The organism is Bizionia saleffrena (genome assembly GCF_008086175.1).
Classification (GTDB): domain Bacteria; phylum Bacteroidota; class Bacteroidia; order Flavobacteriales; family Flavobacteriaceae; genus Bizionia; species Bizionia saleffrena.
On the sequence record NZ_VSKM01000002.1, the window covers coordinates 1 to 57,671 of the forward strand.

Annotated in this window: 54 protein-coding genes and 1 tRNA gene (1 of these 55 running past the window's edge); 23 read left to right on the top strand and 32 right to left on the bottom strand. The window is 35.3% G+C overall.

Annotation, left to right across the window (positions count from 1 at the left end):
- Positions 1 to 457: 457 nt before the first annotated feature.
- Complete coding sequence (locus ES676_RS01655) at positions 458 to 1,222, top strand: SOS response-associated peptidase (protein ID WP_148368306.1); 765 nt, start codon at positions 458 to 460, stop codon at positions 1,220 to 1,222.
- Between the two features lie 404 nt (positions 1,223 to 1,626).
- On the opposite strand, the gene ES676_RS01660 is transcribed toward ES676_RS01655, so the two are convergent.
- The 6 genes from ES676_RS01660 to ES676_RS01685 all read right to left on the bottom strand — a co-directional run bounded on the left by ES676_RS01660 (position 1,627) and on the right by ES676_RS01685 (position 6,990).
- On the bottom strand, positions 1,627 to 2,328 hold the full coding sequence (locus ES676_RS01660) for a hypothetical protein (RefSeq protein ID WP_148368307.1): 702 nt from the start codon (positions 2,326 to 2,328) through the stop codon (positions 1,627 to 1,629).
- A 16-nt stretch (positions 2,329 to 2,344) separates the two neighbouring features.
- On the bottom strand, positions 2,345 to 3,658 hold the full coding sequence (locus tag ES676_RS01665; RefSeq protein ID WP_148368308.1) for a tyrosine-type recombinase/integrase: 1,314 nt from the start codon (positions 3,656 to 3,658) through the stop codon (positions 2,345 to 2,347).
- A gap of 54 nt (positions 3,659 to 3,712) precedes the next feature.
- Positions 3,713 to 3,785: transfer RNA gene (locus ES676_RS01670), tRNA-Met, on the bottom strand.
- A 60-nt stretch (positions 3,786 to 3,845) separates the two neighbouring features.
- The gene (locus tag ES676_RS01675; protein ID WP_148368309.1) at positions 3,846 to 4,028 is read right to left on the bottom strand and encodes a CPXCG motif-containing cysteine-rich protein; all 183 of its coding nucleotides are present in this window, start codon (positions 4,026 to 4,028) and stop codon (positions 3,846 to 3,848) included.
- 74 nt (positions 4,029 to 4,102) lie between these two features.
- The gene (locus ES676_RS01680) at positions 4,103 to 4,921 is read right to left on the bottom strand and encodes a leucine-rich repeat domain-containing protein (protein ID WP_148368310.1); all 819 of its coding nucleotides are present in this window, start codon (positions 4,919 to 4,921) and stop codon (positions 4,103 to 4,105) included.
- 161 nt (positions 4,922 to 5,082) lie between these two features.
- Positions 5,083 to 6,990, bottom strand: coding sequence for an ABC-F family ATP-binding cassette domain-containing protein (locus tag ES676_RS01685; RefSeq protein WP_148368311.1), 1,908 nt, complete (start codon positions 6,988 to 6,990; stop codon positions 5,083 to 5,085).
- A gap of 210 nt (positions 6,991 to 7,200) precedes the next feature.
- Here ES676_RS01685 and ES676_RS01690 point away from each other — a divergent pair, with 210 nt between their 5' ends.
- Positions 7,201 to 7,593 (top strand): DUF983 domain-containing protein, encoded by a 393-nt coding sequence (locus ES676_RS01690; RefSeq protein ID WP_148368539.1) that lies wholly within the window; start codon positions 7,201 to 7,203, stop codon positions 7,591 to 7,593.
- Here the strand turns inward: ES676_RS01690 and ES676_RS01695 are convergent.
- The 7 genes from ES676_RS01695 to topA all read right to left on the bottom strand — a co-directional run bounded on the left by ES676_RS01695 (position 7,583) and on the right by topA (position 17,301).
- The gene (locus tag ES676_RS01695; protein ID WP_148368312.1) at positions 7,583 to 8,626 is read right to left on the bottom strand and encodes an NAD(P)/FAD-dependent oxidoreductase; all 1,044 of its coding nucleotides are present in this window, start codon (positions 8,624 to 8,626) and stop codon (positions 7,583 to 7,585) included. The two genes, ES676_RS01690 and ES676_RS01695, sit on opposite strands and share 11 nt — an antisense overlap.
- 95 nt (positions 8,627 to 8,721) lie before the next feature.
- A complete protein-coding gene (gene porN / locus ES676_RS01700; RefSeq protein WP_148368313.1) occupies positions 8,722 to 9,621 on the bottom strand; it encodes a type IX secretion system ring subunit PorN/GldN in 900 nt (299 codons plus the stop codon).
- A gap of 42 nt (positions 9,622 to 9,663) precedes the next feature.
- Positions 9,664 to 11,229 (bottom strand): type IX secretion system motor protein PorM/GldM, encoded by a 1,566-nt coding sequence (gene porM / locus ES676_RS01705; RefSeq protein WP_148368314.1) that lies wholly within the window; start codon positions 11,227 to 11,229, stop codon positions 9,664 to 9,666.
- A gap of 46 nt (positions 11,230 to 11,275) precedes the next feature.
- A complete protein-coding gene (porL, locus tag ES676_RS01710) occupies positions 11,276 to 11,914 on the bottom strand; it encodes a type IX secretion system motor protein PorL/GldL (RefSeq protein ID WP_148368315.1) in 639 nt (212 codons plus the stop codon).
- A gap of 71 nt (positions 11,915 to 11,985) precedes the next feature.
- Positions 11,986 to 13,350 carry a T9SS ring complex lipoprotein PorK/GldK gene (gene porK / locus ES676_RS01715; RefSeq protein WP_148368316.1) on the bottom strand — a complete coding sequence of 455 codons (1,365 nt, stop codon included), beginning with the start codon at positions 13,348 to 13,350 and terminating at the stop codon, positions 11,986 to 11,988.
- Positions 13,351 to 13,517: 167 nt separating this feature from the next.
- Positions 13,518 to 14,690 carry a formimidoylglutamase gene (locus tag ES676_RS01720; RefSeq protein WP_148368317.1) on the bottom strand — a complete coding sequence of 391 codons (1,173 nt, stop codon included), beginning with the start codon at positions 14,688 to 14,690 and terminating at the stop codon, positions 13,518 to 13,520.
- Positions 14,691 to 14,694: 4 nt separating this feature from the next.
- The gene (topA, locus tag ES676_RS01725; RefSeq protein ID WP_148368318.1) at positions 14,695 to 17,301 is read right to left on the bottom strand and encodes a type I DNA topoisomerase; all 2,607 of its coding nucleotides are present in this window, start codon (positions 17,299 to 17,301) and stop codon (positions 14,695 to 14,697) included.
- A 417-nt stretch (positions 17,302 to 17,718) separates the two neighbouring features.
- Between topA and miaB the strand changes: the two genes are divergently transcribed.
- The 8 genes from miaB to groL all read left to right on the top strand — a co-directional run bounded on the left by miaB (position 17,719) and on the right by groL (position 25,535).
- Positions 17,719 to 19,164: a tRNA (N6-isopentenyl adenosine(37)-C2)-methylthiotransferase MiaB gene (gene miaB, locus ES676_RS01730; protein ID WP_148368319.1), complete on the top strand. Its 1,446-nt coding sequence runs from the start codon at positions 17,719 to 17,721 to the stop codon at positions 19,162 to 19,164.
- Between the two features lie 3 nt (positions 19,165 to 19,167).
- On the top strand, positions 19,168 to 20,091 hold the full coding sequence (locus tag ES676_RS01735; RefSeq protein ID WP_148368320.1) for a hypothetical protein: 924 nt from the start codon (positions 19,168 to 19,170) through the stop codon (positions 20,089 to 20,091).
- Between the two features lie 18 nt (positions 20,092 to 20,109).
- On the top strand, positions 20,110 to 21,375 hold the full coding sequence (locus ES676_RS01740) for a sigma-54 interaction domain-containing protein (protein ID WP_148368321.1): 1,266 nt from the start codon (positions 20,110 to 20,112) through the stop codon (positions 21,373 to 21,375).
- A 53-nt stretch (positions 21,376 to 21,428) separates the two neighbouring features.
- Complete coding sequence (gene lptE, locus ES676_RS01745) at positions 21,429 to 21,932, top strand: LPS assembly lipoprotein LptE (RefSeq protein WP_148368322.1); 504 nt, start codon at positions 21,429 to 21,431, stop codon at positions 21,930 to 21,932.
- A 5-nt stretch (positions 21,933 to 21,937) separates the two neighbouring features.
- Entirely contained in the window at positions 21,938 to 22,993 is a 1,056-nt protein-coding gene (locus tag ES676_RS01750; RefSeq protein WP_148368323.1) for a tetratricopeptide repeat protein, read from the top strand.
- Complete coding sequence (gene secG, locus ES676_RS01755) at positions 22,993 to 23,361, top strand: preprotein translocase subunit SecG (RefSeq protein ID WP_148368324.1); 369 nt, start codon at positions 22,993 to 22,995, stop codon at positions 23,359 to 23,361. Before ES676_RS01750 ends, secG begins: the two co-directional genes overlap by 1 nt.
- A gap of 149 nt (positions 23,362 to 23,510) precedes the next feature.
- A complete protein-coding gene (locus tag ES676_RS01760) occupies positions 23,511 to 23,789 on the top strand; it encodes a co-chaperone GroES (RefSeq protein ID WP_148368325.1) in 279 nt (92 codons plus the stop codon).
- 108 nt (positions 23,790 to 23,897) lie between these two features.
- Entirely contained in the window at positions 23,898 to 25,535 is a 1,638-nt protein-coding gene (groL, locus tag ES676_RS01765; RefSeq protein ID WP_148368326.1) for a chaperonin GroEL, read from the top strand.
- Positions 25,536 to 25,695: 160 nt separating this feature from the next.
- On the opposite strand, the gene ES676_RS01770 is transcribed toward groL, so the two are convergent.
- Complete coding sequence (locus tag ES676_RS01770) at positions 25,696 to 26,121, bottom strand: exosortase F system-associated membrane protein (RefSeq protein WP_148368327.1); 426 nt, start codon at positions 26,119 to 26,121, stop codon at positions 25,696 to 25,698.
- Entirely contained in the window at positions 26,111 to 26,692 is a 582-nt protein-coding gene (gene xrtF, locus ES676_RS01775) for an exosortase family protein XrtF (protein WP_148368328.1), read from the bottom strand. Before xrtF ends, ES676_RS01770 begins: the two co-directional genes overlap by 11 nt.
- Before the next feature lie 92 nt (positions 26,693 to 26,784).
- Here xrtF and ES676_RS01780 point away from each other — a divergent pair, with 92 nt between their 5' ends.
- The 7 genes from ES676_RS01780 to rodA all read left to right on the top strand — a co-directional run bounded on the left by ES676_RS01780 (position 26,785) and on the right by rodA (position 34,831).
- Positions 26,785 to 27,243 (top strand): GAF domain-containing protein, encoded by a 459-nt coding sequence (locus ES676_RS01780; protein ID WP_148368329.1) that lies wholly within the window; start codon positions 26,785 to 26,787, stop codon positions 27,241 to 27,243.
- A gap of 105 nt (positions 27,244 to 27,348) precedes the next feature.
- Positions 27,349 to 28,881: a bifunctional phosphoribosylaminoimidazolecarboxamide formyltransferase/IMP cyclohydrolase gene (gene purH / locus ES676_RS01785; RefSeq protein ID WP_148368330.1), complete on the top strand. Its 1,533-nt coding sequence runs from the start codon at positions 27,349 to 27,351 to the stop codon at positions 28,879 to 28,881.
- 377 nt (positions 28,882 to 29,258) lie between these two features.
- Complete coding sequence (locus ES676_RS01790; protein ID WP_148368331.1) at positions 29,259 to 30,287, top strand: rod shape-determining protein; 1,029 nt, start codon at positions 29,259 to 29,261, stop codon at positions 30,285 to 30,287.
- Between the two features lie 14 nt (positions 30,288 to 30,301).
- Positions 30,302 to 31,123: a rod shape-determining protein MreC gene (mreC, locus tag ES676_RS01795; protein WP_148368332.1), complete on the top strand. Its 822-nt coding sequence runs from the start codon at positions 30,302 to 30,304 to the stop codon at positions 31,121 to 31,123.
- A complete protein-coding gene (locus ES676_RS01800; protein WP_148368333.1) occupies positions 31,116 to 31,625 on the top strand; it encodes a rod shape-determining protein MreD in 510 nt (169 codons plus the stop codon). The genes mreC and ES676_RS01800 overlap by 8 nt, the downstream gene beginning before the upstream one ends.
- The gene (gene mrdA, locus ES676_RS01805; RefSeq protein WP_148368334.1) at positions 31,622 to 33,550 is read left to right on the top strand and encodes a penicillin-binding protein 2; all 1,929 of its coding nucleotides are present in this window, start codon (positions 31,622 to 31,624) and stop codon (positions 33,548 to 33,550) included. The genes ES676_RS01800 and mrdA overlap by 4 nt, the downstream gene beginning before the upstream one ends.
- Positions 33,551 to 33,553: 3 nt before the next feature.
- The gene (gene rodA, locus ES676_RS01810; protein ID WP_148368335.1) at positions 33,554 to 34,831 is read left to right on the top strand and encodes a rod shape-determining protein RodA; all 1,278 of its coding nucleotides are present in this window, start codon (positions 33,554 to 33,556) and stop codon (positions 34,829 to 34,831) included.
- Positions 34,832 to 34,901: 70 nt separating this feature from the next.
- Here rodA and gldC read toward each other — a convergent pair whose 3' ends face one another.
- Both gldC and gldB read right to left on the bottom strand, forming a co-directional pair.
- Complete coding sequence (gene gldC / locus ES676_RS01815; RefSeq protein WP_148368336.1) at positions 34,902 to 35,240, bottom strand: gliding motility protein GldC; 339 nt, start codon at positions 35,238 to 35,240, stop codon at positions 34,902 to 34,904.
- A complete protein-coding gene (gldB, locus tag ES676_RS01820; RefSeq protein ID WP_148368337.1) occupies positions 35,240 to 36,202 on the bottom strand; it encodes a gliding motility lipoprotein GldB in 963 nt (320 codons plus the stop codon). Before gldB ends, gldC begins: the two co-directional genes overlap by 1 nt.
- A 93-nt stretch (positions 36,203 to 36,295) precedes the next feature.
- Between gldB and nadE the strand changes: the two genes are divergently transcribed.
- Both nadE and ES676_RS01830 read left to right on the top strand, forming a co-directional pair.
- Complete coding sequence (gene nadE, locus ES676_RS01825; protein WP_148368338.1) at positions 36,296 to 37,084, top strand: NAD(+) synthase; 789 nt, start codon at positions 36,296 to 36,298, stop codon at positions 37,082 to 37,084.
- A gap of 96 nt (positions 37,085 to 37,180) precedes the next feature.
- Complete coding sequence (locus ES676_RS01830; protein WP_148368339.1) at positions 37,181 to 37,807, top strand: LuxR C-terminal-related transcriptional regulator; 627 nt, start codon at positions 37,181 to 37,183, stop codon at positions 37,805 to 37,807.
- Here ES676_RS01830 and dnaG read toward each other — a convergent pair.
- Positions 37,802 to 39,760 (bottom strand): DNA primase, encoded by a 1,959-nt coding sequence (dnaG, locus tag ES676_RS01835; RefSeq protein ID WP_148368340.1) that lies wholly within the window; start codon positions 39,758 to 39,760, stop codon positions 37,802 to 37,804. The two genes, ES676_RS01830 and dnaG, sit on opposite strands and share 6 nt — an antisense overlap.
- A gap of 114 nt (positions 39,761 to 39,874) precedes the next feature.
- Here dnaG and ES676_RS01840 point away from each other — a divergent pair, with 114 nt between their 5' ends.
- On the top strand, positions 39,875 to 41,005 hold the full coding sequence (locus ES676_RS01840) for a DUF748 domain-containing protein (RefSeq protein WP_148368341.1): 1,131 nt from the start codon (positions 39,875 to 39,877) through the stop codon (positions 41,003 to 41,005).
- 39 nt (positions 41,006 to 41,044) lie between these two features.
- Here the strand turns inward: ES676_RS01840 and ES676_RS01845 are convergent, their stop codons facing one another.
- The 4 genes from ES676_RS01845 to ES676_RS01860 form a co-directional block, all read right to left on the bottom strand.
- A complete protein-coding gene (locus ES676_RS01845; protein ID WP_148368342.1) occupies positions 41,045 to 42,112 on the bottom strand; it encodes a hypothetical protein in 1,068 nt (355 codons plus the stop codon).
- A gap of 94 nt (positions 42,113 to 42,206) precedes the next feature.
- On the bottom strand, positions 42,207 to 42,956 hold the full coding sequence (locus ES676_RS01850) for a hypothetical protein (RefSeq protein WP_148368343.1): 750 nt from the start codon (positions 42,954 to 42,956) through the stop codon (positions 42,207 to 42,209).
- Positions 42,943 to 43,506, bottom strand: coding sequence for an RNA polymerase sigma factor (locus ES676_RS01855; RefSeq protein WP_148368344.1), 564 nt, complete (start codon positions 43,504 to 43,506; stop codon positions 42,943 to 42,945). Before ES676_RS01855 ends, ES676_RS01850 begins: the two co-directional genes overlap by 14 nt.
- 120 nt (positions 43,507 to 43,626) lie before the next feature.
- Positions 43,627 to 44,604, bottom strand: a complete 978-nt coding sequence (locus ES676_RS01860; RefSeq protein ID WP_148368540.1) for a polyprenyl synthetase family protein — start codon at positions 44,602 to 44,604, stop codon at positions 43,627 to 43,629.
- A 177-nt stretch (positions 44,605 to 44,781) separates the two neighbouring features.
- Here ES676_RS01860 and ES676_RS01865 point away from each other — a divergent pair, with 177 nt between their 5' ends.
- Together ES676_RS01865 and ES676_RS01870 are read left to right on the top strand one after the other, a co-directional pair.
- Entirely contained in the window at positions 44,782 to 45,627 is an 846-nt protein-coding gene (locus ES676_RS01865; protein WP_148368345.1) for a T9SS type A sorting domain-containing protein, read from the top strand.
- A 155-nt stretch (positions 45,628 to 45,782) separates the two neighbouring features.
- Positions 45,783 to 47,003, top strand: a complete 1,221-nt coding sequence (locus ES676_RS01870) for a T9SS type A sorting domain-containing protein (RefSeq protein ID WP_148368346.1) — start codon at positions 45,783 to 45,785, stop codon at positions 47,001 to 47,003.
- A 78-nt stretch (positions 47,004 to 47,081) separates the two neighbouring features.
- Here the strand turns inward: ES676_RS01870 and rlmN are convergent, their stop codons facing one another.
- The 10 genes from rlmN to ES676_RS01920 form a co-directional block, all read right to left on the bottom strand.
- Entirely contained in the window at positions 47,082 to 48,122 is a 1,041-nt protein-coding gene (gene rlmN, locus ES676_RS01875; protein ID WP_148368347.1) for a 23S rRNA (adenine(2503)-C(2))-methyltransferase RlmN, read from the bottom strand.
- Between the two features lie 127 nt (positions 48,123 to 48,249).
- On the bottom strand, positions 48,250 to 49,299 hold the full coding sequence (queA, locus tag ES676_RS01880; protein ID WP_148368348.1) for a tRNA preQ1(34) S-adenosylmethionine ribosyltransferase-isomerase QueA: 1,050 nt from the start codon (positions 49,297 to 49,299) through the stop codon (positions 48,250 to 48,252).
- 78 nt (positions 49,300 to 49,377) lie between these two features.
- Positions 49,378 to 50,604 carry a 3-phosphoshikimate 1-carboxyvinyltransferase gene (locus ES676_RS01885; RefSeq protein ID WP_148368349.1) on the bottom strand — a complete coding sequence of 409 codons (1,227 nt, stop codon included), beginning with the start codon at positions 50,602 to 50,604 and terminating at the stop codon, positions 49,378 to 49,380.
- A gap of 59 nt (positions 50,605 to 50,663) precedes the next feature.
- Positions 50,664 to 50,990, bottom strand: coding sequence for a nucleotide pyrophosphohydrolase (locus ES676_RS01890; RefSeq protein ID WP_148368350.1), 327 nt, complete (start codon positions 50,988 to 50,990; stop codon positions 50,664 to 50,666).
- Between the two features lie 125 nt (positions 50,991 to 51,115).
- Positions 51,116 to 51,568 carry a D-aminoacyl-tRNA deacylase gene (gene dtd, locus ES676_RS01895; RefSeq protein WP_148368351.1) on the bottom strand — a complete coding sequence of 151 codons (453 nt, stop codon included), beginning with the start codon at positions 51,566 to 51,568 and terminating at the stop codon, positions 51,116 to 51,118.
- A gap of 34 nt (positions 51,569 to 51,602) precedes the next feature.
- Positions 51,603 to 52,556 carry a ribosome small subunit-dependent GTPase A gene (gene rsgA, locus ES676_RS01900; protein WP_148368352.1) on the bottom strand — a complete coding sequence of 318 codons (954 nt, stop codon included), beginning with the start codon at positions 52,554 to 52,556 and terminating at the stop codon, positions 51,603 to 51,605.
- Between the two features lie 67 nt (positions 52,557 to 52,623).
- Positions 52,624 to 53,706, bottom strand: a complete 1,083-nt coding sequence (locus tag ES676_RS01905) for a bifunctional 3-deoxy-7-phosphoheptulonate synthase/chorismate mutase type II (RefSeq protein ID WP_148368353.1) — start codon at positions 53,704 to 53,706, stop codon at positions 52,624 to 52,626.
- A gap of 24 nt (positions 53,707 to 53,730) precedes the next feature.
- Complete coding sequence (locus ES676_RS01910) at positions 53,731 to 54,585, bottom strand: prephenate dehydrogenase (protein WP_394348786.1); 855 nt, start codon at positions 54,583 to 54,585, stop codon at positions 53,731 to 53,733.
- The gene (locus tag ES676_RS01915) at positions 54,582 to 55,721 is read right to left on the bottom strand and encodes a pyridoxal phosphate-dependent aminotransferase (protein ID WP_148368354.1); all 1,140 of its coding nucleotides are present in this window, start codon (positions 55,719 to 55,721) and stop codon (positions 54,582 to 54,584) included. Before ES676_RS01915 ends, ES676_RS01910 begins: the two co-directional genes overlap by 4 nt.
- The gene (locus tag ES676_RS01920) at positions 55,721 to 56,548 is read right to left on the bottom strand and encodes a prephenate dehydratase (protein ID WP_148368355.1); all 828 of its coding nucleotides are present in this window, start codon (positions 56,546 to 56,548) and stop codon (positions 55,721 to 55,723) included. The genes ES676_RS01915 and ES676_RS01920 overlap by 1 nt, the downstream gene beginning before the upstream one ends.
- Before the next feature lie 443 nt (positions 56,549 to 56,991).
- Here ES676_RS01920 and gldA point away from each other — a divergent pair, with 443 nt between their 5' ends.
- Positions 56,992 to 57,671, top strand: partial view of a gliding motility-associated ABC transporter ATP-binding subunit GldA gene (gene gldA, locus ES676_RS01925; RefSeq protein ID WP_148368356.1) — the 5' portion only. 214 nt of this gene lie beyond the right edge of the window; 680 of the gene's 894 nt are visible here — the first part of the coding sequence; the start codon lies at positions 56,992 to 56,994; the stop codon falls past the right edge of the window.

Genomic DNA, 57,671 nt, shown 5'->3' on the forward strand with positions numbered 1-57,671 from the left:
GACGACTACGCGAGTTTCAACGACTTGAAATCGAGGTCTAAAAGCCTCATAGAACTGTACGAAATCTGTGTAGAAAAAGAGAGGGGGTTTTCAATGTTGACGAGATCATAGTCTCCGCGTGTATAATAACCTTATTCCTCCCTTTTGTTCCTTCTTATTTATATGTCTTAATTTAGTGTTTTTATTGAAATGCTAACTTAAGACGTGTATAATGCATTGCTAGTTCAGTGATTACTTGGAAAATCCTTCGGATTTTCCTCTGTTTCGTTTCCTTTTACTAAATTAGTTACTTAAACGCGCAACACAACCATACACGAACACGTTGTAACCAATTTTGACCCGTCCTGAATAAAGGCTACATAATTTTAAACATTATGTACAAAAATGACAAAGTAATTAGACGTTACAGCGAACCTTTCAAATTAAAAATCTAGACTAACTCATTATTTAAGACAATATGTGCTACGATATTAAAGCAAGTTATAAAGCTCAACTATATCGAGCTAAACGAAAAGGCGACCTAGCCGCAGTTGAAGAAATATTAGAAAACTTAATTCCTTTAACTGATTTACCATCACACCACATTTCTGGATTTAGCCATCCCGAATTGTTAATATATACTGATGACTCACCCGATTTCCCTACTGTTGCAACTTGGGGACTAGTTCCTCATTGGGTAAAAGATGAAGTCCAAATGAAAAAGTTTTGGAATAATACTTTAAATGCTCGTGGTGAAACGATTTTCGAAAAACCATCTTTTAGACAAGCAGCAAAAAATAATAGATGCTTAATTTATGTGGACGGGTTTTATGAACATCATCATTTTAATAATAAAACTTACCCATTCTTTATTCAACGTAAAGACGAAAACCCTATAGCCTTAGCTGGACTATGGAGTGAATGGATTAACCCTGAAACGAATGGCAGAATGAATACCTTTTCAATTGTAACAACAGTTGGGAATTCAATGTTAGCTAAGATCCACAATAACCCGAAAATAAAAGGCCCACGAATGCCATTGATTCTACCTCCTGCGCTAGAAGATAATTGGCTAAATACAATTGACGATGAATTAGATAAACAGAAAATTCAAGAATTAATACAAAGCTCCCCAGAAGAAGAATTGAAAGCACACACGGTTAGAAAATTACGTGGCAAAGATTACATTGGTAATATCCCTGAAATCTCCAACGAATTCATTTATGAAGAATTAGAATTTTAACGTTAATAACTATAAACGTTTATAGTTAATTTATATGATTATTGCGTTTTCGGAAGAATAGCTCCACCGTTGCTCAACCGTTGCTCCACCGTTGCTCCACCGTTGCTCCACCGTTGCTCCACCGTTGCTCCACCGTTGCTCCACCGTTGCTCCACCGTTGCTCCACCGTTGCTTTAGGTTACATTCATAACCAAATTGGTTATGAATGTAACCTAAAATCAATCTTTGAAATGCTTTTCAAAAACTATTAAATTTAATGAAGGAAAACATTAAAAATAAGTAATCACCAAAATAGCTTACGTCATTGCTAGTATCTATTAATTTTTAATCTCTACTGCTTCAGTAATCAAATATGTCTAAAGCTATAGTCATGTATGATGAATTTAATATTAGATTGAAAGTAACTAACGTTTAATGTTAAAAACGGTATTTAAAAGAAAGATAGTAGCTTCTTCTTCAGTTACAAGTATCTTCTTTTCTTTTTTGAGCTTCTTTGGTTTCTCGGCTTCTTCTTTGGTTTTCGATTTAGTTTGAGTAACACTCGGAAATACGCCAGATGGATTCATAAGTTCTTTAAAGGATTTAAAATCCTTTTTATTCAATATAATCTCATTGGTTGTTTCATCAATTTGAGTAATACCTATGAAGTTTTCTTGAACATACGCCCAATGTTCTATAATTGCTTTTTGCTGTATCTGAAATGATAAACTTGTTTCTTGTTTTAGATCCTCTATATCCTTTTGAACGTTTTCAAACATCCACATAGATATTCGCTTTATGAAATCTAATTGCGTGATATACTTATTCAAGATAAAATCGAATTGCTTCGCATCTAAATCATTTTGTAGTTCAAGGAGTTTGAATGTATTTAAATCCAAACGCTCCTTTTTAATCATGATATGATGGCTAGACTGTTCATTATTCAATAAAGCATTTGAACCATCTGGCTTTATGATTACAACCTTATCAAAAAGATTATTATACGAACTATCTTCCCATTTTTCATTTTTGAATTGATTCCAAACTCTCCATGGAATATAAAATACCATAGGAACATACAACCGCTTAGTCATATCAATATATATCTGATTGAATGATTCCTTCATTTAATTTTAATTTATTCTATAACATATGTGAGTAATCTTCTGGCAATTCAGCGTCTATGTCTCGTAAATATTTTTCTAATGCTGACATAGAAGAATGTCCAGTTATAAGCATTAATTTACTCTTAGCTTCAAATGGTGAAGACTGCTTCACTAAGTACCTGTATAATTTAGTGATATAAGTGTGCCTAAAACTATAAAGACCGTAATCCTTGTCTAACCCAAAATAATCCTTTACAACACGCTTAAATCGCTTGGAGTAATAATCTCGTTTGTTTTCAAGAGCGGTATCCCACTCCCCTCCTATCTCATCTGGAGTAAAAAGAGAAAGTTCTTTATTCATCTTGGATAAATCTGGTAATTCCTGAATCAATAAATCAGGAATTATTTTAGTTTTTAAAGGGCTATTCTTGGCTTGAAACTTTATCGTTTTATTTTTTAAATCAATATCCCCTACTTTAAGCCTACAAACTTCAATAGGACGTAAAAAATTATAGGAAATAAATTTTATGAAAAGTAAGAGATTTGTATCCTCTTTTTCTAAATACGTAAAAATCTCCTCTTGTCTTTCTTGAGTGTAAGTTTTGTTCCTTTTCGGAATCGCTTTTAAAACAGGTATTTGTTTGATAAAATTCGCATGAATAATATCATTATCAAACAGAACTTGCACAATACTACTTAGGTCTGCACGAAAGTTGTTTCTATTTCGGGGACTTGTCCTTGCAAGAACATCACTTAAAAACTCTGATACCAACTTTTTGTTAACTTCATCGATGCCCTTAACTTTAGGATGGATTTCTTCAACCCATTTAGTAAAGTTTTTCAACCTGTTTTCAAAGCTACGTCTGGTAGTATCATTTATAAGTTTTTCTTTTTGCTTTAAGCCAAAAGCGAAAGCTTCTTTATACCCCATTACAGGTTCTTCATCCACAACTGCTTTATGAATATTAAATTCAGCAACATTTTCAAGTTTTTTTATTGGCATAGACTTTTTATCTTTATCAATAATACCTTGAAAAACTAATGTGTTGTCAGAATATGGGCTATACCCTTTTTTAAGAAGCTTTAGTAATGACTTTCGATAAGTAACTAATACGGAAAGTCTATCCTCCTTAGTTTTGAATTTATTTGCATTTGCGTAGATAGCAGTTTGTCGTTTAAGTTTTCCCGAATCTGGATCTCGATAAGAAAAATAGACGTACCAACGTTTATTTAGGTCTCCATTGCCAGAGTAAATTTTTGGAGTAGAAAAATTCTTTTTCAAACTTAAATCGTATTCACTTTCGTATTCATTTTGTAGTTCCTGCGAAAGATAGTCAAAAATATTATGCATAAAATAACGGTTTGACTGAAGCCAAACCGTTATTAATAAGATAATTAAACTTAGTAGCGGGAACTGGACTCGAACCAGTGACCTTCGGGTTATGAGCCCGACGAGCTACCTACTGCTCTATCCCGCGTTGTTCGACTGCAAAGATACAAACCTTTTTAGATATAACAAGCCTATTTTTAATAAAATTTTACTGTTCTATATTAACCGCTTCAAAACCAATAAGTTCACCGTCAAAAAAAATTACAGATAACTGTATTGGGTTACAACACACCTCGCAATCTTCTACATAAGTCTGTTTAGACTCGCTAGGATCAAGTAGCATAGAGATATTTTCCCAACAATATGGGCATTGAAATAAGTATTCGTACATAATTTATAGCATAAAAAAGAGCCAACTAAATAGCTGGCTCTTGTTGTATTATAATAGCAATTTGTAAAAGAGTGTTAATCTCTCTCTACAACATAAGTGTCTTCTATATTTAAAATAGCTTTCTTAACGTCAACCTTATTATCGATAACACTAACATATTCACGAGCCATCATATTATCGCTGATCATTAATGTATTAAGTTTTGATAAGTTATTTAGTTGAATTGGTAAATGACCTACCAATTTATTTTCGGATAAGATTAGCTCTTCTAACTGCTTTAAATCGCTAAGTTCTGTTGGAATATACCCGTGTAATTTATTATCGATAAGACTTAACTTTTTGAGTAGTGTTAGTCGGCCTAACTCAACAGGAATATCTCCAGTTAAAAAATTGCTTCCCAATTCTAAAGATTCAAGTTTATTCAATAGTCCTAAAGACGTCGGAATAGAACCAGATAATGAATTACTATACAACGCTAATTTCTTTAAGTTTTTTAAATCTCCTAACTCTGAAGGAATAGTTCCCTCAAACGTATTTAAAAATAATTCCAATGTATTTAGATTGCTTAACAGCCCGAGTGAAGCAGGAATTGTTCCCGCGATTTTATTGAAACCCAAATTTAGATTTTGTAAATATTTGAGATTTCCTATTTCTTGAGGTAATGTCCCCGTTAGATTATTCAATTGTAAATCTAAAGCAACAACTTTATCATTTTCTACAGTCACTCCGTACCACGTAGTTACTGGCTCAGAGATATCCCAAGTATTTGTCCACTGCTCACCCTGTGTAGAACTATATATCGCTAATAATGCCTCTTTTTCTAATGAAGAGATGTTTGCGACTGCAAAGGCAGAGACCAACAAACAAAGCAAGGTTAATTTAATAGTTTTCATAAGGTTAGATTTAAGACTAATTATATATCAAATATACTTTGAAATATGACTAACTACAAGTTTTTTCGACGAACGACACAAATAATATTAAAAACATAGCTTTTAATAGGCTACTAATAACTTCTAACCTACCTGTAAACACTGATAAATAGCCGCTCTTTCTAATATAACTTCTCTAATTCTTCTTGAACATTCTCCCAGTCTTCCATTAAAGTCTTCAGTTTTTCTTTTTTAGCTTCGTAAATACCAAAAAACTTAGGATCTGAAACGACCTCGTCGTAATTAGTTGCTAATTCAACGTCGATTGCTTTGATATCTTTTTCTAACTGATTTACTTTAGACTCAATATTACTCAATTTATTATTAAGAGATTTTAGTTTCTTTTGGTCGCCGTAACTCTGTTTTTTGGTTTCTTTAGGTGTTTCTTTTACAACCGTTCGCTTTTCCACTTCTCGTAAATTTTCAACTTTACGTTGCTCTAGGTAATAATCGATATCCCCTAAATACTTTCTAATATTCTGATCCTTAAATTCGTAAAGTGTTGAGGTTAATCCTTGTAGAAAATCTCTATCGTGAGAGACGAGAATTAGGGTGCCTTCAAATTTTATTAAGGCCTCTTTTAGTACGTTTTTAGATTTAATATCCAAGTGGTTAGTAGGCTCATCCATAATAAGCACATTAAACGGTTGCAGCATTAATTTTGCTAGTGCCAAACGGTTTCTTTCCCCTCCAGATAATACTCTTACATATTTTTCTGCATCATCCCCGCGAAATAAAAACGAACCTAAAATATCGCGTACTTTACTTCTGTTGGTTTCATTTGCCGCATCAATCATAGTATCTAAAACGGTTTTGGTACCGTCTAAATATTCTGCTTGATTTTGTGCAAAATACCCTATTTGAACGTTGTGACCCAATTTAAGATAGCCACCGTGCTCAATATCACCCACTAAGATTTTAGCCAATGTCGATTTACCCTGTCCGTTTTGCCCTACAAAGGCGGTTTTAACATCGCGCTCTATCAATAAGTCAACTCCCGAGAGTACTTGCTTTTCACCATATCTTTTAGAGAGATCATCAGCTTCAATAACCACTTTACCTGGCGTTATAGAAACAGGAAAATTTAAGGTCATTACACTATTATCATCTTCATCAACCTCAATTCTATCTATTTTATCCAGCTTTTTTATTAAAGATTGCGCCATTGTCGCTTTACTTGCTTTGGCTCTAAACTTTTCAATTAATTTTTCGGTTTGCTCAATCTGCTTTTGCTGATTTTTTTGCGATGCCAATTGTTGCGTTCTTAACTCTTCGCGCAACACTAAATATTGCGTATATGGTTTCGGATAATCGTAAATACGCCCTAAAGAAATTTCAATAGTACGATTCGTAACATTATCTAGAAACATTTTATCGTGCGATACAATAGCTACTGCACCAAAATAGTTTTTAAGAAAACCTTCTAGCCAGATAATAGATTCGATATCTAAGTGATTTGTTGGCTCATCGAGAAGTAATACATCGTTATTTTGAAGTAACAACTTTGCTAATTCTATACGCATTCTCCATCCTCCAGAGAACGTATCGGTTAGTTTATCGAAATCTTCTCTTTGAAATCCTAATCCTTGAAGAATTTTTTCGGTTTCCCCTTGATAATTATAACCTCCGATTATCTCATATTGGTGCTGTACCTCATTAAGTTCCACCATAAAATCGTGGTACACGTCACTTTCGTAATCGGTACGCTCGGCCAATTGGGTATTAATGTGCTCCATTTTAGCCTCCAATTCCTTAATCTCTACGAAGGCTTGGTGAGCCTCTTCTAAAACAGTACGCCCTAACACAAAATCGATGTCTTGTCTTAAGAAACCTATTTTAAGTTCTTTATCCGAAGCTATTTGCCCGGTATCGGGTTCCATGTCTTTAGACAATATTTTAAGCATTGTAGATTTTCCTGCCCCATTTTTTCCTATGAGCCCCACTCTATCACCATTACCGAGTTTAAATGTAATGTCTTCAAAGAGGTAGACCCCTTGAAATGATATCGATAAGTTATGTATGTTTAGCATAAATTTGCAACTATTGTTACCAAGTTTTAGATTAATAAAACTTAAGTTTGTGTTTTAAACGTGAGCTTACTTCAAGCTATAATTAAAATATGTTTTTCCCGAAAGATTGACTCCTTAATTGAAGAATTCTTTGACTAAAAAAAACACTTTATTCTAACTTTCGAATTAAATCGCGTTTAGTTTATAAAAATGCAAAAGTACATAAATATTATGTTTAAAAAAGGATCTAAATTATACGGAATATTTAAAGGCGTTTGTCCGAAGTGTCATAACGAGTCTATGTACAAAAACACCAATCCCTATAAGTTAAATGATATTTTTGAGATGCACGATAGATGCAGCCATTGTAATACAAGATATAAAATAGAACCCTCGTTTTTTATAGGTTCTATGTATGTTAGTTATGGTTTAGGTATTGCATTCTCTGTTGCTGCATTTGTTATTAGTTACCTTTTTATAGGAAGTTCTTTAACCACTGCTTTTGTCGCAATTGTAGTAACGCTCATTGGCTTTATGCCAATAATTATGCGATTATCTAGAAATATATGGATAAATATTTTTATGAGTTATGATAAAATTTTAGATAAAAACGCTAAGAAATAAATCGGAGATAGTCAATTTCTTGAGCAATCGCTCCCTTATTTTCTATCGCGTCGTATAACTTTTCTGCGACATAAGGACCAATCAAAACCCCACGTGTTCCTAATCCGTTTATAATGTGAACATTTTTATATTCGGGATGACTTCCTATTATTGGACGCCTATTGCTAACTGTTGGACGTATACCCGCCGATTGTTCTACTACTTTAAACGGACAATTAATTAAGGGCTTTAGCTTGCTTAAAAGCTGCTCCTTTGCAGTTTCAGTAACTGCATTGGTTTTATCCGTCCAATTATACGTAGAACCTACCGTATATAAATCGTTCCCTTTTGGAATAATAAAAACACTCGCTTTTAAAATGTAATCTATTTTAAGTGCTGGAGCGTGGATAGTTAATAATTCGCCTTTAGCTTCTTTTAAAGACACTCTAGGAAAAAATATGTTATTTACAACCCCGTAACCTTCAGCAAATACAATATGTTTAGCGGTAATATTTTTATAGCTAACTGCTGAAGTGTTTATAGTAAGCCCTTCAAAATCGAACGTTTCTTCAAGTAATTGGGCATTCGCTTTTAAATCCTGAGTATAACTATCAATAAGAACATTGGTGTCAATGCGACCTGTTTCAAGAACTTCACCAAAACCAAAGTCGGCATTTACTGAAGCGTTAGTATTTTTTTGAAGCGTTGTAGACATAAATCGAGACAACTCTAATTGATCTGAAGCCGCGTACCAATCATTTTGTTCCTCGAGAGAGGTAAACCGTCGGTAAACAGGAATTTTATAGTCTAGTTTTATATCCAACCGCTTTTCTATCGCTTTATACATTGGTAAAGCAACAGCTAATTGCTCAACCGATTTCCAGACTACGCTAAAGCGTTTTAAAACGACTGGATTGTAAACCCCACCAGCAACCAAAGAGGCTTGCTGAGAATGATTATTCATCACTACAAACGATTTGTTATTCGCAATTAATTGCTCGCAAAAGGAAATACCAGCAAGACCGCACCCTACAATAATATAATCTACATTCATAACCGCGAAGATATAATATAAAATGACGAAAGTGTCTTAAAACAAAAAACGCTCACTTAAAAAAGTGAGCGTTTTTATTAACTATAATTATTAAATTAGTAGGACCACATATCTAATTCAAAATTTCTAATTTTCTCTTTTATTCTTTTAGACTCTAATAACTGCATTAAAGCATTCTCTGCAACGTACTCGTCTATTGTTCTATCTCCATATACATTTTCTTCTTTATAAATCACTCCACTAAAACGTCTAGCGTTTAAGATATGATCGAAAGAAAACGGTACGGCACTATTTTTTGTATTAAACGATTTTGCTTCGTGTAAAACATTTCTAGCATCGGGAAAGAAAACCCAAAATAATGGATTTGGTAATTTATTCGATTCATCGTTAGAGTCAATAAAGTTAACATCTGGTGCTGCCGGAGCAATACCTAAAAGCCTATACTTTAATTCTCCTTGACGTTTATCGAAATACCAAAGCCCTTTTATTAAGTAAGCACTCACATCAAAAGAAGAAATTTTACGAGTTGTAATATACTCAGGATCTACATAACCATCGGCATTAAACTGGTCGTACCCTATTTCTAGCGTATCCACTTTAGTCGTAATGTCTTTAAGTTCTTTTTGCGTACGTAAACCGGTGAAATAAGAATCGTTATATACTTTTTCAATTTTCCCTTGGGCAATTGCCTTTATTAAAACATCGTAAAGTGATCTTCTGTTGCTACCAATATTATTGGTATCTACAGGGTAATATAACGGAAAATTTACACGTTCGTCTAGTACTACTTTTTCCCAAGTCATTTTAGCGAACATAATATCTCTATCGTCAACGTACCCGTAATCTAACGGCTTGTCGTTATCTAGCGCTTTTTGTTCTTCAGTTCTTACTCCAATTTCATCTGGATCTTTGGCATTTAATATGTTAGCCTGAGCAAAAGCTCCTGAAGACAAACACATACCCAAAATAACTGTTAATAAAGATTTATAATTCATTCTAAAAATAATTTAATTGTTTTTAATTACAAAGTTGCTTGATTAGTTAGATAACTCTATAATAATTGGTGCTGCTGGTTTTATTTTTGGACCATTAGATCGTGATCTAATTTCAAAAATCTGAATATCAGCTCCTCTTTTTGCTTTTCTTAACGCCGCTTTTGCTTGACCGCTAAGTTTGTTTCCTGAAACCGTTACACTTGGTTGCCCAGGTACTTTCATTTTAAATCCAGTCACTGTTAAAGGTAAATCGAAATCAAAGTCTTCTAAGACTGCTCCAATTGTACCAATTTCAACGTTGTTTCTAGGTAATTTGAAAGATCCAGACTTTCCAGCTAACTGACCAGAAGGTGTTGGGATATCTTTAATTCTAAAGGTTTTCTTATCTGACGCTTTAGAACCATCATCAAGAGTTGCGCTTACATTAATAGTAACCTCTCTTCCTGAAGTTGGAACCATTGTATAAGCTCCAGCCTTAGATGATTTCTTTAAACCTGATCCACTCGCAGATACTTTATTATCTGGAACACCGGCGAAAGAAATCGTCATTGGGTTAGCAACACCACGGTATACAACATTCATTTTATCTGCAGAAATAGTTGCAGAGTTTGGACGTGGAACTACCACGTAATTTGCTTTAATAGGAATTTCTAAAGGCTTACCATCTTCTAAGAAAGTAAATTTACCTTCAATTTCATGAGAACCAACATTACCAACATTAAAGTCTAGTTTAGCAGCTCCCGTAGAGTCTATTGCGTTCGCAATGTCTACCTCACTACCTTGAACAACTAGTTTAGAAGGTGTTACGTTAGCGTACTTTCCTATTACTACTCTCCCTGAAAATTTTTCACCTGCAAAAAATGCAGATTTATCAGCCAATACAATAGCTTGGTATTTATTAAGAGATACTGCGGCATCTAATGTGTTACCTAAGAAAAGGTTAAACATATTTGCTTCGGTTACTTTAACATCATTTTGCATTGCTGTTAGTTTCGTGTAAGAAGCAATTGCTGGGTACCCTTTGTAATGGTGATCTAACCATTCAATTTGTTTACCATCAGCGTTTTTTTCTGGTTCAATACTAAAACGTCTGTTAAAGCTTTCTATCGCTTTTTTGTATTTCACATCTGTACCTAAAATAGCTAAGATCTCTTTTTTATACTTTTCGATCTCTGCAATTACGGCTTCACCCTCTTTTGTTAAACGATCTCCTGTAAACCATTTTTCATCTAGGATATCTGTTTTATCCATAGATTCGAAAGGTAATTGACCGGTTTTAGGATCTATTTCATAATCTCCCGCTTTTATTAAGTCCTGCTTTAATCCTCCAATATATCTGAAAAATTTATCTGAAACAATACTTACTTGTTTTGCTTTAGTTGCCGGTACTGCAAAATCTTCTGGTTTCTCTTCTGCTTTAGTTTCTAAATTCTCTAATAGTGCGCTGTTTTTTTCTGTAGTAGCCTCGTTAGACTCTACAAACTTTGCTTCCATTAAACCAAATGCCGATAATACTTCTTTTGACATATTCATTGCTATCATTGCGATAAATACCAAATACATCAAGTTAATCATTTTCTGTCTTGCGGACTGTTTTCCTCCTGCCATGTCTAATTAGTTTGTTTTGTTAATAATTAAGTGTACTAATTACTAATTAGTTTTTATTCATTGCAGATAACATACCACCATAAACACCATTTAAAGATGAAAGGTTTGATGCTAACGATTGCATTTGCTCTTTTAATTTAGAAGCATTTTCTACAGTTTCTTCATTAATAGAAGCTTGGCGGCTTGCGCTATCCATTTGTACTTTATAAAGACTGTTTAAAGATTCTAATTGAGCTGCAGCTAATGACATTTGCTCACCGTATTTTTTAGTTGATGCCATAGAATCTACTGTTGGAGCAATTCCTTTTGCAGCGCCTTCAAAGTTTTTAATGCTGTTTCCTAAACTCGCCATTAATTCACCATCAATTTTAGCTTCTTTTAATAAGTTATCTAATTTTTTAGATAAAAGTCCGTCTGCTTCTTTAGGGTCTTCATTTTTTGATTGTTTCTTTAAAGATCCTTCTCCTCCAGCTAATTCTGGATACACTTTAGACCAATCTAAATCTCCTGATTGCTTTTCGAAAGCTGAAAGCGTAAATACGATAGCTTCAACAACCATACCTATTGTTAAGATAAGTGATCCATAAGGCCAGTGTTGGATTTTAAATAATGCTCCAAGAATTACAATTGCAGCTCCAAGCCCGTAGACCATGTTCATTGTTGAAAGTTTTCCTTTTTGTGCCATAATTTCTAAGTGTTTTAATTTTTAGTAGTTAAGTTAAGTTAAGTTATTAATAGTTAAGTAGGTATTTTAAATTATCGTCTAGAGTTAGCTGTAACTTCAGTTCCCATATAATCTTGAACGGTTCTGAAACCAATATAACTTCTTGATGAGTCTGCATATTCATAATCTCTTGAACTTACTTGTAAAAAGTAGGCCACATCTTTCCAAGAACCACCTCTAACCACTTTACGTTGGTTATTTTTATCGTTGACACTTGGGTTAATAGTAGATACAAATTCGTAAGATCCTGGATCGTAAGATGCATTTACCCATTCTGAAACGTTACCAGCCATATTATAAAGGTTAAAATCGTTTGGCTCGTAGGCATCTGCTTCTACAGTATATAATGCTTGATCTGCTGCGTAATCACCGCGTAATGGTTTAAAGTTAGCCATAAAACAACCTCTATCGTTTTTGGCATACGGCCCACCCCAAGGAAATGTTGCTGCTTGCAAACCACCTCTTGCTGCATACTCCCACTCTGCCTCAGATGGCAAACGATAAGAGTTTACAAAAGCTTTCTTTTTCTCCTTTCTATATGAGTTATGCTTTAAGGTTCTCCATTGGCAAAATGCTTTGGCCTGTTTCCAAGTTATTCCTACTACTGGATACTCACTGTAAGCATCGTGCCAGAAATAATCATTGTGCATTGGTTCGTTATAAGAGTAAGCAAAATCTCTAATCCAAGCTGTTGTATCTGGATAGATAGCTACTTCTTCTTTCATTATAACGTCTTTACGTCGTAAGTTTCTGTTTTTAGCCGCTTTTTGAATATCCATATACGTGTACTGAAACTTAAACTTCGTTACATCCCACGTTCTTTGTCCGTTATAAGACTCTTCTATAGGAAGGTACATTGTATCCATAACTTCAGCATAAAACTCATCTGGATATTCGGCGGTGTCAAAAACCAAATCAATGTCTTTGTTTAATTTTTTGCCTTCGTAACCTGTTTCTCCCAAACCGCTATAGTTATCGAACATATACTTTTCGTAGACACTCATATCCTCTTCATTAGCGCCTTTAAAAGCAAACTGGCCAATTCCTGGGCTTGTTGGGTCTGTTTCACCAACCTCATCAGCCAAAATAGCCAACTTTGTTCTAATTGTCGAGTCGCGAACCCATTCTACAAACTGGCGGTACTCACTATTCGTGATTTCCGTTTCGTCCATGTAAAAAGCTCTTACTGTAACTGTTTTTGCCGGAGCATCCTGAATACCAGCCAAATCATCATCGGCCTTACCCATAATAAATGCACCACCTGGTACCAATGTCATACCATAAGGTTTTTCTGGATGCCATTTTTTTCCTTTTACACCAACTAGCTGACCCTTGTCTTTAGAACCACAACTTGCTAAAAGTGTCAAAACTGCCGTTATTAGTAGAAATTTCTTCATATTTATTGATACCTATAAGGTTAATTAATTGCTCTTATTTTTTTCAAGAGCGTAAACATATTTATATAATATTTAAAAAACAACTTTTTTAGCATAAAAACGACATTTTATCGTGTTAAAACACCATTAATCGATTAAGAAAATGTTAAAAAAGAATAACATTCGGTTTACGAATACACGCTGTTTTTTTGAAATGCTTTGTACCATCTATCTGGTATTAGGTTGTTACACGCGTCCAAATAATCTTGATGCGTACAAGGTAATAACGTGTGCTTTTTTAATTTATTATTAACATTTGCTAAAAAAGGAATTTCAATCCACCAGCGTCCAGATTTAATACTTTTGTAGAAAACAAGCTCGTGCGCGTCTGCTAATGTAATATATTTCTGGTGATTAGTTCCAGTTATAAAGTCATCATCTTTAACACGATAGTTAAATCCTTCTATGAAATACCAGACCATTTGGGCGATTAAAAGTTCGGTCATTTCATCGTCGTAAGACGCTTTATAATCAAAAATACCAAATGTTGACACCTTATTGCTGATACCTGCATAGCGAGAAACAGCACAAATTTCTTTGCCGTCTAATCCGTTTGGAGACAGCCGTTGTTTTAAACTCACTTCTGAAGCTTTTAAGACCCCTAAATCCACGCTCACAATATTTGCATCGCGCATTACAGGTTCTACAATAGTTATATCGTTAGAAACCTCCCCTAAGCGATAAGCTTCAAAATACAAACGCTCTATTAAATCTATTTCTTCTTGAGAATTAAAATACGTTTGATATCCAATGGTGGCGTAGTTAAATAAATTATACGGTTCGTCTAAAATTATTTTACCAATAAAACTATTGCTTTTAATTGGTTTCGCTGAATCGCCTAAATCGAATTTAGCATCCACATTAACGATATTCACCATAGGCATTAATTCGTCGTAAGCCCGATATAACGGATAAGTTAAATCTTGACTTCCGCCAATGACAATAGGAATTATTTTTTTATCAATTAATATAGAGACTGTCGTTTTTAAAGCAAAGTATGTATCCTCTACACTTTCGCCACGTTGGATATCGCCTAAATCGGCAATGGTAACAGTCCAGCTTCCAGGGTATAACGCGTAGAATGCTTTACGGATTTCGTTAAAATCGTGATCTTCGCCAATATAATCGACACTATTTCGGTTTTCTAAAACACCAATAAGCGCAACAGAGACTCCTGTTAAATCTGGAATACCGTGTTGCGCTGAGTGTATTCTTAATTTCCGCCCTAGTGCTTGCATGGATAATAGCTCGTTATGAGCGAGCACTGAATCTGATACAGGTGAAAGGAAACTAAAATTCATTTATTTATTTTTTTGTAGTGGTTTTCGTTGCGGTTGTTTTTTTAGTTGCCGCTTTTTTGGTGGTCGTTTTCTTTGCCGCAGTGTTCTTGGTAGTGGCTTTCTTTGCTGCCGGTTTCTTAGCAGCCGGTTTCTTAGCTGCTGGCTTTTTCTTAGCCGCTTTTTTCTTAGGCGCGTTTTTTTCGATGATACCTTGTACCTCTTCCAAAGTTAACGCCGGCGCATCAGTTGTTTTAGGCAATTCTATCTTTACTTTACCCTGAAGGATATTAAAACGTCCCCAACGCGCCTTCTCTACGCGAATACCTTCATCTTCCCAATTATGAATAACCTTATCAATTTCCTTTTGAATTTTGGTTTCGATCAATTCCACTATTTCCTCATCGGATAAATTATCCCAATCGTATTTTTTGTTCACGTTAATAAACATATCATTCCATTTAATAAATGGTCCGAAACGCCCTTTTCCTTTTTGCACCGGTAAATCCTTATACATATATATAGGAGCGTCTGCTTTTTCCTTTTCCTTAATAAGCTCAATAGCACCGTCATATTCCATACTTAACGGATCCGTACCACGAGGTAACGATACAAAAGCGTCACCGAACTTAACATATGGCCCATAACGGCCATTATTAACCTCTACGGGCTCTCCTTTATAATCACCTAACGTTTTTGGCAACTGGAATAAATCCATCGCTTCCTCAAACGTTATAGTATTTAATTGCTGGTCCGGACTTAAACTAGCGTAGGTTGGTTTTTCTTCGTCATCTACCGTTCCCTTTTGCACCATTGGTCCGAATTTCCCTAAACGCACACTTACGCGTTTACCCGAAGTTGGATCTTCACCTAATATACGTTCTCCAGATTCTCTATCGGCATTTTCTTGAACGTCGATAACCTTAGGGTGGAAATCTTTATAAAAAGACTTCATTACCTCTTTCCAATCGGCTTTACCGTCGGCAATATCATCAAACTGATTTTCTACATTTGCGGTGAAGCTGTAATCTAAAATCGTTTCGAAATGATTCACTAAGAAATCGGTAACAATCATACCAATATCTGTTGGTACTAATTTTCCTTTATCCGAACCTACTTTTTCGGTAAGCGCATTATCTTTTACTTTATGTGCTTTTAAAACCAATTGTGTGTAATTACGTTCTACACCGTCAATTGTTCCTTTTTCTACGTAATTTCTATTTTGGATGGTAGAAATAGTTGGCGCATAAGTAGACGGACGACCAATACCTAATTCTTCTAACTTCTTAACTAAAGATGCTTCAGTGTAGCGGTAGGGCGCTCGAGAATAACGCTCGGTTGCCGTGATGTAATTATTGAGTAAGGTTTCGTTTACCTTCATTGCCGGTAACATTCCTTCTTGCTCGGTATCTTCATCATCGGTACCTTCTAAGTACACCTTTAAAAATCCATCAAAAGTAATAACCTCTCCATTTGCTGTAAAGGTTTCGTTATGTGCTGCAGCTTCAATTTTAACATTGGTACGCTCCAATTGTGCTTCACTCATTTGTGAAGCAATAGCACGTTTCCAAATTAAATCGTATAAACGCGCTTGATCGCGTTCTAAACTAACCGAATGTGTTTCGAAACTTGTTGGTCTAATGGCCTCGTGCGCTTCTTGTGCGCCTTTAACTTTACCTTTATAATTACGTGTTTTACTGTATTCTTTTCCGTAGGCTTTTATAATTTCTTTTTCGGCACCTTTTCGTGCTTCATCAGATAAGTTTACACTATCGGTTCTCATATAAGTTATCAAACCGGCTTCGTATAAACGTTGTGCCATATTCATCGTTTTACTTACTGAGAAGTATAATTTTCGCGATGCTTCTTGTTGTAAGGTCGACGTGGTAAACGGTGCTGCTGGCGATTTTTTAGCGGGCTTCTTTTCTAAGTTAACCACCTTAAAAGTAGTATTTGCATTTTTTTCTAAAAACGCGACTGCTTCTTCTTTGGTTTGAATCGATTTTGGCAGTTTCGCCTTAAACGATTGTCCTTCTTCGTTAGAAAACTCAGCATCGATACGGTACGACGCTTCCGCTTTAAATCCTTGAATTTCGCGCTCACGTTCTACAATTAAACGCACAGAAACCGATTGTACACGACCCGCAGACAACCCTCCTTTTACTTTTCGCCACAATACCGGAGACAACTCATACCCTACAATTCTATCTAATACACGACGTGCTTGTTGTGCATCGACTAGATCATAATCTATTTGTCTAGGATTCTCTACTGCTTTTTGAATAGCAGTCTTAGTAATTTCATGAAAAACGATGCGTTTTGTTTTGGCTTTATCCAAATTTAAAGACTCGGCTAAATGCCAAGCTATGGCCTCACCCTCGCGATCCTCATCACTTGCTAGCCAAACCATTTCAGCTTTCTTTGCTAAATCTTTCAGCTTTTTAACTACCGCTTTTTTATCGACAGACACTTCATATCTTGGCTCAAAATCGCCTTCTACATCTACCCCTAATTCCTTTGAAGGTAAATCGGAAATATGTCCATAACTCGATTCAACTTTAAAATCTTTACCCAAAAACTTTTCTATTGTTTTTGCCTTTGCAGGGGACTCTACTATTACTAAATTCTTCGCCATTCTTCGTGTTTTGTGGTTACAAATGTATATCAAAAAAAATACATCCACCTAATTTTTATCCTATTTAAGAATAGAACCGCTCTATTAAACACAATAATTATTAGGTCTATATTTTATAAAAATAACCTTTAGGGTGTTTCCGTTTCCACTCCATTACTATAAAAACCAACCCCATATTCCGCACTTTTCCCCACTATACTAGCCACCCGAGAATCGATGGTATAATTCTAAATATAACAGCACAAAAATTCTCTATTCTAAGACTATTATCTTTATTATATGTGAATTTAAAAAACCTAATAGCACAAAAATTTAACTTTTATGAGGGAAAAATAATAACACTGTCACTTTGTCACCACCGTTTAATAAACCTATATTTGCAAACAGGTTGAATTTGAGTATTTTTAATACATACTTATGGAAAAAATAATAGACGAAACAAAACAAGGAGAAACTCTTGTTTTACAAGATAAAGAACAAAACACTAAAAAACTTTTTATTGAAAGCTATGGCTGCGCTATGAATTTTAGCGATAGCGAGATTGTGGCTTCAATATTAACTAAAGAAGGTTACAACACGACGCAAAACCTTGAAGAAGCCGATTTAGTTTTAGTAAACACCTGCTCGATTAGAAACAAAGCCGAGCAAACCGTTAGAAAACGTTTAGAAAAGTATAATGCTGTAAAACGTATTAACCCAAAAATGAAAGTGGGTGTTTTAGGCTGTATGGCCGAGCGTTTAAAAAGCAAATTTTTAGAAGAAGAGAAAATTGTAGACCTTGTTGTTGGCCCCGATGCTTACAAAGATTTACCAAATTTACTTGCCGAGGTTGAAGAGGGCCGCGATGCCATCAATGTTGTACTATCTAAGGATGAAACTTACGGCGATATTTCGCCTGTGCGTTTAAATACAAACGGCGTCAGTGCCTTAGTATCTATTACTCGCGGTTGCGATAATATGTGTACCTTTTGTGTGGTACCATTTACAAGGGGTAGAGAACGTAGTAGAGCACCACAAAGTATTATTGAAGAAGTCAATGATTTATGGAATAAAGGCTACAAAGAAATTACTCTTCTAGGCCAAAACGTAGATAGCTACCTCTGGTATGGTGGCGGTTTAAAAAAAGATTTCGTTAAAGCTACAGATATGCAAAAAGCAACGGCCGTAGATTTCTCTAAGTTATTGTCTATCTGTGCGGAAACGCAGCCTACAATGCGTATTCGCTTTTCGACGTCTAACCCGCAAGATATGTCGCTAGATGTTATTAAAACAATGGCAAAATATGACAATGTTTGTAACCACATTCACTTACCCGTACAGAGCGGGAGCGATCGTATTCTAAAAGAAATGAATCGCTTACACACTAGAGAAGAGTATTTTACTTTAATAGATAATATTAGATCTATTATTCCAGATTGCGCCATCTCTCAAGATATGATTGCTGGTTTTCCAACGGAAACTGAGAAAGATCATCAAGATACCCTGTCCTTATTAGACTATGTAAAATATAATTTTGGTTATATGTATACGTATTCAGAAAGACCGGGAACACTAGCCGAACGTAAATTGGAAGACGATGTGCCGGAAGCTACAAAAAGCAGACGATTAAGTGAGATTATAGAACTTCAGCTTAAACACAGCGAATTTAGAACGCGCGAAAACTTAGGAAAAACGGTTGAAGTTTTAATAGAACGCGAATCTAAAAAATCGAAAGACCATTGGTCGGGTCGTACCGAAAAAAATATCGTGGCTGTTTTTCCGAAAGGAACCTACAATGTTGGCGATTTCGTAAACGTAACTATAACAGATTGTACCAAAGCAACACTAAAAGGTGACGCTATTGGACGTTCTAAAAAACAATAAACTATGAAAAAAATTCTATTCCTTTTAAGCTTTTCTATTGCCTTTACAAGTTGCAACAACGAGCCCTTAGATCCTGATTTTGCAATTGGTACCGAAGACCCAACAATTCCGGTAGACCCTGGTACGGGAAGCGACGATTTAACGTTGGCAACCTATTCGTATAATGTCGCTGCACAGGTGCCATTATTCGGCACCATTAATACGGACTCCAACTTTACATTTACCAACGGAAAAGCGTCAGGAATTACTACCGTGACAACATTTTTTGGAGTGACATCTACCACGCAAACCACTATTATTACAAATGCTTTGGGAAATGTTACCGCGTTGCAATCGTATGAAGGTTCAACCTTAACTAACGAAACCATTATAACTTACGACGGGCAAAACATCTCTCAAATAGTGTATAATTTTATTGAAGATGATGCCGACGATTACACCTATACTTTTACTTACAATGGAAACATTGTAACCAGAACAGATGCTGATAACGGATTAACGACAACGTTTGAATTTGACGGTAACACGAACTTGATTAGAAAGGAAACGTTTGAAGATAGTTTAAGTATTCAAGCAGAAACACTAACCTATACCACTGGTGGTAATTGCGCTGAGTCTATTATGACTGGAGAAACAAACACCACGTCTACTTACGCTTACGACACAGCAACCAACCCTTTAAAACAAGGGTTTATTAATCAATATATGCTTAGCTTTTTAAACGACGATTACGACGCGCAAGCCGGGAGTATTGTCGCACAATTTCATGGCGCGAATAATTGGATTGCAACGACAACAGCAGAAGGGACTTTCGAGTTTACAATAAACTACATAGCAACAGATAGAATTTCAACTAAAAACAGTTTTTACGATTTAGGCGAAGACACCACAGTAACCCAATCTGAGGTTTTTAATTACATTAATTAGTATTATTTTTATTTAATTATGGAATCTATACAAGCAACAAAACAACGTTTTGGTATTATTGGTAACAGTCCTGTTTTAAACCGAGCTATAGAAAAAGCGATACAGGTAGCGCCAACAGACATTTCGGTTTTAGTAACTGGAGAAAGTGGTGTAGGAAAAGAAAGCATTCCTAAAATAATCCATTCTTTATCTCACCGTAAACACGGTAAATATATTGCCGTAAACTGTGGTGCAATTCCTGAAGGCACCATAGATAGTGAGCTCTTTGGTCACGAAAAAGGCGCTTTTACGGGCGCTTCTCAAGCACGATCTGGTTATTTTGAAGTTGCCGATGGTGGAACTATTTTTCTAGATGAAGTTGGAGAATTACCATTAACAACACAAGTACGATTATTACGTGTACTAGAAAATGGCGAATTTATAAAAGTAGGCTCTAGTAAGGTTCAACAAACTAATGTCCGTATTGTAGCTGCTACAAATGTGCAAATGTTTGAAGCCATAAAGAATGGAAAATTTAGAGAAGACCTTTATTATAGGTTAAGTACTATCGATATTCACTTGCCACCACTTCGCGATAGGCAAGAAGATATTCATTTATTGTTTAGAAAATTTGCCAGCGATTTTGCCTTAAAATATAAAATGCCCACCATTAAGCTAACTGACGAAGCGGTCACTATATTGCTTAAATTTAGATGGAGTGGAAATATTAGACAGTTGCGAAATATTGCCGAGCAAATTTCTGTCTTAGAGCAAAAAAGACTTATTACTGCCGAGTCTTTGCGATCCTATTTACCAAGCGCGACCGCGAATCTACCAGCCGTTGTAAAAAACACAAAATCTGAAAGCGATTTTAGTAGTGAACGCGAAATTCTCTACAAAGTTTTATTTGATATGAAAGCCGATTTAAATGATTTAAAAAAGCTAACTATGGAACTTATGAAGTCTGGAAACAACAAAGATGTTCAGAAAACAAATGAAGGACTTATAGATAAAATTTATGGTACGGAAGAGGAAGATACAGAAGATTACGAAGACGCTTTAGAAGATTTACAAATTCTGGCAATTCCGCAAAAACAAAAAGAAGACGATCAAGAAATTACTCCCGATAAATATCATTTTGCTGAAGAAATAGAGGAAGAAGAGACACTTTCGCTACACGATAAAGAATTAGAATTAATTAAAAAATCGTTAGAACGCCATCATGGAAAACGTAAACTCGCAGCAGACGAACTCGGCATTAGCGAACGCACCTTATATCGTAAAATAAAACAATTCGATTTATAATTCGTTATTATATTTTAACTTACACCGCATTAATAATTAGGTTTTAAATTGTTATGAAACACGTAAAACATTTTCTTATTTTAACAGTAACTATAACGGTTTTAAGTTGTGGCGCTTACTCCTTTACAGGTGCCGATACTGGCGATGCTGAAACCTACCAAGTTAATTATTTTCAGAATAATGCCGTATTAATAGAACCTGGTTTAGATAGAGATTTCACTAATACTTTAGCAGATTTAATTCAAAATCAAACCAACTTAAGCCTAGTATCGTCAAATGGTGATTTAGTTTACGAAGGTGAAATTACCGAATATCGCATATCGCCAACGACGGCAACCGCCAATAATACCGCCGCACAAAACCGATTAACAATTAGTGTAAATGTGCGTTTTTACAATAAAAATAAAGAAGATGACTATTTTGAAAGAGCATTCTCCTTTTATAAAGACTATGAGGGTAGCGCTCAGTTAGTAGGTAGCACAAAAACAACCGCTTTCGAAGAAATATTTGAACGTATAACACAAGACATTTTTAATGCATCTTTAGCGAACTGGTAAGTAAAATGAACACATCTGAGTTTACATATTTATTACAACACCCCACGCAGGTTAACGCCTCACAAACCGAAGCGTTAAAGACTATTATTAATACGTTTCCATATTTTCAATCGGCGCGTGCTTTATATTTAAAAGGGCTTAAAAACGTTGAAAGCTTTAAATACAATCATGTTTTAAAAGCAACCGCCGCCTATACTACCGACCGTAGTATCCTGTTCGATTTTATCACCTCTGAAACATTTGAGCAAAACAAAACATCAGAATTTATAAAACACCATAAGCTAGATAGTAGCGATCTATTTGTTACTACCGACGCCGCCGCCGCTGCTAAAGCTATAAGTGCTAAAGGATTTTCAGAAGGCGACTTTCAGCAAGAAATCACCAATACCACAAATACGCTAGACGCTAATTTCTTTCAACCCAAAACGGCCGATAATGAAAAAGGAGACACCGAAAAGCCTAAAATAATAGAAAGCGAGAGCAACGATACGACGCGCAACGATACACCTCGAGAAGAAGGCGGTGATGCAGTAATTAGAAAAACTTCAGTTACCGAAGAAACAGCTACTACTGTTACCGAAAACGTTTTAAACATTGGGCAACCTCTTCAGTTTAATAAAAACGAAACACATTCCTTTAACGAGTGGCTAAGCCTATCTAAATTCAAACCAATTGAAAGAGAAATTACTAAAAAAACTATAGAAAACAGGCCTAAAAAGGCTAAAAAAACACCGCTATTTTTAAATAAAAATGCAGAAACTTCGGACGCGCTAGACAAGGCCAAGAAATTTGATTTAATCGAGCAATTTATCGCCAAAAAACCTAAGCTAAAAGCGCCAACTGCGGGGAGCTCTCACCAGAATATAGCCCAAGCACAAATGATCCAGCCAGAAGCATTAATGACGGAAACTTTGGCAAGAATTTATGTCGAACAAGGCAATTTTAAAAAAGCAATTCAATCTTATAATATTTTAATTTTGAAATATCCAGAAAAAAGTGGTTTCTTTGCAGACCAAATTAAGGCAATAAAACAATTACAAGAACAAAATAATAAACAATAATGGGAGTATTTACAATTTTCTTAATACTTATAGTCTTAGTAGCTTTTCTACTAGTCGTAGTAATAATGGTACAAAATCCTAAAGGAGGAGGGTTGTCTTCTTCGTTTGGAGGAGGTGGAACACAGCAATTAGGTGGTGTTAAAAAGACAACCGATTTCTTAGATAAAAGTACTTGGACCCTTGCAACCATCTTAATCGTATTAATTTTATTATCTAACGTGGCAATTAATCGCGGTGGTACAACTACAGAATCTAGAGCTTTAGATACTTCTGAAGTTATTGAAACTGTACCAATGACACCAATTAACGATACTGCAACTCCAGCAACTACCGAAGAAACATCAACAACGACAGAAGATTCAGAATAGAACACTTCTCTCTCTATACTATTACAAAATGCCAACTTCTTTAAGTTGGCATTTTTTGTTTCTGAAAGTTTGTCAGTTACCTTCTATTGGCACATTTTTCGCTTGATTAGTTATACACAAATTTAATCTAATTAATAAAAAATATAACAATGAGTAAAATAAACATCAAGCCGCTTGCAGACCGCGTTTTAATAAAACCCTTACCTGCAGAGACTAAAACAGCTTCCGGATTATTTATTCCAGACAGTGCTCAAGAAAAACAACACGAAGGAACCGTTATAGCTGTAGGAAATGGCAAAAAAGATGAACCTTTAACAGTTAAAGTTGGAGACACCGTGCTCTACGGAAAATATTCTGGCTCTGAACTTAAATTAGAAGGTAGCGAATACCTTATAATGAGAGAAGAAGATATTATGGCAATAATCTAAACCCGATTGTTCCTAAACACACAATAAATTACTAATATTTTAAATATGATTAGCCGCATTCTAGTATACGGCATGCGCTTTTTATATGAATTATAAAAAAAACAAAACATGGCAAAAGATATAAAATTTGATATTGAAGCTCGCGACGGATTAAAACGTGGTGTAGATGCACTAGCAAACGCAGTAAAAGTTACATTAGGACCTAAAGGAAGAAACGTTATTATTGGTCGTTCATTTGGCGCTCCAGTAGTTACTAAAGATGGTGTTTCGGTTGCGAAAGAAATCGAACTTAATGATCCTTTAGAGAATATGGGTGCTCAAATGGTTAAAGAAGTCGCTTCTAAAACCAACGATTTAGCAGGAGACGGTACAACCACCGCTACTGTTTTAGCGCAAAGCATTGTAAAAGAAGGGTTACGTAATGTGGCTGCCGGTGCTAATCCAATGGATTTAAAAAGAGGAATTGACAAAGCAGTTGCTGCTATTGTTGCAGACCTTGCAAAACAAAGCCAAGAGGTTAAAAATTCTTCAGAAAAAATTAAACAAGTCGCTTCAATTTCGGCCAACAACGACGAATTAATTGGTGATTTAATCGCTAATGCTTTCGCAAAAGTTGGAAAAGAAGGCGTTATCACTGTTGAAGAGGCAAAAGGAACAGATACTTACGTAGATATCGTTGAAGGAATGCAGTTTGACAGAGGCTATTTATCTCCCTATTTCGTTACCGATAGTGAAAAAATGATTACCGATTTAGAAAATCCATACATTTTAATTTACGATAAAAAAGTATCTACTATGAAGGATTTACTACCGGTTTTAGAACCCGTAGCACAATCTGGAAAACCATTATTAATTATCGCAGAAGATGTTGATGGTGAAGCATTAGCTACATTAGTAGTCAATAAATTACGTGGCTCACTAAAAATTGCTGCTGTTAAAGCACCAGGCTTTGGAGACCGTCGTAAAGCTATGCTAGAAGACATTGCTATTTTAACTGGGGGAACTGTAATTTCTGAAGAAAGAGGCTTTACGCTAGAAAATGCCACTTTAGAGATGTTGGGTACGGCCGAGCGTATTACTCTAGACAAAGACAATACTACAATTATTAATGGTGCCGGAGAAAAAGACATGATTAAAAATCGTGTAAACCAAATTAAATCTCAAATCGAATCTACAACTAGCGATTACGACAAAGAAAAGCTACAAGAACGTTTAGCTAAATTAGCTGGTGGTGTTGCTGTATTGTATGTTGGCGCTGCTTCTGAAGTAGAAATGAAAGAGAAAAAAGATAGAGTTGACGATGCTTTACACTCTACTCGGGCTGCTGTTGAAGAAGGTATTGTTGCCGGTGGTGGTGTTGCCCTTGTAAGAGCTAAAACTGTTTTAGCAAACTTAAAAACAGATAATTTAGACGAAACTACAGGTGTTCAAATTATTGCTCGTGCTATTGAGGCTCCTTTAAGAACTATCGTTGAAAATGCTGGTGGTGAAGGAAGCGTAGTAGCTGCTAAAGTAATGGAAGGTAAAGACGACTTTGGTTACGATGCTAAATCTGAGCAATATGTGTATATGTTTGAAGCAGGAATTATCGATCCTAAAAAAGTAACACGTGTCGCATTAGAAAATGCAGCGTCTGTTGCCGGAATGATTTTAACAACAGAATGTGCTCTTGTTGATATCAAAGAGGATGCTCCAGCAGCTGGCGGCGGAATGCCAATGGGTGGTGGTATGCCAGGAATGATGTAATATCAAAACCTGTAGAACTACAAAAAACGCTTCAATAGTTATTGAAGCGTTTTTTTTATGCCATTATGTAATCTATTTTAGGTTTGTAAATGCACTCGGTTATTTCAACAAAAATGAGTTCTAAAAGTAACTCTCGATTACGTCTGTAGTATTTTAACTTCTACATCTTTTTTTTATAATAATAAAATGCTGGTAATAGCAACAATAACAGCAGTGGCTGTATTAAAAAACGACGGATATTAAAAAACACATAATAATCTTCTTGTCTTGGATCAATTACAAAGTATAAGAACAATGAAATCAGTAGTACATAGGAGGCCATAAGAATGAGTACAGAAAACTTAACGATACTTTTATCCTTAAAAAACACATATAGAATCGTTAGCGATATAACGGCGTTCATTACGTATCGTAACGTTGCAAAAGCTGTTAGTTTAAATATTTCGCGTCGCGGAGAATCAATGTATAAATAATTATTATCAAAAAAGGCGAGATACGGATCGTAAAATAATTCGTTTTCAAAGAAGCGTATAAGCGCCAATAATGAAAAAAGTATAAAGAGTAAAATGTATCTTTTATAATTCATCAGATGTTTTTTGATAGTCTTCTTTATTACGTTTTCTTATATTCGAAAAGCGATTTACCCAAAGCATCCATAATAAAAAGACAATGCCATAAATAAGAGCTGGAAAAACAACGCTATGTAAAAAATCACTATGTTCTGGATAGCGGTATAAACCAATAGATAAAATAACGATGCGTACTAAATTAACCAAATACACAACTAAAGCACCAACGAACAAATATGTTATAGTGGTTTTAACTGTTCCTGAAAAGGCAACCACAAACGACACAAACAAGATAATAACACTCACCGAATTACAACCTTCAATAATACGTGCTACGTACTGATCGTTAATAACAAGTTGTATGGACGCTTCATTAGGATGCGGCAAAGCGACTGTGTTATACCCTAAACCATTTAGCAACCCCTTGATTTGCTCTGCCACTTGATAGGTTAAATAATCTGGATAATAGGGTGAACCTTCAGAGAAATCTAAATACAATTTGTAAGAAAAAGACAGAACGAAATACACCATCAAAAATGTAAGGATAAATTGTAATACATACTTATATTTTAGCAGAAGTGCTTTCACTTAAATTATTAAAAACAGATTATTATTTATGTGTTTTGAAAGGTTGAAATTAAGCCTTTTTAAATACTTTTACCAAAATTTTTATACTTATCATGTTCAGCACCTTAAAACCACAAGTAGACACTATTATTTCTCAGCAAAAGACGGCTTTAAATGACAAATTATTAGCCATTTGCCAACTTCTAGAAACGACTATCCCACATTATAATTGGGTTGGTTTTTATTTTAAAAACGGAGACAAAAACGAATTAAAACTAGGCCCATACGTTGGGGAGCCGACAGACCACGACATTATTCCTTTCGGAAAAGGTATTTGCGGACAAGTCGCTATAAGTAATAAAAATTTTGTTGTGGCCGATGTTGCCGCTCAAGATAATTATATTGCCTGTAGTATTACTGTAAAGGCCGAAATTGTCATTCCTATTTTTGTAAATGGCGAAAATATGGGACAAATTGATATCGATTCGAACACGCCAGACCCTTTTACCGAAGCCGATGAGCGCTTTTTAGAGTTTGTTTGCGCTAAAGTATCTGCGTTATTAGAAGCCTAATCGCGCTTGTTAATAACTACAGTATTTAGTTCAAAAACACTTTTTATTTTTATTTCAATTAAAGCGCGAATTCATTACATTTGACCGCTTATTAACACAACTATAATGAGCAATAACAAAACAATTAAATCTGCATTAATTTCTGTATTTAGCAAAGAGGGTTTAGAACCAATTGTTAAAGAATTAAATGCACAAGGTGTCACTATTTATTCTACTGGTGGAACCGAAAAATTCATCACCGATTTAGGCATAAAAGTCATTCCTGTAGAAGACGTTACCTCGTACCCGTCCATACTTGGTGGTCGTGTAAAAACATTGCACCCTAAAGTATTTGGAGGTATTTTAAACCGCCAAAACCACGACGGTGATGTTAAAGAAATGACAGAGTACGAGATTCCACAAATAGATGTTGTTATTGTAGATTTATATCCATTTGAAAAAACAGTAGCTTCGGGTGCAAGTACTCAAGATAGTATCGAAAAAATCGATATTGGAGGGATTTCTTTAATTCGTGCGGCTGCTAAAAACTATGCTGATGTAATTTGCGTCTCTTCAGTAAATGATTATGCTGAGTTTTTAGAATTAATTACCGATAAAAAAGGAAACTTAGCGGAAGCAGACCGAAAACGTTTTGCTGCTAAAGCATTCAACATCTCGTCTCATTACGATTCTGCAATCTTCAATTATTTTAATACCGAGGAAAACATCCCTGCATTAAAAGTATCTGAAACAGAAGGAAAAGTATTGCGTTATGGAGAAAACCCACACCAACGCGGATTTTTCTATGGAGATTTCGACGCTATGTTTTCACAACTTCACGGTAAAGAATTAAGTTACAATAACCTTTTGGATGTTGATGCTGCTGTAAATTTAATGGACGAGTTTAAAAACGACGCGCCAACATTTGCCATTTTAAAACATAATAATGCGTGTGGTTTAGCGCAACGTAACACCCTTTTAGAAGCATATAACGATGCCTTAGCTGGAGACCCTGTTTCTGCATTTGGTGGTGTGTTAATTTCTAATACCGAAATAGACGCAGCAACCGCTAAAGAAATTCATAAACTATTCTGCGAAGTGGTTATTGCACCGTCTTTCTCTACTGACGCTGAAGCGTTATTAAAAGGAAAAAAGAATAGAATTTTATTAGTTTTAAAAGACGCTAAATTAGCACAAACAACCCTAAGAACGTGTTTAAACGGTGTGCTTGTTCAAGACAGAAATACTATTACCGATACAAAAGAAGATACTAAAAAAGCTACAGAAAAAGCACCAACTGATACTGAGTTAGACGATTTAATCTTTGCCTCTAAAATTTGCAAACACACAAAGTCTAACACTATCGTTTTAGTAAAAGGCAAACAATTGTGTGCTAGCGGAACGGGACAAACAAGCCGTGTTGACGCCTTAAACCAAGCCATTCATAAAGCGCAATCTTTTAAATTTGATTTAAACGGAAGTGTAATGGCCAGCGATGCTTTTTTTCCATTTCCAGATTGTGTTGAAATTGCTAAAAATGCAGGTGTAACTGCGGTGATTCAACCCGGAGGTTCTATTAAAGATCAATTAAGTATCGATTACTGTAACGGCAATAACGTTTCTATGGTTTTTACCGGAACACGTCACTTTAAACACTAAGAAATATAATAAACGCTCTCGAGCTAAAGTCATAGCCGCAGTAAAGTCAAGACCGAGGTATTGCAAGAAACTAGGCCTTTTTAATCTTGATTCTATGCAAAACTTAATTATTTTGAATACTAAGCCAAGGCTAAGCTTCTGGGATTACTAGATATTAAAGAAACAAAAAAGCTTCAATTTATACATTGGAGCTTTTTTTATGTTTTCAAATGAAATAAAATAACAAAAAAGCGAGTCGTTTTTTTAGAATCCTTTTCATATTAAAAATTTATATAAAGAAGTATAACTAATAAAGTACATTATTTTCTATACTTTTACTACTTTTACATTCTCGTAAATTCGAGACCGATACTAACTTCAATAATTACACACAAGGCATGGGATTTTTTGATTTCCTAACAGAAGAAATTGCTATTGATTTAGGAACTGCAAACACGTTAATTATACACAACGATAAGGTTGTTGTAGATGCACCGTCTATTGTTGCGCGCGATCGCATTTCTGGAAAAATAATTGCAGTTGGCCAAGAAGCCAATCTGATGCAAGGTAAAACACACGAAAACATAAAAACAATAAGGCCTCTAAAAGATGGTGTTATTGCAGATTTTGATGCTTCGGAGCAAATGATCAGTATGTTTATTAAAAATATTCCGGCACTTAAAAAGAAGTTATTTACACCGGCTTTACGTATGGTAATTTGTATTCCTTCTGGAATTACAGAAGTAGAAATGCGTGCAGTAAAAGAAAGCGCCGAACGTGTTAACGGTAAGGAAGTGTATTTAATACACGAACCTATGGCCGCTGCAATAGGTATTGGCGTAGATATTATGCAACCTAAAGGAAATATGATTGTTGATATTGGTGGAGGAACTACCGAAATCGCTGTTATTGCTTTAGGCGGTATTGTTTGTGACAAATCTGTTAAAATTGCAGGTGATGTGTTTACAAACGATATTATTTATTATATGAGAACGCAACACAACCTTTATGTTGGAGAGCGTACGGCTGAAAAAATAAAAATACAAATTGGTGCTGCCACTGAAGATTTAGATCTTCCGCCAGAAGACATGAGCGTTCAAGGCCGTGATTTACTAACCGGAAAACCAAAGCAGGTTCAAATTTCTTACCGAGAAATAGCTAAAGCTTTAGACAAATCTATTCTTAGAATTGAAGATGCCGTAATGGAAACCTTATCGCAAACACCTCCAGAATTAGCTGCCGATATCTACAACACTGGTATTTATTTAGCCGGTGGTGGTAGTATGCTTCGTGGTCTAGACAAACGTTTATCGCAAAAAACAGATCTTCCGGTTTACATTGCCGAAGATCCGTTAAGAGCTGTCGTTCGTGGTACAGGTATTACCTTAAAAAATCTAGCTAAATTTAAAAGTATATTGATAAAATAAACCTAAACATTTAAATGCAACAAATAGTAAACTTTATACTTAGAAACAAATCGTTTCTACTGTTTCTATTTCTATTTCTAGTGTCTTTGGGTTTTACTATTCAATCGCATTCTTTTCACAAGAGCAAATTTGTTAATTCTGCCAATTTTATAACTGGTGGCGTTTATAATTTATCCAATAATTTTAGCGACTATTTTGGGCTTAAAAAACAAAATATTTTGCTACAAGAAGAGAATAATACTTTAAAATCTTTATTGTATAATTCTAAAGACCAAAGAGACTCCGTTTTTATAGATAGCACGCGATTTAATAAAACCTACCGATTTATTTCTGGACAAGTGATTAGAAATAGCTACTCTAAAACCAATAACGTTGTTTTAATTAATAAAGGGGAAGCGGATAGCTTAGAGCAAGATTTAGGAGTAATCACCTCTAAAGGTATCTTAGGTATTGTAGAAAAAACTAGTGCACATAACGCTACGGTTTTATCTGTATTAAATACAACGACGCGCATTAGTGCACAGCTAAAAAAGACCAATCATTTCGGAACCATTTCTTGGAATGCCAAGTCACCAAAATATATTCAGCTAACAGAAATACCGCAAATTGCGCCGGTTGTTGTTGGAGATACCATAATAACTTCTGGGCGTTCGGTGATTTTCCCAAAAGGCGTTCCGGTGGGAACAATAGCAAAATTTAATCTAGATGCTGCCGAAAATTATTATGAAATAACCGTGGAGTTATTTAATGATATGACAAATTTAGAACACGTTTATATTATACAAAACACAAATAAAAACATCCTAAAAACCCTTTTAAACAACAGAAATGACTAGTATACTATCTGTAAACACCGTCCGTTTTGTTGTTTTGCTATTCTTACAAGTTTTAGTATTAAGCAATATTAATTTCTTAGGATATATTAATCCGCATCTCTATATCTTATTCATTTTGTTATTCCCCGTGAAAAACAACCGAATGACGTTTCTCTTTTTAAGTTTTCTTTTAGGTTTAAGTATCGATATGTTCTTAGACACTGGCGGCATTAATGCTGGAGCTTCTGTAGCTATTGCATACATTAGACCAGTAGCTTTAAAGTTTAGCTTTGGGACGCTTTACGACCATCAGTCTATAAAATTTAGCACCACAGAGTTAAGTCAAAGAATTACCTATATTTCTATTCTTACCATAATTCATCATTTTATATTCTTTTCTTTGGAAATATTTAACTTTTCCAAGATAATTTTAATATTAGAAAATACGTTATACTCGAGTATATTCACTATACTCCTCTGTGTTTTAATAACTGTAATTTTTAGTAGAAAGAAAAAGAAATGAGACAATTTTTACTTTTTATATCCGTAGTCATTGTTGGTTTGCTTTTTACTGCCAGATTATTTTACCTTCAAGTGTACTCTTCAGACGGCTATAGTCTGTTTGACGATAACGCCATTAGAAAAGTCTACAACTACCCGAAACGTGGTTTTGTATACGATAGAAATGGCAAATTACTAGTGGCCAACCAACCCTCTTATGATGTAATGGTCATTCCTCGCGAAGTAAAACCTTTAGACACTTTAGAGTTTTGCCAATTACTTAAAATAGACAATGAGCAGTTTAAAAAACGACTAGATAAAGCTAAAAACTATTCGTTCCGTCTACCCTCTGTTTTTGTATCACAATTATCTAAAGAGGACTACGCCATTTTACAAGAAAAAATGCGTAAGTATGAAGGGTTTTATATTCAGAGACGATCGCTACGACAATACGAAACTACTATTGGAGCCAATGTTTTAGGCGATATTGGCGAGGTAAACTATGCTATAATAGACGATGACCCTTATTATAAAATGGGTGATTTAATTGGGAAGCAAGGTGTAGAATCTTCTTATGAAACTGTGTTAAGAGGAAAAAAAGGAATTCAATTTATTCAGAAAGACCGTTTCAATAGAAATATTGGCCCCTATAAAAATGGAACGTACGACACGATACCCGAACCGGGAAAAGATATAAAAATAACTATCGATGCCAAGTTACAAGCCTACGGCGAACTCTTAATGCAAAATAAACGCGGTGGTATTATTGCTCTCGAGCCCCAAACTGGTGAGATTTTGGCAATGATCTCTGCCCCCACTTACGACCCCAATGCTTTAGTAGGCCGTAAGCGCTCTAAAAATTTTACTAAATTATATTACGACACGATTGCAAAACCATTATTCAATCGAAGTTTACAAGGGGTTTACGAGCCTGGCTCTCCTTTTAAATTGTTAACAGGAATAATTGCATTGCAGGAAGCGGTCATTGATCCTTCAGAAAAAATAACATGCTATCGCGGTTATAAATACGGTAATCGTTTTATGAAATGTCACTGTGTTTCTGGAACACGCCACGATATGGTGAGTGCTATTGAAAACTCATGCAATGCCTATTTTGCGTCTACCTACCGCCGTATTTTAGATAAAAACGGAAATGCATCAACAGGTATCGATCGTTGGAGTACGCATCTTAAAAGTTTTGGACTGGGCAGTTATTTAAATAACGATTTAAGTGTTGGCCAACCTGGACGTATACCCGATAGAGAATACTACAGCAAGATCTACCCCAACACGTTTTATTCCACCTATACCATTTCCAACGCTATTGGTCAAGGAGAAGTGGCAACAACCCCTATACAGTTAGCTAATGTAGTGGCTGCAATTGCCAATAGGGGTCATTATTTTACACCTCATATTATAAAATCGATAACTAAAGATACTATTCCTGATAAATACAGCACACCAAACTACACTACAATCGATAAAAAACACTTCGACCCTATAGTTGAAGGGATGTATCAAGTGTATAAGAAGGGTACAGCGAGTTATTTAAAGGTTGATGGCATAGATATTTGTGGAAAAACAGGTACTGTAGAAAATTTTACGACTATTGATGGTGTACGTACACAACTTACAGACCACTCTATTTTTGTGGCTTTTGCGCCCAAAGACGACCCGAAAATTGCCATTGCTGTTTTTGTAGAAAACGGATACTGGGGAAGTCGTTTTGCAGGTAAAATTGCCAGTTTAATGATAGAAAAATTTATAAAAGGCACCATTTCAAGAACCGATTTAGAACAGTGGTTATTAACTCATAGTTTAGAAAACGAGTATGCAAAACCGCAATCTGGCGAAGCTTTTGGTATCAATAGACAAACACAGCTTCAAGTGGTTCCAGTAGATAAAGAAGCACTTACAATTTACGAAGACAACAACGAGAAGTTATAATCCATGTTAAGAGAAACCGACAGACATTTTAAATTTGATTGGATTACAATAATTCTGTTTTTCTTATTAGTGGGTTTTGGGTGGCTAAATATTTTATCGGCGTCACATACTGGCACCACTTTAGAGTATTTCAATTTTCAAGATCCTTATAGTAAGCAACTTGTTTTTATACTGCTATCCGTAGTTTTAATTATTGTAACTCTGTCTATAGATGCTAAATTTTATGAACGCTTTTCGAGTGTCATTTATATCATCGCCTTACTGTCGCTAGTGGGTGTTTTAATCTTCGGAAAAACCATCAATGGTTCGACATCGTGGTACAGTTTAGGGATTATGACCTTTCAACCAGGTGAGTTTGCCAAAGCAGCCACTGGTTTGGCAGTCGCCAAGTATATCAGTGATTTACATACAGACATTAAACATTTTAAAGATCAAATTAGAGTATTTGCCATTATTGCGATACCAGCGATTTTAATTTTGCTTCAAAATGATACCGGCAGTACGTTAGTATACGCCTCATTTTTCTTTGTTTTGTATCGCGAGGGTTTACCTAAAGTGTATTTAATTATTGCGATGCTTGTAATTATTATTGGTATGTTAACCCTGAAATTCGGTATTTTAATTACGACAATAATAGCTATCATTTCTGTTTTAGTATACTACTTTACGCGACGTAAAAAACCAGCGATACTACAGCCTATATTTATAGTTGTCGTATCGATCTTGTTTTCATTTGTTGTACGTTATGCTTATAATAATATTATACCCTTTCATCAAAAAGATAGAATTAGTATTTGGCTGCGTTTAGAAAAAGATCCTGCCGAGTTATTAAAAATGCGTCAAACAGTGGCCTATAACCTCAACGAATCTGAAAAAGCAATTAGCTCTGGTGGTTTTTATGGAAAAGGTTTTTTAGAAGGTACACGAACTACGGGTAAGTTTGTCCCCGAACAGCACACCGATTATATTTTTAGTACCGTTGGTGAAGAATGGGGTTTTATTGGCACCTTTGGGGTCGTGCTCGTCTTTGTTTTATTAATTATACGCATTTTACACCTCTCTGAGCTACAGAAATCACAATTTAGTCGCGTTTACGGCTATTCTGTCGCGTCTATATTCTTTATTCACTTTATGATTAATATTGGAATGGTTATGGGCTTAATACCCACCATTGGTATTCCTCTACCCTTATTTAGTTATGGAGGTTCTGGACTTTGGGGTTTTACCATTTTACTCTTTATTTTCGTTAAATTAGACTCCAATAGAATAAACGAGTGGTAAAATAAAAGCCTAAAAAAACCTCAAGTGTTAAGACTCAAGGTTCATTTATTTTTACGCTGAAAAGTACTAATTACTCTTTCTTATTAATCTCTAATTTTTCAGCAAAGTAATCACAGAAATCTTTCATTGTTGCTGTCATTTTGTCGTCTTTAGTAGCGCGTTGAAACGTATCGCTCATCGCCACCAATGTTTGATGAAAAAACACTTTCATCTCATCTACAGGCATATCTTTCGTCCATAAATCGATACGTAAAGACTCTTGAGCTTCACTATCCCATACAGATAACATTAATGCTTTTGCTTCTTCGTTATTAATTCCGCCATCTTTCGCTGTCCAGTGTAATTTTTCTGGAACACGATTCTCATCTAATTCAACGTTTAACGTAATTTCAGATTTTATATTTGTCATTATCTACTCGGTTTAAATTTTGCGTTATTAAAAATATCTTCGCTACTTTTATTTAATAGTTGATTAAAAGTAACCTCGTTGTTTTCCATATAAGACTTCACGATTTGCCAGCCTATATATTGCCCCAATTTATCGGGCGATTCATTGTCTATTTCTTCTAAATAAAATTTAGAGAATGGGGCCGAATTAATAAAGCGATTAGCCAATTTCGTATCGGTACTAAACAGCAATTCGCGATCTACAAAATAGCGCCAAATGTAAGCTTCATTTGCTTTTGCCCACTCTAATTGTTCTGTCGTATAGCCTATTTTTTGGGCATCGGTTCTAAAAGGTATCACGCGATCTTTAAAATAGAGTGATTTTCCAGAATAAATCATATCATCGATAAGTCGTTTTCTCTCGTCGTGAAAAATAAATTTTTCGGCATATTTACCGGCCATATCCACCACAATTTGTTCGCGGCTAAAATCGGCTCTTAAATACTCTTGAATCCCTACATAAAAATAGTGTTCGCTTCCTAAATACGTGTCTAAAGAAATAAGTGTAATCGTATCGGTTACAATCACATTATTTCTATAATCTACATTAGAAGTGGTAGTAATTACACGAGGCGTTTTAAACTCTGTAAAATAATAGGTAAGATGCTTAAATAAATTCTTAATCTCTTCTTCTTCAGCCTTTAAATCTCTAAAAGCCTTTACCGTTTCTGTACTTAATTCTTGCTGAATAGTATCCTTTAATTGTTCTTGCCAAAAAGAATCGTCGAAAGTTTCGGGAAACATAAAAGGATATTTTGCTTTTAGTTCTGGTAAATTATTTTTAGAAGCTTCATTAAAAGCCACATCAAAACGATCGATCTTTAAATCAATTGTAATCTTATCTATTTCTTGTGCTTCTTTAGTATCATTATTACACGATAAAATCAGAAAAAAAACACAGAGAATGTATGGATATATTTTCATCGTAAAGTTAGACGCTGTTAATTTTTATTAATTAAGTGTTTCGTTTACTTTTGTGTTGCAAAGGTACTATTCTTTGTCATAAATTCTCTAATAATGCAAACAGAAAAAGTAGTCGATTATATCGTAAATTGGTTAAAAGAATATGCTAATAACGCAAAAGTTAACGGTTTTGTTGTCGGAATTTCTGGCGGAATAGATTCGGCTGTAACTTCTATACTTTGTGCAAAAACAGGATTAGATGTTTTATGTATTGAAATGCCTATTCACCAAGCCGAAAGTCACGTGTCTCGCGCTCAAGAACACATTTCTTTTCTAAAAGAAAACTACCCTAAGGTAAGTGATACACGAACCGATTTAACCCCAGTTTTTGAAGAATTTAAAACCGAAGTATCTCTTAAAGGAAACCAAGCCACTGTAGATATGGCATTGGCAAACACAAGAGCTCGTTTGCGAATGACCACCTTGTACTACCACGCGGGATTATTGGGCTTGCTCGTCGCCGGAACTGGAAATAAAATTGAAGATTTTGGCGTAGGTTTCTACACAAAATATGGTGATGGCGGCGTGGATTTAAGTCCGATTGCCGATTTAATGAAAAGCGAGGTGTACGCCATTGGAGACTTTTTAAAAGTACCAACATCCATTTTAAAAGCCGCGCCCAGCGATGGTTTATTTGGAGATGAGCGCAGTGATGAGGACCAAATAGGCGCTTCTTACCCAGAATTGGAATGGGCAATGACTCAGGACGAAAAGGGTAAATTAGCTTCTGATTTTTCGGGAAGACAACAAGACATTTTTTCTATTTATAAACGATTAAACACGGCTAATAAACATAAAATAAACGCAATACCCATTTGCCATATTCCTAATAATTATAAGTAATACTGGTTATTATTCAAAAAAAAAGTATCTTTACTATGCTATTAATCAAAGTACTGTATGATTATTATTAAATATCATACCTAAAAAACGCATATTATGGTCAAGCTATTGGTCGTTGATCAACACCCTGTTCTTAGAAAAGGATTGGAATTGATATTCGCTCCTTCCCGAGAGATAAAACTTATGGGATCGGTTGGAGATGGAGAAGCTATATTCGATTTTATAAAAAAAACAAAAGTAGATGTTATTTTAACCGAAATCGATCTACCAAAATTAAATGCACTTACCGCGCTGCGACGGTTAAGTAAGGAATTCCCAGAAATTAAAGTTATTATTTTTAGTGCGCTCCCAGAGAGTGTGTACGCGTTAAGTTCGATAAAAGCGGGCGCCGATGGTTTTATACCAAAAACGCTAGATGTATTATCTCTTAAAGAAGCCATCATTAAGGTTAAAAATGGAGGACTTTATTTAAGTGAGTCCATTGCTAAGCGTTTATCGCAAGTATCCAAATCTAAGAACAACAATGCTTTTTATAAAAAATTATCGACGAGAGAAGTCGAAGTATTAAAGTTATTATCAATTGGAAAAAGAAATAAAGACATCGCCGAAGAATTGTCTATTAACGAAAAAACGGTAAGCACTTACCGCGCCCGCTTAATGAAAAAATTAAATGTTACTAATTTAATAGACTTAGTCACCCAAGCAAAAAACATAGGCTTATAACACGCGATTAAGCTTACGAGATAACAATATTTTTAATCCGTAGTAATCCTTTACCTCTTCCAAAACATTTCTATTTACTTCGTTTTTATTTTGAAGTGTTTGGGTTTGGAACCCTTGTACTTTACGGTCTATTAAATGGCAGCGCAGACTTAAAATAGTTTCGCTTACTAGTTGTGCCACAGTATCTGACTTACTTTTAGGAAAAATATCTTTACGTTCCCAGTCCGATAGCGAGTGGCGCTCTTCTTCCATTAATATTGACGTAACATCTTGTGCCATATCATGATCGACAGCATTGATAAAGGTATCGACTTCAAAATTAGGATTTTGATTTAAAATTTCGATAATTTTAATATATAAGCTTTTAAATCGGTCGTTAGAAAATTCCATTTCATCCTCTTGCAAATCTAAAAAGATCTTTTCGAATACTTTAACTTGATGTTTTACCGGTTCTAATTCCAGATCCCCTTTCTCATTTTCTTTTAAAATAAGATCCTCAAAATCTTCCGTTCTATTACCGTATAATAAGAGCAACTCGATAATTTTACGCTCTAAAACATATTGAATATCTACTTTTTGAGGCGGCTCTTCATTTTTTATAACATCAAAAGCCCTAGGATCCTTATTGTAGTCTGGTGCGGCCTCTTTTGCATTTTTGTTATTTAGTTGTGCTAATGAACTAAACAAAACCTGTTCTCTAATATCCATTATACGCGCGCACTCCTGAATGTAAATTTCTTTCTTGATACGATCAGGAATTTTAGAGATACTATTCATTATATCTCTAATGGTCTCCGCTTTTTTTATAGGATCGTTCTTAGAGTCTTCATATAAAACCGAAGCTTTAAACTGAATAAAATCTTTAGCATTCTCGTCTAAATACGTTTTTAATTCGCCTAACGTATTTTGTCTGGCAAAACTATCTGGATCTTCTCCTACCGGAAATGTACAGACTCTTACGTTCATTCCTTGTTCCAGAATTAAATCTATACCACGCAACGACGCCCGCATTCCGGCGGCATCACCATCAAAAAGGACGGTTATATTTTTTGTTAGTCGGCTTATTAATCGTATTTGGTCGCTGGATAGCGCCGTTCCAGAAGAGGACACGACATTATGGATTCCTGTTTGATGAAACTGAATGACATCGGTATATCCTTCTACTAAATAGCAATTATCTTCTTTCGCTATACTTTGCTTCGCGTGGTAAATACCGTAAAGCACTTTGCTTTTGTAGTATAATTCACTTTCCGGAGAGTTTAAATATTTTGCAGCATTTTTATCATTTCCTAAAATACGACCCCCAAAACCCAAAACACGACCACTCATACTTTGTATAGGGAACATTACGCGCCCTTTAAAGCGATCAAACCGTTTCTCTCCTTTAACAATAGTTAAACCCGATTGTTCTAGAAACTCTAATTTATATCCTTTTTTTAAGGCGTTGTCTGTAAAGGCTTGCCATTCATCAATAGAATATCCTAAATCAAACTTTTTTATGGTTTCGTCTGTAAATCCACGCTCCTTAAAATAACTTAAACCAATTGCTTTACCTTGATCGGTTTTATGCAACGTCGTTTGAAAATAGTTACTCGCATATTCACTTACCAAATATAAACTTTCGCGTTTATCTTCCGCTTTTTTTTGATCGTCAGACTGCTCGGTTTCTTCAATATCAATACTATACTTTTTAGCTAAGTATTTAATGGCCTCCGGATACGTAAAATGCTCGTGCTCCATTAAAAAAGCCACTACATTTCCTCCTTTTCCACTAGAAAAATCTTTCCATATTTGCTTTACTGGCGACACCATAAAACTTGGTGAACGCTCGTCACTAAAAGGGCTCAAGCCTTTAAAGTTACTTCCAGATTTTTTTAATTGCACAAAATCACCAATAACTTCTTCAAGTCTGGCTGTTTCGTAAACTTGTTCTATGGAGGCTTTAGATATCAATAAAAAGAGGTTTTAGAATTACAAATTTAAGTATTTAATTTTGTTAAATCGCATTTAAATAGTCCGCATTACTTACTAACTTTCTTTAACTTTAATACCATAAAACCACGATAAATGACAACTAAAAAGAAAAGAAAACGATTCAAAAAAAAGCGATATATAATTCCTGCGCTACTTGTAGTTGCCATCATTGCTTTCAGAATATACCTGCCCACATTGGTTAAAAATTATGTGAATGAGGTGTTAGCAGACCTCCCTGGTTATTACGGTCAAGTCGAAGATATAGATATTTCATTACTTCGCGGTGCCTATGTTATTAATGGGTTATACTTGAATAAAGTGACGGCGAAAACACAGGTTCCTTTTTTAAAATTTCCTAAAAATGATATATCAATTGAATGGCATTCTCTTTTTGATGGCAAAGTGGTCTCTGAGATTATAATGACTAGCCCCGAAATTATATATGTGTTAGAAGATCAGGAAACCGAAGGTGAAGAACCAAATGTCGACGATTGGACCAAGGCATTAACCGATTTAGTACCTATAAATATTAACCATTTCGAAATTCACGATGGTAAAATTGCATTTGTACAATTGCAAGCGAATCCAAATATAGATTTACAATTTAATACTTTAGAACTCATTGCCGACAATTTAAGAAACGTGAAAGAAAAAGGCAGGGTCTTGCCGTCGCTTATTAGCGCCACAGCAGTCTCTATTGGCGAAGGCAAAGTCTCGCTAAACGGCAGTGCTAACCTCCTTAAAGAAATCCCAGATATCGATATTTCTTTCGCCTTAGAAGACGCCAATGTTACAGCCTTGAACGATTTGACTAGACATTACGCCGGTATCGATTTTAAAAGTGGAACTTTTGGACTCTATAGTGAAGTGGCAATTGCCGATGGTTATTTAAAAGGCTATATGAAACCTCTATTAACCAATTCTAAATTAATAAGTAAAGAAGATGGTTTCCTGGGTGTGCTTTGGGAAGGATTTGTTGGTTTTTTCAAGTTTGTACTAAAAAACCAGAGTACAGATACTTTAGCTACAAAAATACCAATTGAGGGGGATTTAAATACCGTAGATGTTGGCGTTTGGAAAACCATTGGAAACATTTTTGGTAACGCCTGGATTAAGGCTTTTAAAGGTGTCGTCGATGATGATATAGAATTTAAGGATGCCTTTAAAGACGCTAAAGAAAAGACCGATAAAAAAGCTGAAAGACAAACAAAAAAGACGTCATAGCATTTAAATGACGTCTTTTCTATTGGCAACTATTCAAATTCAATCCAAATCTAAGCGTAAACCGAGAGAAATGTTATTTTGTTTCACCTCTTGATTTTTAAAGGTTTCTGATAGGTTGTATTTTATATACACGCTAAAATCGTCGTAACCAATATAACCACTTAGCCCATAAATAAAAGTATTTGTATTAAAATCGCGTTTCGTTTTGTGCTTAATAGCATCGCCATTTTCTTCATATTTTAATTTCTGAATCGTTCCTATATTTGCACCTGCAAAACCGCCAAGTCCAATTTTAAAGGTGTCATTATTTATGTAACGAATACGATCTTTCTTTTCTATTTTCTGTGAAGGTCCAAATTCAAAATGAACAGGAATTACCAAACTCGTGGTTCTAAATTTCGCTTTCTTAAGGTTATAACTAAAATCTTCTAACGTTGTTACCTTGTCATTATCTTCAAAATAGTTATTGTCTTTAATCTCGTATTTATTCCATTGTAAAGACAAGCCGTATTTAATTCTCGCAAAGTTGGTGTGTTTAAATAGTCGGGTGTTCCATAACCAACCCAATTCTACAAAGCCCGAGCCCCCTACTTTGTATGGCGAATCGCTAAAGTCTTGTCCTTCTATAATGGCATTATTTAAACCAATAGCGAACAAAAACTGATTTCCTGTGCGAATATCATATTTAATTGGTTTCGATTTGCCTTTAATTTTTAGCCCTTTTTCTCCTGCTCCTATGGTTACCGAAAACATATTTTTGGAATCTTCAAAAGAAATAGTATCGGTTTTATTTCGCTCGAAATATTCCATTCTGTTTTCGGTAATACGGATGCGGTTTTCAATATTTAAAGCGCGTTTAATGGCGGCGGCTTCTTTAAGGTGTTCCGCCTCTTTATATGAGATTTCTTTATGTAAAACACGCTCATTTACCGTTTTGACTTCTATTCTTAAAGCGTCGCGTTCCTCGGCACGAATGCTTTCTTTTAAAGACTCTAAGCTATGTATTGCTTTATCTTTTTCAGGATTTTTAATGGTGTCTTGTGCGTACAATTGAAGTCCACAACATAATAAAATCAGGACCGTTACGTGTTTAATAATAGTGTGCATAAGTGTTCGTTTTTTGATTGATTGATTGATTGATTGATTGATTGATTGATTGATTGATTGTATTGATGAAAATGTATTGAGCTGTAACACCCTGTTATTCGTTGCGCTCGGCCACCACTCCTTTTACCGTGTAATAACTAGATTTTATTGTTTTAAGCATTTTATCTCTAAGCGTTTCTTCTAAGTCGTCCTCTACTTCGTTTAACAAACCGTTATAATCTAGAATTTTCGGTGTATAACTTTTTTGTTGCAGTGCTAATTTTTGCTGCGCTGCCGCAAGTAAATTCTCTGTTTCTTGAGGTGAGAACAGGCCGCTCTCTTTAGCAATTACAACATCACTTTCTAGTATTGAATGTTTTATCTCGACTACCGCAATAGTATTCTTAACTGTGTTTTTTTGAAGCGTTTCTGATCTTTCCTTTTGATTTTTAGTTGAATTATATTGTGCTGCATGTGACGTTTTTTTTGAATGTTCAGCGACGCGATTTCTCGCCGTTTCATTTTGCGCCGTTTTTTTAGCCTTTTCTTCTACCTCATTATGCTCAAGTTCTTTTTTTTTAATATGATTAGTATTTGCGTTATTTTCAGCGGTTTTACTTTCTGTAGACGTTTCAATAGTATCAACTATAATTTCAGTCTCTTCATTCTTAAAAATGAGCGTAACACACAATAAAACGCCAATAAAGGTCGCAGCGAAAGCCATTAAATAATACCGCTTTTTAGCGCTTTTTATACGCTGTTGATCTAATCGCTCATTGAGTCTTTCCCAACTCTGCTCAGAAGGCGCGATCGTTCTCTTTTCAATCGCCCCGCTTAATTTATTATCTATTTTATGTGGTGCCATAGCTCGTAATATTTAATGCTTTAATTTGACTTTGCAGTAGTTTTCGTGCTTTAAACAGTTGCGATTTCGAGGTGCCTTCAGTAATATTTAAAAGCTGCGCAATTTCATAATGTTTAAAACCTTCAATGGCGTATAGCCCAAAGACCATCTTATACCCTTGCGGCAAACCATCAATTAACTCTTGGATATGCTCGACATCTAAATCTGTACTGTAGGTGTATTCGGAATCATAAGCGCCCGCTATATCATCTACTAGAAACACTATCTTTTTTTTCTGTCTTAAATATGAAATACATTCGCGAACTATTATTCGTCGTATCCAACCTTCAAAACTGCCTTCATTTTTAAAACTTTTTAAATGCGTGAACACTTTAAAAAAACCATTCAGCATAACATCTTCGGCATAGTGACGGTCCTTAATATAGTATCTACAAAGACTCAACATTTTAGGTGCGTGCTGCGCATACAAAGCATTTTGTGCTTCCCTATTGTTTTTAATAGCGTGACGAATCAGCTTATTTTCATTTTTATAAAGTTGAATAACTTTCAAGTAGGAGGGTGTTAGTCGTTTCTATTTATAAAGACGCAGATGATTGACAAAAGGTTGCCTGAACATTCCATTATTTTTAATAAAAATAGTTGATAATAAGACTGACAGCGTATTGAAGTGTTATTTTTTTCGTTCGATTACGTAGTTCACCATAAGTTCTAGTGCTTCTTTGTATTCTGAATCTGGATAATTCTCAAGAATTTGAAGTGCTTCGGCTTGGAAGGCTTTCATTTTAGCCACAGCATAATCTAAACCGCCATTAGCTTTCACAAAATCGATAACCTCGTTAACACGTTTTTTATCTTTATTATGATTTTTAATCGAGTTGATTAGCCATTTTTTTTCTTTTTTAGTACACGTATTAAGCACATAAATAAGAGGCAGTGTCATTTTCTGTTCTTTAATATCAATCCCTACTGGCTTACCAATTGCTGTAGAACCATAATCGAACAAATCATCTTTTATCTGAAATGCCATCCCAATAAGCTCTCCAAATCTACGCATCGTTTCAACATCTGTAGACTCTGGTTTTACCGAAGCGGCACCCAAACTACAACACGCGGCGATTAAAGTCGCTGTTTTTTGGCGGATAATCTCGTAATAAATAGCCTCGGTGATGTCTAGCTTTCTTGCTTTTTCAATTTGAAGCAATTCACCTTCGCTCATTTCTCGAACAGCAACCGATATAATTTTAAGTAAATCGAAGTCATTATTATCAATAGACAATAATAAACCTTTAGATAACAAGAAATCTCCAATAAGCACGGCGATTTTATTTTTCCAAAGCGCGTTGACAGAGAAAAAACCACGGCGGTAATTACTCTCGTCTACCACATCATCGTGCACTAGAGTTGCTGTGTGAATAAGTTCTATTACCGAAGCACCACGATAGGTGCGGTCTTTGACCTCTCCTTTAGACACCATTTTAGCCACTAAAAAAACAAACATAGGTCGCATTTGCTTCCCCTTTCTATTCACAATATAATGAGTGATTCTATTTAATAAAGCTACTTTTGAAGACATTGCTAGCCTGAATTTCTGCTCGAAAATATCCATTTCGAAGGCTATGGGTTGCTTTATTTTTTCGGTGATTTTCAACGGTCTAAAGGTATAATATGTAGGTTTCAAAATTACGAAATTAAAATTGAAGCTAAACCACTATATTTTATAAAAAAGCAAAATAGCATGTAGGCAAAAAACTACTTTATTTAAAAAAAATAGAATAGTTCACAAAAATTTTATATCTTAACTTATTAATCTAAAAATCAAGAAATCATGAAAAAAATTACTTTACTCTTTCTTTTTGCTTTTGTTCTATCTTTTGGAGCTAAAGCGCAACAAAACACAATATGGTCTGACGACTTTAACGATGAGGACATCTCTGATTGGACTTTAGTTGATGCAGATGGCGATGGAAACAATTGGGGAGATTTATTCCAAGTAACTGACGGAGGTACACCTCCTGTACCTGTAACACCAGTTTCTTTAATTTCTCGTTCTTGGCAAGGCTCACCTTTGACACCAGACAACTGGGCAACTACTAGTGCTATCGATTTAACCACTGCTGGAGGTGTTGTTACTCTAGAATATATTACACAAGTTCCTGCAGCTTCTTGGGATCAAGAATATTATTCTGTTTACGTTAGTACTACCAATGATATTAACTTAATTCCTACAGACCCAAATACAGTAGAATTATCTGAAACGTTAGGTGATGCTGGTGACACAGGAGCTCCAACTCCAAAATCTGTAGACATTTCTGCACTTTCTGGCGCGCCTGTTGTTTATGTAACATTTAGACATCATAATGTTACTGATATGGATTTTATTTCTATTGATGATGCAGTAATTAACGCAACTGTTTTATTAAGTGTTAATGAATTCGATTTAGAAAAAATGTCTCATTTCTATAATAAAAACACAAAAGAATTATCATTAGATTCAGCTAACGCTGCTTTCTCTTCTATTGAAGTTTACAATATTTTAGGACAGCAAGTAGTAAATAAAAAATTATCTAACAAAACAGAATCTATTAGCATGAGTAGCTTAACTGATGGTGTTTATTTAGTTAAAGTTTTTATTGGTAACACTTCTAAAACAATTAAAGTTTTAAAGCAGTAGAATAAAAACCTATATTATAAGTAAAGCCAGCACATTTAAATGTGCTGGCTTTTTTTTTAATAAAAAAAACAAACCACTAGAAATCAAAACATTAAATGTAAAACGTATTGTTTTTTTTATTATCTTAATTTGATAATTCTAAAAAATACATCATTATGAAAAAAATTACTTTACTTTTTATTTGTGCATTTGCTTTTAGCTTTATAAGCTATGCACAAAACGATTGTGCCTCTGCGCAAGCAGTAACCGCAGGTACAACTACTATTACGGCAATTGACGGAACAGCTCCCACACTCATTTGTGATGGAGAACCTGCAGCAACAGCCGGGGAATGGTTCGCTTTTACAGCAACTATAGACGGGGTTTTAAAGGTAACCTCAGACCTTCCTGCTAATTCAGGTGGAGACACAAACCTACATATTTATTCTGGGACTTGTGGAGCTTTAGTATGTATTGGAGGAAATGACGATGTTGATCTTGCAGGACAAAATTACCTGTCAGAATTAACGTTTGAGATAACTACAGGTTCGGTTTACTATATTGTATTTGACGACAGATGGGAGGCTACTGGATTTGATTTCCAAGTAACAGAAACTGCCGTAAGCTGTAATTATAGTTTACCGTATGCAGAAACTTTTGATGATAATAATACGTTTATGGTGTGTTATGAAAAAGAAGATGTTGATGGTGATGGCATCTCTTGGATCTCTCAACAGGATTTAGATTTAGATGGAGACGGAACTCCAGAAACGTTTGCTACAAACGGTAACTCTGCTGCAGGCGCAACTAAAAACGATTGGTTAATTAGTCCGGCGTTTACTTTGGATGCTGGAACTCCTTACGAAGTTGTTAGCCGCTTTAACACTACAGGAGGCTCAGGAAGCTTAGAAGCGTTTATTATAGACGGACCAACTTATACAGCCAACCAAGTAGCAACTTTGTTCTCTAATGCTAACATTCCTGATGTTACAGCTTTTGCCGATTTAGAAACTCAAGCTTACGAAGAGATGCATCAATTTACACCTACTTCTACTGGAGACTATCACATAGCTTACCGTAGTTTTGGAGCTGGTGGAACCGGATTCCTTTTGCTTTTTGATTCTAATATCACATCTACACTGAGTGTCGATGAATTTGCTTCAGATGGGTTCTCTTATTTTTATGATAAAAACACAGATGTTTTAAAGTTGGAATCCACAATTCACTCTGGATTTACTGCTATTCAAATTCATAATATTCTAGGACAAGAAATAGTAAACCGACCACTCTCTAATAAAACAGAATACATTGACCTATCTAGTTTTCAAGAGGGTGTGCTTCTAACTAAAGTATTTATTGACGGAAAAGTTAAAGTCTTAAAAATCATTAAGCATTAATTTCTTTACTTTTAAACCACAAAAAAAGCGATCAGTGTTACAATTGATCGCTTTTTTAATTTATAAAGAACATGTTATTTAACTCTTATTTGCTAATTGACCACAAGCCGCATCGATGTCCTTTCCGCGACTTCTGCGCACATTTACAACTATTCTATTTTTTTCTAAGTGATAAATATAATCTTCTATTGCTTGATTATCGGCTTGCTGAAATTGGCCATCATCAATAGGGTTATACTCTATAATATTAACTTTACAGGGTACATATTTACAAAACTGAACTAGTGCATCGATGTCTTTTTGACTGTCGTTAATATCTTTCCAAACTATATATTCGTAAGTAATTTTACGTTCGGTTTTAGCATACCAATATTCTAAGGCTTCTCTAAGATCGGCTAACGGAAAATGCGCATTAAACGGCATAATTTCTGTTCTTACCTCATCGATTGCAGAGTGCAAAGAGACGGCTAAATTAAACTTAACAGCATCGTCTGCCATTTTCTTAATTATTTTAGGCACTCCCGATGTAGACACGACAATGCGCTTAGGCGACATTCCTAAACCTTCTGGCGAGGTGATTTTATCGATTGCCTTAATAACATTGTTATAGTTCATTAAAGGCTCTCCCATTCCCATAAACACAATATTGCTTAACGGTCTATCAAAATACAGTCTACTCTCGTTGTCGATAGCAATGACCTGATCGTAAATTTCGTCTGAATTAAGATTTCGCATACGTTTTAAACGCGAAGTTGCACAAAATTTACAGTCTAAACTGCACCCTACTTGACTAGAAACACAAGCCGTTGTTCGGTTTTCGGTGGGTATTAAAACAGATTCTACAACTAAGTCATCGTGTAAGCGTACTGCATTTTTAACAGTCCCATCGCTACTTCTCTGCATCGTGTCCACTTTTATGTGATTAATCACAAAATTCTCAGCCAACATCTCACGGGTTTCTAAAGAGACGTTGGTCATATCCTCAAAACTATGAGCACCTTTACCCCATAACCATTCGTAAACTTGGTTACCTCTAAAGGCTTTATCGCCTTGTTTTTCGAAGAATGCGCGAAGTTGTTCCTTCGTTAATGCGCGTATGTCTTTTTTTTGTTCTGCCATAAGTTTTGCAAAAATAGTGAATCGTTTTGCGCTAAACGATTTTTGATTATTTTTTATGATAGTTTTACGTATAAAAAAAGCCTCAACTGATAACAATTGAGGCTTTTAGTCTTTTATTTAGAAGTCATTAGATGATTAACATCGCATCTCCATAACTATAAAAATTGTATTTTTCTTTTACAGCTTCCTCATACGCTTTTTTTACAAAATCGTAACCTCCAAAAGCTGAAGCCATCATTAATAGCGTCGATTTTGGGGTGTGAAAATTTGTAATCATACAGTTGGCAATACTAAACTCGTAAGGAGGGAAAATAAATTTGTTAGTCCATCCGTTAATTTCATTTAATGTTGCACTAGAAGACACCGCACTTTCTACAGCACGCATTGCCGTGGTACCCACTGCACAAATACGTTTTCTTTCTTTTAAAGCTCTGTTTATTCTTTCTACCGTTTCAGGGCCAATAAATACTTCTTCACTGTCCATTTTATGTTTCGATAAATCCTCAACCTCTACAGGGTTAAAGGTACCTAAACCAACGTGTAAAGTTACTTCAGCAAAATCTACACCTTTAATTTCTAAGCGTTTTAATAAGTGTTTAGAAAAATGCAATCCAGCAGTTGGCGCTGCTACTGCACCTTCCGTTTTCGCGAAAATGGTTTGGTAGCGCTCTTCGTCTTGCGGCTCTACGTCTCTCTTTATATATTTAGGAAGTGGCGTTTCTCCTAATTCGTGTAATTTTTTTCTAAATTCTTCATACGATCCGTCGTACAGAAAACGTAATGTTCTACCTCTAGAGGTTGTATTATCTATAACCTCAGCGACTAAACTTTCGTCTTCCCCAAAATATAATTTATTTCCAATTCTTATTTTACGAGCTGGATCTACTAAAACATCCCAAAGGCGTTGTTCTTCGTTTAATTCTCTTAATAAAAACACTTCAATTCTAGCTCCCGTTTTCTCTTTGTTACCAAATAAACGTGCAGGAAATACTTTTGTATCATTAAGTATCATTACATCCTCTTCATCGAAATAATCTATGATGTCCTTAAACATCTTATGTTCTATGGTTTGCTCTTTTCGGTTTAAAACCATTAAACGCGATTCATCTCTGTTTTCAGAAGGGTATTCTGCTAATAGCTCTTCCGGTAATTCGAAGCCAAAATGTGATAATTTCATTTAGTTTGTTTTATATTATGATTACAAATATACAATCTCAAGATAGCCGTTGTCAAGTAAATGACTGATTATTATTTATTAAAATGAAAATCCAATGCGTTTTAGATCGTCCCAAAATGTAGGATACGATTTAGACACCACCGAAGCATCCTCAATTAGTATTGAAATTTTTAAAGCCAAAGGCGCGAAAGCCATAGCCATTCTATGATCGTTGTATGTTGCGATAGAAATACCCCCCGTAAGTTTTTCATTTTTAGACAAATGCAAACGTGAATCCGTCACATCAATTTTACCACCTAGTTTTTCAATTTCAACTTTAAGCGCCTCTAAACGGTCTGTTTCTTTAATTTTTAAAGTATGAAGTCCAGATAAATCACACTGTAAACCTAAACCCAACGCCGTTATTGCAATTGTTTGCGCAATATCTGGAGCGTTTACTAAATTAAAAGCAATGACAGTATCTTTCTGTACCGCTCTTGTTTTTGTAAGATTTAATGTATGATCTTTAAACTCTGAAGTCACACCAAACTGGTCGTACAATTGTGCTAACACAGAATCGCCTTGCAAGCTTGTTTTTTTATAGGAGTTTAGCGTAATACGTGTCCCGATTTCACTCAACGCAACGATACTATAAAAATAAGACGCCGAAGACCAATCGGATTCTACTACAATAGTTTGTTTCTTTACAGTTCCTAAGTGCGGATATACCGTAATTATTTGATTTTCAAATTGCGTTTTAACACCTATTTGCTCTAATAGATGTAGCGTCATTTTTATATAAGGCACCGAAGTGATAGTTCCCTTTAAAGTTAATTCTAATCCGTTTTTTAATGTGGGCGCGATCAGTAATAATGCCGAAATATACTGACTGCTCACATTGGCTTGTAAGGCAACCTTATGATTAGGCAACGTTTTACCAGTAATACGTAACGGCGGAAATCCGTTTTCGGTTATATACTCAATATCCGCTCCCAAGTCGGTTAAAGCATTCACTAAAATGGCAATGGGACGCTCCGTCATCCGTTGCGAACCGGTTAGCGTTACTGTTCTTTCTTTTAGTGTTGAAAAATAGGCCGTAAGAAAACGCATTGCCGTCCCCGCGTGATGAATATCGATAACAGCATCTTTTGATGTTAGTGCGCTTAACATTACACTAGAATCGTCTGAATTGGATTGGTTTTCGATGTGCAATTCTGGATATAAAGCCTGCAGAAGCAATAAGCGATTGGTTTCGCTTTTAGAGCCCGTAATTTGAACCGCTAACGGTTCTTTTTTTAATTCAGATTTTTTAAGATGAATATCCATACTTTATTATGATAGCGTTTCAAACTTTTTTATTTTAAAAAAAACAGAAGAGCAAACGGCTATTTTAATTTCTCGTTGTTATGATGACGATCGTGATCGCGTTCTGTTTTAATATCTAATTTCTTATCGAAAGCGTCTTGTAAATTAATACCGGTTTGGTTTGCTAAACACAAAACGACAAACATAACATCGGCTAGTTCTTCGCCTAAATCTTTGTTTTTATCACTTTCTTTTTCGCTTTGTTCGCCGTAGCGTCTGGCTATTATTCGCGCCACTTCCCCTACCTCTTCGGTAAGTTGTGCCATATTGGTTAATTCATTAAAGTAACGAACGCCGTGGTTTTTAATCCAATTATCGACTTCTAATTGTGCATTTTTAATATCCATAATACATATTTTGTTTTAGCCCTGATGGAGGCTTTGTTGAAGCTCTCCCTATGGCGATAGCTATTGGGAAGCGACTGCCGAGAGCAGGTTCTAGCTCCTAATTATTAGTATAAAACGCTAAAAATCTAGTCTTTATTTTTTGTATCTATAAGTATGGTGACTGGGCCGTCGTTGATTAATCCCACTTTCATATCGGCACCAAATTCGCCCGTTTGGACTGGTTTATTAATAACGTTTTCCATTTGTTTTATGAAATTTTCGTACAACGGAATAGCGATTTCTGGTCGTGCCGCTTTAATATAACTGGGACGATTTCCTTTTTTTGTACTAGCAAGAAGCGTAAACTGACTCACAACAATTACCTCGCCATCGATTGCCAATAAGGAGTGATTCATTACGTCGTTCTGGTCTTCAAAAATACGCAGATTTGCTATTTTTTTCGCCAGCCATTCACTATCGGTGTGATCATCGCTAGCTTCGATACCCAACAATATTAAGAGCCCCGTTTTAATGGCTGCCACCTGCGAATTATTGATGGTTACACTGGCTTCTGACACTTTCTGAATTACTGCTCTCATTCTATTTTATCCGCACTTTACACACGGTTTACTTCTACTGGTCTTTTTCCCAAATATCTGTTCTGTAATTTTGATCGTCGCCCTCAATCATTTGCACATAACTGGCATAACGAGAAGCGGCTATTTCATCGCGATCTAAGGCGGCTTTAACCGCACATTTTGGTTCTTCAATATGCAGGCAGTTATTAAATTTACAGTCTTGTTTTAAGGCAAAAAACTCAGGAAAATAGTCACCTATTTCCTCTTTTTCCATATCTACAATTCCGAAGCCTTTAATACCTGGCGTGTCTATAATTTTGGCTCCAAAACTAAGATCGAACATTTCGGCAAATGTCGTGGTATGTTGCCCTTGGCTGTGTTGTGTTGAAATGGCTTTTGTTTTTAAATCTAAATTAGGCTCGATAGCATTAACTAAAGTCGATTTACCAACACCGGAATGCCCAGTAAACATACTCACTTTGTCTTTCATTAAGCTTTTTACTTGATCGATATTTTTTCCTGTTTTAGCAGAAATACCAATACATTCATACCCGATTTTACGATAGATATGCGCCAAATACTTCACTTCCATAAAGGTCTCTTCATCGTAAGTATCTACCTTATTAAACAGAATTACTGTTTTTATAGAATACGCTTCGGCAGTCACCAAAAAACGATCTATAAAACTGGTAAATGTCGGCGGATTATCGATAGTTACCAATAAAAACACCTGATCGATATTAGAAGCAATAATATGGGTTTGCTTAGATAAATTCACCGATTTGCGCACAATATAATTGTAACGGTCGTGAATAATAGAAATAACGCCAGTTTCCTGGTCGCTTTTTGTATCGAGCTCAAAATCTACATAATCGCCAACAGCAATGGGATTAGTACTTTTTATGCCTTGTAACCGAAATTTTCCTTTTATTCGGCATTCGTAAGTAACACCGAGTTCGTTTTTTACGGTGTACCAACTTCCTGTAGATTTATATACGAGTCCTGTCATTATTACAAAGATGAAAATTATTGTGCTGTTTTACAACAAAAGGTTGTAGTTATAAGGTTTTTTTGTTTTAACCCTTTATAACTTTTTCTTGATGGTTAATCGATTCTTGGTGAATGGCTTTAAATAGCTTTAAAATAAATTCTTCACTCAACCCTTTATCTTCTCCTTGAAGCACCATTTTCCCTAAAATCTCATTCCATCGCTTGCTTTGTAAAACAGCAACATTTTTTGATTTTTTAAGAACGCCAATACCATCTGCGACTTGCATACGCTTGGCGAGCAAATCGATAATCTGATTATCTACCACATCAATTTTAGCACGGAGATTACTTAAATCGTGATTAAATTTAGCTTCTGGATCGCTTTCTTTTCTAATCTTCAAATCTATCATCATTTGTACTAAAGCTTTGGGTGTGATTTGCTGTGCGGCATCACTCCAAGCATTATCCGGGTCGTAATGTGTTTCGACCATTAAGCCATCGAAATTTAAATCTAAAGCCGTTTGGCAAACATCGAAAACCATATCGCGATTTCCTGTAATATGCGAAGGATCGTTTATTAAAGGTAAATCGGGAAATCTATTCTGAAATTCGATCGCCAATTGCCATTCTGGAATGTTTCTATATTTTGTTTTTTCGTAAGTTGAAAACCCACGGTGAATAGCACCTAAGTTTTTTATTCCGGCATTGTGCAATCGCTCAATACCACCTAACCAAAGCGCTAAATCGGGATTTACTGGATTTTTTACTAATACAATTTTATCTGTTCCTGCTAAAGCATCGGCGAGTTCTTGCATGATAAAAGGGCTCACCGTAGAGCGCGCACCAATCCATAATAAATCGACATCGTGCTCGACAGCCAATTTTACGTGGGCCGCATTAGCGACTTCGGTACAGGTTTTCATTCCGGTTTCTGCTTTTACTTTCTGCAACCATTGTAATCCTAACGCACCAACCCCTTCAAACATTCCTGGGCGTGTTCGCGGTTTCCAGATTCCAGCTCTAAAATAACTCACATCTGTATTTTTAAGTTCGTGAGCAATTTTTAACACCTGCTCTTCGGTTTCTGCACTACATGGTCCCGCGATTACTAAAGGATGATCTAAGTTTAAATCGTCTAACCAGGTTCTCATTTCTTTTTTATTCTTCATATCCTTTTCTTTTATTCTTAAGCCTTACTGTATACCGCTTAAAATAGTTTTAATGTAATTCGTCTCGTCCATTTCCTTATAAATGCCGTCGAAATCGTCATTCTCTAATAGCGATTTAAAACGGGATAAATTACTTATATAGTCGTGTAATGTGTCTATAACATTATCTTTATTCTGTTTAAAAATAGGCGTCCACATTGCTGGAGAACTTTTTGCCAATCGTACTGTACTCTCGAAACCACTGCCTGCCATATCAAAAATATCGCGTTCGTTTTTCTCCTTTTCAATGACTGTTTTCCCTAACATAAAAGCACTTATATGCGATAAATGAGACATATAAGCAATGTGCTTGTCGTGCGATTCGGGATGCATATAACGCACGCGCATTCCTATAGTCGCAAATAAATTTAAAGCTTTCTCTTGAAGAGTAGCCGCTGTTTTTTCGATTTCGCAAATAATAGTTGTTTTTTGATGAAACAAATTAGGCACAGCCGCTTTTGGTCCCGAAAATTCGGTGCCCGCAATAGGGTGTATCGCTAGAAAATTTCTTCGCTTAGAATGTGATGCGACTATTTTACAAATACTTGATTTTGTGGAACCAACATCAACAATTAATCCGAAGTCCGAAATACGATCCAATAACATCGGTAAGAGCATAACAGCAGTATCTACCGGTGTTGCCAAAATGACTAAATCGGCCTTTTCAATAGCTTCTATCGATGCTTTTTTATCTATAATACCACGTTCTAAGGCTTCATTAATATGGTGTGCGTTATTATCGATACCATAAATAATAATATCGGGACGCTGCTTTTTAATGTCTATCGCTAGGCTGCCGCCAATTAACCCTACTCCAATAATATAAACGGTCTGTATCATAAACGCTGAATTGCAGTTTGAATATCTTCTAACGGCGCACAAAGAGACAACCGAATGTAGCCATCACCCTGACTTCCGAAAATAAACCCGGGAGCAATAAAAACATCTTTCTTTATTAATAACTCATTGATAAATGACTCCGAATCTAATCCTTCTGGTAATTTCGCCCAAACGAAAAGACCTGATGCTTTTTTATTAAAGGTACAGCCTAAACGTTCTGCCAACTCCCAAACGGCTTCACGACGTTTTTCATATTCGGTATTTAGAGTCGCGAACCAGTCGTCTTGAACTTCTAACGCTTTAATCGCACCTTTTTGAATACCGTAAAACATTCCAGAATCCATATTGCTTTTTACGTTTAAAATGGCGTTGATATGCTCTTCCGCGCCTAAAACCATACCGACACGCCAACCTGCTAAATTAAAAGTCTTACTTAGAGAATTCAATTCCAAGCACACGTTTTTTGCACCGTCTACCGCCAATAAGCTTAAAGGTTCATCGTTCAATATTAAACTATAAGGATTATCGTTAACCAGCAAAATATTGTGCTTTTTAGCAAAAGCTACTAACGCTTTTAATTGCTGTTTCGAGGCTCTCGCGCCCGTTGGCATATTGGGGTAATTCACCCACATTAATTTTACTTTCGATAAATCTCTTTCCTCAAGCGCTTCTAGATCTGGGAACCAATTATTAGCAGCCTCAAGTTCATAAAAAACAGCTTCAGCTTCTACTAGTTTAGTTACACTAAAATAAGTTGGGTAGCCAGGATTTGGAATTAACACCGCATCTCCTTTATTTAAAAACGCCAAAGAAATATGTAAAACCCCCTCTTTACTCCCCATTAATGGTAGGACTTCAGTTTCAGGGTTTACAGACACCTTAAAATGATTGTGATAAAAATCGCGTATCCCATTACGCAATTCTGGCAATCCTTGATAGCTTTGATATGTGTTTGCCGTTTTATCGTATAAACTACTTACCAATGCCGAAACCACTTCTTTTGGCGGTTCTAAATCGGGACTACCAATACCTAAATTTATAATCGGTTTTCCGCTAGCTTGTAACGCTCTCACCTCTTTTAATTTAGTCGAGAAGTAGTATTCTTCAATCGTATTTAATCTGTTTGCTACCTCCATTATTTTTTTGCGTTTTTGTAAGCACCAAGCACTTTTATGTGCGTTGTCATTAGTTCTAAAATTGTATTTGCTTTTTCAAAGTCTTTATATTCTGCGAAGGTAACATCGACAAAAAAGGCGTATTTCCAAGGAGTTTCAATTATGGGTAGAGATTGTATTTTAGTCACGTTTAATTTACAATCACTCAGCACATTTAATACCGTTGCCAAACTGCCGCGTTTGTGTTCTAGTTCGAATTTAATCGATGCTTTATTAATACTCTCTTTGTTAATTTCTACGGAATATCGTTGCACAATAACAAAGCGTGTTTCGTTATGTTTTATGGTTTGAATACTTCTATTTAAAATGTTTAAGCTAAAAGTTTCTGCTGCCAAATCGCTAGCAATGGCAGCTATTCCGATGCTTTTATTTACTTGAATATGTTTTGCAACATCAGCAGTATCTTTGGCTTCTACTAATTTAATATGCGGATAGTCTTTAAAAAACACAGCACACTGTAATAGTGCCATAGGGTGCGAATGCACTTCCATTATATCGGGAATACTTTGATTTGGCAACGCCATTAAATGGTGCTGAACATCTAAATAATACTCTCCCACCACTTGCAAATTATTAGCATCAATTAATGCGTAATTAGGAATAATAGAACCCGCAATAGAGTTTTCTATCGCCATTACTATAACATCGGCCTGCTCATTTAGTAACGCAGAAACAGTATCTTGAAACGATAGGCATTCAATAACGTCTACCTCATTTTTAAAATACTGCTGTGATACAATATGATGAAACGATCCTTTTATTCCTTGTATGGCTACAGTTTTGTGCATTATAAATTAATATTTAGTTCAGTTTTGAGCAAAAAAAAGTCCCGATAAAGATCGAGACTAGTGTATAACTATTATGAGGTTTCAAAATTACATATAGCGCGTCTCGTTCTTTAGGTTAAAGAAGTAATACCAGCTAAAATATGTGTTTTGTGTTGTTTTCATTTTTAATTCGTGCTATTACATAGCCTCTAATTAGTTGTCAAAAGTATATAATAAATTAGTACTGTCCTAATTATTATGAAACCCTCTCAACTAAAAAAACAACTAAACCGCTAATAAACAATATCTTACACTAAAAATAAAATAAAACTATTTTACTAATCTCTATAAATAATATGAAAAATCATAATGCAACACCACTTGAAACTTGAAGTTTTAAAGATTTTAAACGAATCGCCGAATTAAAATTTTTAATGTTTATTTTTGAAGCAAAGATTTTAAGTATGTCAATAAAAGTTGAAAATATCACAAAGGTTTACGGCAGTCAAAAGGCACTAAACAACGTTTCTTTTTCTGTAAACAAGCCTGAAATTGTTGGATTTCTAGGACCTAATGGCGCAGGAAAATCGACAATGATGAAAATTTTAACCACTTTTTTAAGTCCTACAGAGGGCAAAGCCGAGGTTAACGGGTATTCTGTTGCGCTACACCCTAAAAAAGTACAGCAGAGTGTTGGCTATTTACCAGAGCACAACCCATTATATTTAGAACAATATGTAAGAGAATATTTAGAGTTTAACGCATCTATTTATAAAGTTACTAAAACCCGCATTGAAGACGTTATTACGTTAACAGGATTGACGGCAGAATCGCATAAAAAAATCGGAGAACTCTCGAAAGGTTTCAGACAACGTGTTGGTTTAGCCAATGCACTATTACACAACCCTGATGTTTTAATCTTAGATGAACCCACTACTGGATTAGATCCTAACCAATTGGTAGAGGTAAGAAAGTTAATACGCAGTATTGGTCAAGAAAAAACAGTTTTTTTATCAACCCATATAATGCAAGAAGTTGAAGCGATGTGCGATCGTGTAATCATTATTAATAAAGGTGAAATCGTTGCCGATAAAAAAATTAAAGACTTACGCGATGAGCAGGAACAAGTGGTTGTTGTAGAGTT

What these genes read in the sequence shown, in the direction of transcription:
- ES676_RS01655 (WP_148368306.1), top strand. Translation starts at nt 458, where the DNA reads ATGTGCTACGATATTAAAGCAAGTTATAAAGCTCAACTATATCGAGCT.
- ES676_RS01660 (WP_148368307.1), bottom strand. Translation starts at nt 2,328, where the DNA reads ATGAAGGAATCATTCAATCAGATATATATTGATATGACTAAGCGGTTG.
- ES676_RS01665 (WP_148368308.1), bottom strand. Translation starts at nt 3,658, where the DNA reads ATGCATAATATTTTTGACTATCTTTCGCAGGAACTACAAAATGAATAC.
- ES676_RS01675 (WP_148368309.1), bottom strand. Translation starts at nt 4,028, where the DNA reads ATGTACGAATACTTATTTCAATGCCCATATTGTTGGGAAAATATCTCT.
- ES676_RS01680 (WP_148368310.1), bottom strand. Translation starts at nt 4,921, where the DNA reads ATGAAAACTATTAAATTAACCTTGCTTTGTTTGTTGGTCTCTGCCTTT.
- ES676_RS01685 (WP_148368311.1), bottom strand. Translation starts at nt 6,990, where the DNA reads ATGCTAAACATACATAACTTATCGATATCATTTCAAGGGGTCTACCTC.
- ES676_RS01690 (WP_148368539.1), top strand. Translation starts at nt 7,201, where the DNA reads ATGTTTAAAAAAGGATCTAAATTATACGGAATATTTAAAGGCGTTTGT.
- ES676_RS01695 (WP_148368312.1), bottom strand. Translation starts at nt 8,626, where the DNA reads ATGAATGTAGATTATATTATTGTAGGGTGCGGTCTTGCTGGTATTTCC.
- porN (WP_148368313.1), bottom strand. Translation starts at nt 9,621, where the DNA reads ATGAATTATAAATCTTTATTAACAGTTATTTTGGGTATGTGTTTGTCT.
- porM (WP_148368314.1), bottom strand. Translation starts at nt 11,229, where the DNA reads ATGGCAGGAGGAAAACAGTCCGCAAGACAGAAAATGATTAACTTGATG.
- porL (WP_148368315.1), bottom strand. Translation starts at nt 11,914, where the DNA reads ATGGCACAAAAAGGAAAACTTTCAACAATGAACATGGTCTACGGGCTT.
- porK (WP_148368316.1), bottom strand. Translation starts at nt 13,350, where the DNA reads ATGAAGAAATTTCTACTAATAACGGCAGTTTTGACACTTTTAGCAAGT.
- ES676_RS01720 (WP_148368317.1), bottom strand. Translation starts at nt 14,690, where the DNA reads ATGAATTTTAGTTTCCTTTCACCTGTATCAGATTCAGTGCTCGCTCAT.
- topA (WP_148368318.1), bottom strand. Translation starts at nt 17,301, where the DNA reads ATGGCGAAGAATTTAGTAATAGTAGAGTCCCCTGCAAAGGCAAAAACA.
- miaB (WP_148368319.1), top strand. Translation starts at nt 17,719, where the DNA reads ATGGAAAAAATAATAGACGAAACAAAACAAGGAGAAACTCTTGTTTTA.
- ES676_RS01735 (WP_148368320.1), top strand. Translation starts at nt 19,168, where the DNA reads ATGAAAAAAATTCTATTCCTTTTAAGCTTTTCTATTGCCTTTACAAGT.
- ES676_RS01740 (WP_148368321.1), top strand. Translation starts at nt 20,110, where the DNA reads ATGGAATCTATACAAGCAACAAAACAACGTTTTGGTATTATTGGTAAC.
- lptE (WP_148368322.1), top strand. Translation starts at nt 21,429, where the DNA reads ATGAAACACGTAAAACATTTTCTTATTTTAACAGTAACTATAACGGTT.
- ES676_RS01750 (WP_148368323.1), top strand. Translation starts at nt 21,938, where the DNA reads ATGAACACATCTGAGTTTACATATTTATTACAACACCCCACGCAGGTT.
- secG (WP_148368324.1), top strand. Translation starts at nt 22,993, where the DNA reads ATGGGAGTATTTACAATTTTCTTAATACTTATAGTCTTAGTAGCTTTT.
- ES676_RS01760 (WP_148368325.1), top strand. Translation starts at nt 23,511, where the DNA reads ATGAGTAAAATAAACATCAAGCCGCTTGCAGACCGCGTTTTAATAAAA.
- groL (WP_148368326.1), top strand. Translation starts at nt 23,898, where the DNA reads ATGGCAAAAGATATAAAATTTGATATTGAAGCTCGCGACGGATTAAAA.
- ES676_RS01770 (WP_148368327.1), bottom strand. Translation starts at nt 26,121, where the DNA reads ATGAATTATAAAAGATACATTTTACTCTTTATACTTTTTTCATTATTG.
- ES676_RS01780 (WP_148368329.1), top strand. Translation starts at nt 26,785, where the DNA reads ATGTTCAGCACCTTAAAACCACAAGTAGACACTATTATTTCTCAGCAA.
- purH (WP_148368330.1), top strand. Translation starts at nt 27,349, where the DNA reads ATGAGCAATAACAAAACAATTAAATCTGCATTAATTTCTGTATTTAGC.
- ES676_RS01790 (WP_148368331.1), top strand. Translation starts at nt 29,259, where the DNA reads ATGGGATTTTTTGATTTCCTAACAGAAGAAATTGCTATTGATTTAGGA.
- mreC (WP_148368332.1), top strand. Translation starts at nt 30,302, where the DNA reads ATGCAACAAATAGTAAACTTTATACTTAGAAACAAATCGTTTCTACTG.
- ES676_RS01800 (WP_148368333.1), top strand. Translation starts at nt 31,116, where the DNA reads ATGACTAGTATACTATCTGTAAACACCGTCCGTTTTGTTGTTTTGCTA.
- mrdA (WP_148368334.1), top strand. Translation starts at nt 31,622, where the DNA reads ATGAGACAATTTTTACTTTTTATATCCGTAGTCATTGTTGGTTTGCTT.
- rodA (WP_148368335.1), top strand. Translation starts at nt 33,554, where the DNA reads ATGTTAAGAGAAACCGACAGACATTTTAAATTTGATTGGATTACAATA.
- gldC (WP_148368336.1), bottom strand. Translation starts at nt 35,240, where the DNA reads ATGACAAATATAAAATCTGAAATTACGTTAAACGTTGAATTAGATGAG.
- gldB (WP_148368337.1), bottom strand. Translation starts at nt 36,202, where the DNA reads ATGAAAATATATCCATACATTCTCTGTGTTTTTTTTCTGATTTTATCG.
- nadE (WP_148368338.1), top strand. Translation starts at nt 36,296, where the DNA reads ATGCAAACAGAAAAAGTAGTCGATTATATCGTAAATTGGTTAAAAGAA.
- ES676_RS01830 (WP_148368339.1), top strand. Translation starts at nt 37,181, where the DNA reads ATGGTCAAGCTATTGGTCGTTGATCAACACCCTGTTCTTAGAAAAGGA.
- ES676_RS01840 (WP_148368341.1), top strand. Translation starts at nt 39,875, where the DNA reads ATGACAACTAAAAAGAAAAGAAAACGATTCAAAAAAAAGCGATATATA.
- ES676_RS01845 (WP_148368342.1), bottom strand. Translation starts at nt 42,112, where the DNA reads ATGCACACTATTATTAAACACGTAACGGTCCTGATTTTATTATGTTGT.
- ES676_RS01850 (WP_148368343.1), bottom strand. Translation starts at nt 42,956, where the DNA reads ATGGCACCACATAAAATAGATAATAAATTAAGCGGGGCGATTGAAAAG.
- ES676_RS01865 (WP_148368345.1), top strand. Translation starts at nt 44,782, where the DNA reads ATGAAAAAAATTACTTTACTCTTTCTTTTTGCTTTTGTTCTATCTTTT.
- ES676_RS01870 (WP_148368346.1), top strand. Translation starts at nt 45,783, where the DNA reads ATGAAAAAAATTACTTTACTTTTTATTTGTGCATTTGCTTTTAGCTTT.
- rlmN (WP_148368347.1), bottom strand. Translation starts at nt 48,122, where the DNA reads ATGGCAGAACAAAAAAAAGACATACGCGCATTAACGAAGGAACAACTT.
- queA (WP_148368348.1), bottom strand. Translation starts at nt 49,299, where the DNA reads ATGAAATTATCACATTTTGGCTTCGAATTACCGGAAGAGCTATTAGCA.
- ES676_RS01885 (WP_148368349.1), bottom strand. Translation starts at nt 50,604, where the DNA reads ATGGATATTCATCTTAAAAAATCTGAATTAAAAAAAGAACCGTTAGCG.
- ES676_RS01890 (WP_148368350.1), bottom strand. Translation starts at nt 50,990, where the DNA reads ATGGATATTAAAAATGCACAATTAGAAGTCGATAATTGGATTAAAAAC.
- dtd (WP_148368351.1), bottom strand. Translation starts at nt 51,568, where the DNA reads ATGAGAGCAGTAATTCAGAAAGTGTCAGAAGCCAGTGTAACCATCAAT.
- rsgA (WP_148368352.1), bottom strand. Translation starts at nt 52,556, where the DNA reads ATGACAGGACTCGTATATAAATCTACAGGAAGTTGGTACACCGTAAAA.
- ES676_RS01905 (WP_148368353.1), bottom strand. Translation starts at nt 53,706, where the DNA reads ATGAAGAATAAAAAAGAAATGAGAACCTGGTTAGACGATTTAAACTTA.
- ES676_RS01910 (WP_394348786.1), bottom strand. Translation starts at nt 54,585, where the DNA reads ATGATACAGACCGTTTATATTATTGGAGTAGGGTTAATTGGCGGCAGC.
- ES676_RS01915 (WP_148368354.1), bottom strand. Translation starts at nt 55,721, where the DNA reads ATGGAGGTAGCAAACAGATTAAATACGATTGAAGAATACTACTTCTCG.
- ES676_RS01920 (WP_148368355.1), bottom strand. Translation starts at nt 56,548, where the DNA reads ATGCACAAAACTGTAGCCATACAAGGAATAAAAGGATCGTTTCATCAT.